This window comes from Ruegeria sp. CK1 (assembly GCF_056536545.1).
In genome coordinates, this window is sequence record NZ_JBQFPX010000003.1 from 346030 (window position 1) to 403355 (window position 57326).

General features: G+C 55.4%; 53 protein-coding genes (2 of these 53 only partly in view). 21 read left to right on the top strand and 32 right to left on the bottom strand.

All coding sequences use genetic code 11. From position 1 onward, the window contains the following. On the top strand, positions 1-567 hold the final stretch of the coding sequence (locus ACR0L3_RS10715) for a beta-galactosidase (protein ID WP_480745704.1). 1353 nt of this gene lie to the left of the window's left edge; 567 of the gene's 1920 nt are visible here — the last part of the coding sequence; its start codon lies beyond the left edge, outside the window; its stop codon occupies positions 565-567. Positions 568-601: 34 nt separating this feature from the next. On the opposite strand, the gene ACR0L3_RS10720 is transcribed toward ACR0L3_RS10715, so the two are convergent. The 4 genes from ACR0L3_RS10720 to ACR0L3_RS10735 form a co-directional block, all read right to left on the bottom strand. Continuing rightward, entirely contained in the window at positions 602-1867 is a 1266-nt protein-coding gene (locus ACR0L3_RS10720) for an ABC transporter permease (protein WP_480745705.1), read from the bottom strand. Next, positions 1864-2784: an ABC transporter permease gene (locus ACR0L3_RS10725; protein ID WP_480745706.1), complete on the bottom strand. Its 921-nt coding sequence runs from the start codon at positions 2782-2784 to the stop codon at positions 1864-1866. Before ACR0L3_RS10725 ends, ACR0L3_RS10720 begins: the two co-directional genes overlap by 4 nt. Positions 2785-2797: 13 nt before the next feature. Further along, positions 2798-3910 (bottom strand): ABC transporter ATP-binding protein, encoded by a 1113-nt coding sequence (locus tag ACR0L3_RS10730; RefSeq protein ID WP_480745707.1) that lies wholly within the window; start codon positions 3908-3910, stop codon positions 2798-2800. A 118-nt stretch (positions 3911-4028) separates the two neighbouring features. Continuing rightward, complete coding sequence (locus ACR0L3_RS10735; protein ID WP_480745708.1) at positions 4029-5153, bottom strand: extracellular solute-binding protein; 1125 nt, start codon at positions 5151-5153, stop codon at positions 4029-4031. A gap of 690 nt (positions 5154-5843) precedes the next feature. Between ACR0L3_RS10735 and ACR0L3_RS10740 the strand changes: the two genes are divergently transcribed. From ACR0L3_RS10740 to ACR0L3_RS10760, 5 genes are all read left to right on the top strand, one after another. Further along, a complete protein-coding gene (locus ACR0L3_RS10740; RefSeq protein WP_480745709.1) occupies positions 5844-7841 on the top strand; it encodes a family 1 glycosylhydrolase in 1998 nt (665 codons plus the stop codon). Positions 7842-7879: 38 nt separating this feature from the next. Continuing rightward, positions 7880-8806 (top strand): carbohydrate kinase family protein, encoded by a 927-nt coding sequence (locus tag ACR0L3_RS10745; protein WP_480745710.1) that lies wholly within the window; start codon positions 7880-7882, stop codon positions 8804-8806. 16 nt (positions 8807-8822) lie between these two features. Continuing rightward, complete coding sequence (locus ACR0L3_RS10750; RefSeq protein WP_480745711.1) at positions 8823-9494, top strand: D-lyxose/D-mannose family sugar isomerase; 672 nt, start codon at positions 8823-8825, stop codon at positions 9492-9494. A gap of 116 nt (positions 9495-9610) precedes the next feature. Beyond that, a complete protein-coding gene (locus ACR0L3_RS10755; protein WP_480745712.1) occupies positions 9611-9868 on the top strand; it encodes a hypothetical protein in 258 nt (85 codons plus the stop codon). 10 nt (positions 9869-9878) lie between these two features. Beyond that, positions 9879-10352: a hypothetical protein gene (locus ACR0L3_RS10760; protein ID WP_480745713.1), complete on the top strand. Its 474-nt coding sequence runs from the start codon at positions 9879-9881 to the stop codon at positions 10350-10352. Between the two features lie 6 nt (positions 10353-10358). Here ACR0L3_RS10760 and ACR0L3_RS10765 read toward each other — a convergent pair whose 3' ends face one another. Genes ACR0L3_RS10765 through fabI form a run of 4 tightly spaced genes read right to left on the bottom strand, consistent with a single transcriptional unit; the run spans position 10359 to position 16111 of the window. Next, positions 10359-11528 (bottom strand): acetate/propionate family kinase, encoded by a 1170-nt coding sequence (locus ACR0L3_RS10765; RefSeq protein WP_480745714.1) that lies wholly within the window; start codon positions 11526-11528, stop codon positions 10359-10361. Continuing rightward, a complete protein-coding gene (locus tag ACR0L3_RS10770; protein ID WP_480745715.1) occupies positions 11521-12915 on the bottom strand; it encodes a bifunctional enoyl-CoA hydratase/phosphate acetyltransferase in 1395 nt (464 codons plus the stop codon). Before ACR0L3_RS10770 ends, ACR0L3_RS10765 begins: the two co-directional genes overlap by 8 nt. Further along, positions 12912-15335 carry a DUF3141 domain-containing protein gene (locus ACR0L3_RS10775; protein WP_480745716.1) on the bottom strand — a complete coding sequence of 808 codons (2424 nt, stop codon included), beginning with the start codon at positions 15333-15335 and terminating at the stop codon, positions 12912-12914. Before ACR0L3_RS10775 ends, ACR0L3_RS10770 begins: the two co-directional genes overlap by 4 nt. An 11-nt stretch (positions 15336-15346) precedes the next feature. Next, a complete protein-coding gene (fabI, locus tag ACR0L3_RS10780) occupies positions 15347-16111 on the bottom strand; it encodes an enoyl-ACP reductase FabI (RefSeq protein WP_480745717.1) in 765 nt (254 codons plus the stop codon). 321 nt (positions 16112-16432) lie between these two features. Between fabI and napF the strand changes: the two genes are divergently transcribed. The 6 genes from napF to ACR0L3_RS10810 are packed head-to-tail and all read left to right on the top strand — an operon-like array spanning position 16433 to position 21214. After that, complete coding sequence (gene napF, locus ACR0L3_RS10785; RefSeq protein ID WP_480745718.1) at positions 16433-16948, top strand: ferredoxin-type protein NapF; 516 nt, start codon at positions 16433-16435, stop codon at positions 16946-16948. Further along, positions 16945-17232 (top strand): chaperone NapD, encoded by a 288-nt coding sequence (locus ACR0L3_RS10790; protein WP_480745719.1) that lies wholly within the window; start codon positions 16945-16947, stop codon positions 17230-17232. Before napF ends, ACR0L3_RS10790 begins: the two co-directional genes overlap by 4 nt. 2 nt (positions 17233-17234) lie before the next feature. Then, the gene (gene napA, locus ACR0L3_RS10795) at positions 17235-19727 is read left to right on the top strand and encodes a nitrate reductase catalytic subunit NapA (protein ID WP_480745720.1); all 2493 of its coding nucleotides are present in this window, start codon (positions 17235-17237) and stop codon (positions 19725-19727) included. A 56-nt stretch (positions 19728-19783) separates the two neighbouring features. Continuing rightward, entirely contained in the window at positions 19784-20212 is a 429-nt protein-coding gene (locus ACR0L3_RS10800; protein ID WP_480745721.1) for a nitrate reductase cytochrome c-type subunit, read from the top strand. Positions 20213-20241: 29 nt separating this feature from the next. Further along, entirely contained in the window at positions 20242-20943 is a 702-nt protein-coding gene (locus tag ACR0L3_RS10805; protein WP_480745722.1) for a NapC/NirT family cytochrome c, read from the top strand. Between the two features lie 13 nt (positions 20944-20956). Further along, positions 20957-21214: a hypothetical protein gene (locus tag ACR0L3_RS10810; protein ID WP_480745723.1), complete on the top strand. Its 258-nt coding sequence runs from the start codon at positions 20957-20959 to the stop codon at positions 21212-21214. Between the two features lie 31 nt (positions 21215-21245). On the opposite strand, the gene ACR0L3_RS10815 is transcribed toward ACR0L3_RS10810, so the two are convergent. Continuing rightward, a complete protein-coding gene (locus ACR0L3_RS10815; protein ID WP_480745724.1) occupies positions 21246-22175 on the bottom strand; it encodes a GlxA family transcriptional regulator in 930 nt (309 codons plus the stop codon). 97 nt (positions 22176-22272) lie between these two features. Here ACR0L3_RS10815 and ACR0L3_RS10820 point away from each other — a divergent pair, with 97 nt between their 5' ends. The 3 genes from ACR0L3_RS10820 to ACR0L3_RS10830 are packed head-to-tail and all read left to right on the top strand — an operon-like array spanning position 22273 to position 26233. Next, complete coding sequence (locus ACR0L3_RS10820) at positions 22273-23433, top strand: acyl-CoA dehydrogenase family protein (RefSeq protein ID WP_480745725.1); 1161 nt, start codon at positions 22273-22275, stop codon at positions 23431-23433. Between the two features lie 2 nt (positions 23434-23435). Continuing rightward, complete coding sequence (locus tag ACR0L3_RS10825) at positions 23436-25451, top strand: acetate--CoA ligase family protein (protein ID WP_480745726.1); 2016 nt, start codon at positions 23436-23438, stop codon at positions 25449-25451. Between the two features lie 2 nt (positions 25452-25453). Next, positions 25454-26233 (top strand): carnitinyl-CoA dehydratase, encoded by a 780-nt coding sequence (locus ACR0L3_RS10830; RefSeq protein ID WP_480745727.1) that lies wholly within the window; start codon positions 25454-25456, stop codon positions 26231-26233. Between the two features lie 4 nt (positions 26234-26237). Here ACR0L3_RS10830 and ACR0L3_RS10835 read toward each other — a convergent pair whose 3' ends face one another. Further along, complete coding sequence (locus ACR0L3_RS10835) at positions 26238-27479, bottom strand: acyl-CoA dehydrogenase family protein (RefSeq protein WP_480745728.1); 1242 nt, start codon at positions 27477-27479, stop codon at positions 26238-26240. 234 nt (positions 27480-27713) lie between these two features. Between ACR0L3_RS10835 and ACR0L3_RS10840 the strand changes: the two genes are divergently transcribed. Next, positions 27714-28322, top strand: coding sequence for a GntR family transcriptional regulator (locus ACR0L3_RS10840; protein WP_480745729.1), 609 nt, complete (start codon positions 27714-27716; stop codon positions 28320-28322). Here ACR0L3_RS10840 and ACR0L3_RS10845 read toward each other — a convergent pair. The 11 genes from ACR0L3_RS10845 to ACR0L3_RS10895 form a co-directional block, all read right to left on the bottom strand. Then, positions 28319-29083 (bottom strand): methyltransferase domain-containing protein, encoded by a 765-nt coding sequence (locus tag ACR0L3_RS10845; RefSeq protein ID WP_480745730.1) that lies wholly within the window; start codon positions 29081-29083, stop codon positions 28319-28321. The genes ACR0L3_RS10840 and ACR0L3_RS10845 overlap by 4 nt on opposite strands. Further along, positions 29080-29700: a pimeloyl-ACP methyl esterase BioG family protein gene (locus ACR0L3_RS10850; protein ID WP_480745731.1), complete on the bottom strand. Its 621-nt coding sequence runs from the start codon at positions 29698-29700 to the stop codon at positions 29080-29082. Before ACR0L3_RS10850 ends, ACR0L3_RS10845 begins: the two co-directional genes overlap by 4 nt. Continuing rightward, on the bottom strand, positions 29697-30983 hold the full coding sequence (bioA, locus tag ACR0L3_RS10855) for an adenosylmethionine--8-amino-7-oxononanoate transaminase (protein ID WP_480745732.1): 1287 nt from the start codon (positions 30981-30983) through the stop codon (positions 29697-29699). Before bioA ends, ACR0L3_RS10850 begins: the two co-directional genes overlap by 4 nt. Then, positions 30980-31600 carry a dethiobiotin synthase gene (bioD, locus tag ACR0L3_RS10860; RefSeq protein WP_480745733.1) on the bottom strand — a complete coding sequence of 207 codons (621 nt, stop codon included), beginning with the start codon at positions 31598-31600 and terminating at the stop codon, positions 30980-30982. Before bioD ends, bioA begins: the two co-directional genes overlap by 4 nt. Then, positions 31597-32730 (bottom strand): 8-amino-7-oxononanoate synthase, encoded by a 1134-nt coding sequence (locus tag ACR0L3_RS10865; protein ID WP_480745734.1) that lies wholly within the window; start codon positions 32728-32730, stop codon positions 31597-31599. Before ACR0L3_RS10865 ends, bioD begins: the two co-directional genes overlap by 4 nt. After that, complete coding sequence (bioB, locus tag ACR0L3_RS10870) at positions 32727-33707, bottom strand: biotin synthase BioB (RefSeq protein ID WP_480745735.1); 981 nt, start codon at positions 33705-33707, stop codon at positions 32727-32729. The genes ACR0L3_RS10865 and bioB overlap by 4 nt, the downstream gene beginning before the upstream one ends. Before the next feature lie 290 nt (positions 33708-33997). Continuing rightward, the gene (gene trhA, locus ACR0L3_RS10875; RefSeq protein WP_480745736.1) at positions 33998-34666 is read right to left on the bottom strand and encodes a PAQR family membrane homeostasis protein TrhA; all 669 of its coding nucleotides are present in this window, start codon (positions 34664-34666) and stop codon (positions 33998-34000) included. A gap of 74 nt (positions 34667-34740) precedes the next feature. Next, complete coding sequence (locus ACR0L3_RS10880; protein WP_480745737.1) at positions 34741-37089, bottom strand: fatty acid cis/trans isomerase; 2349 nt, start codon at positions 37087-37089, stop codon at positions 34741-34743. 57 nt (positions 37090-37146) lie between these two features. Further along, entirely contained in the window at positions 37147-38226 is a 1080-nt protein-coding gene (gene cysK, locus ACR0L3_RS10885; protein WP_480745738.1) for a cysteine synthase A, read from the bottom strand. Between the two features lie 124 nt (positions 38227-38350). Next, on the bottom strand, positions 38351-40411 hold the full coding sequence (locus ACR0L3_RS10890) for an FAD-binding oxidoreductase (RefSeq protein ID WP_480745739.1): 2061 nt from the start codon (positions 40409-40411) through the stop codon (positions 38351-38353). 73 nt (positions 40412-40484) lie between these two features. Beyond that, positions 40485-41108, bottom strand: a complete 624-nt coding sequence (locus tag ACR0L3_RS10895; RefSeq protein WP_480745740.1) for a glutathione S-transferase family protein — start codon at positions 41106-41108, stop codon at positions 40485-40487. A gap of 124 nt (positions 41109-41232) precedes the next feature. Here ACR0L3_RS10895 and ACR0L3_RS10900 point away from each other — a divergent pair, with 124 nt between their 5' ends. The 4 genes from ACR0L3_RS10900 (at position 41233) to ACR0L3_RS10915 (ending at position 44593) form a co-directional block, all read left to right on the top strand. Continuing rightward, the gene (locus ACR0L3_RS10900) at positions 41233-42120 is read left to right on the top strand and encodes a LysR family transcriptional regulator (protein ID WP_480745741.1); all 888 of its coding nucleotides are present in this window, start codon (positions 41233-41235) and stop codon (positions 42118-42120) included. A gap of 142 nt (positions 42121-42262) precedes the next feature. Beyond that, a complete protein-coding gene (locus ACR0L3_RS10905) occupies positions 42263-42931 on the top strand; it encodes a cupin domain-containing protein (RefSeq protein WP_480745742.1) in 669 nt (222 codons plus the stop codon). A gap of 20 nt (positions 42932-42951) precedes the next feature. Further along, positions 42952-44013, top strand: coding sequence for a flavin monoamine oxidase family protein (locus ACR0L3_RS10910; RefSeq protein WP_480745743.1), 1062 nt, complete (start codon positions 42952-42954; stop codon positions 44011-44013). A gap of 4 nt (positions 44014-44017) precedes the next feature. Then, positions 44018-44593 (top strand): TetR/AcrR family transcriptional regulator, encoded by a 576-nt coding sequence (locus tag ACR0L3_RS10915; RefSeq protein WP_480745744.1) that lies wholly within the window; start codon positions 44018-44020, stop codon positions 44591-44593. A 112-nt stretch (positions 44594-44705) separates the two neighbouring features. On the opposite strand, the gene dld is transcribed toward ACR0L3_RS10915, so the two are convergent. The 4 genes from dld to ACR0L3_RS10935 form a co-directional block, all read right to left on the bottom strand. Then, the gene (gene dld, locus ACR0L3_RS10920; protein WP_480745745.1) at positions 44706-46400 is read right to left on the bottom strand and encodes a D-lactate dehydrogenase; all 1695 of its coding nucleotides are present in this window, start codon (positions 46398-46400) and stop codon (positions 44706-44708) included. A gap of 19 nt (positions 46401-46419) precedes the next feature. Further along, the gene (locus ACR0L3_RS10925) at positions 46420-47571 is read right to left on the bottom strand and encodes an alpha-hydroxy acid oxidase (RefSeq protein ID WP_480745746.1); all 1152 of its coding nucleotides are present in this window, start codon (positions 47569-47571) and stop codon (positions 46420-46422) included. A 12-nt stretch (positions 47572-47583) separates the two neighbouring features. Continuing rightward, entirely contained in the window at positions 47584-49647 is a 2064-nt protein-coding gene (locus tag ACR0L3_RS10930) for a TRAP transporter large permease subunit (protein WP_480745747.1), read from the bottom strand. 114 nt (positions 49648-49761) lie between these two features. Beyond that, positions 49762-50811: a TRAP transporter substrate-binding protein gene (locus tag ACR0L3_RS10935; RefSeq protein WP_480745748.1), complete on the bottom strand. Its 1050-nt coding sequence runs from the start codon at positions 50809-50811 to the stop codon at positions 49762-49764. A 334-nt stretch (positions 50812-51145) separates the two neighbouring features. Between ACR0L3_RS10935 and ACR0L3_RS10940 the strand changes: the two genes are divergently transcribed. Then, complete coding sequence (locus ACR0L3_RS10940; RefSeq protein WP_480745749.1) at positions 51146-51922, top strand: FadR/GntR family transcriptional regulator; 777 nt, start codon at positions 51146-51148, stop codon at positions 51920-51922. Between the two features lie 127 nt (positions 51923-52049). On the opposite strand, the gene ACR0L3_RS10945 is transcribed toward ACR0L3_RS10940, so the two are convergent. The 7 genes in view from ACR0L3_RS10945 to ACR0L3_RS10975 are tightly spaced (at most 59 nt apart) and all read right to left on the bottom strand, a layout consistent with a single transcriptional unit that may run on beyond the window. Beyond that, positions 52050-52817: a Pnap_2097 family protein gene (locus ACR0L3_RS10945; protein WP_480745750.1), complete on the bottom strand. Its 768-nt coding sequence runs from the start codon at positions 52815-52817 to the stop codon at positions 52050-52052. A gap of 59 nt (positions 52818-52876) precedes the next feature. Further along, entirely contained in the window at positions 52877-54133 is a 1257-nt protein-coding gene (locus ACR0L3_RS10950) for an MSMEG_0569 family flavin-dependent oxidoreductase (protein WP_480745751.1), read from the bottom strand. A gap of 11 nt (positions 54134-54144) precedes the next feature. Then, positions 54145-54423, bottom strand: a complete 279-nt coding sequence (locus ACR0L3_RS10955) for an MSMEG_0570 family nitrogen starvation response protein (protein WP_480745752.1) — start codon at positions 54421-54423, stop codon at positions 54145-54147. Further along, a complete protein-coding gene (locus ACR0L3_RS10960; RefSeq protein WP_480745753.1) occupies positions 54416-55399 on the bottom strand; it encodes a sll0787 family AIR synthase-like protein in 984 nt (327 codons plus the stop codon). The genes ACR0L3_RS10955 and ACR0L3_RS10960 overlap by 8 nt, the downstream gene beginning before the upstream one ends. Further along, the gene (locus ACR0L3_RS10965) at positions 55399-55947 is read right to left on the bottom strand and encodes an MSMEG_0567/Sll0786 family nitrogen starvation N-acetyltransferase (RefSeq protein WP_480745754.1); all 549 of its coding nucleotides are present in this window, start codon (positions 55945-55947) and stop codon (positions 55399-55401) included. Before ACR0L3_RS10965 ends, ACR0L3_RS10960 begins: the two co-directional genes overlap by 1 nt. Then, on the bottom strand, positions 55944-57044 hold the full coding sequence (locus tag ACR0L3_RS10970; RefSeq protein ID WP_480745755.1) for an MSMEG_0568 family radical SAM protein: 1101 nt from the start codon (positions 57042-57044) through the stop codon (positions 55944-55946). Before ACR0L3_RS10970 ends, ACR0L3_RS10965 begins: the two co-directional genes overlap by 4 nt. After that, positions 57037-57326: the 3' end of a Nit6803 family nitrilase gene (locus ACR0L3_RS10975; protein ID WP_480745756.1), read on the bottom strand. The gene runs 691 nt beyond the window's last position; 290 of the gene's 981 nt are visible here — the last part of the coding sequence; its start codon lies off the right edge, out of view; it ends in the stop codon at positions 57037-57039. Before ACR0L3_RS10975 ends, ACR0L3_RS10970 begins: the two co-directional genes overlap by 8 nt.

The window sequence follows — 57326 nt, forward strand, 5'->3', positions numbered from 1 at the left end:
ACACCCAAAACAGTCTATAATCTGATCCTGGCTCCCGGGCTGGCAACGCTGAGTGATGATCTTGTGCATCGTTTGACTGCAAGCAGCCAGTTGACCGTTCTCGGCCCGCGAAGCGGCGCGATCACGCATGATTTTCAGATACCGGGAACAGGACGCCCCGGCCTGTCCGGGTTGGATTGCGAAGTTGATTTGGTCGAAACCCTGCCTCCCAACGCGCAGCGGGAAGTGAACGGAGGCGGCGCGGCGCTGCACTGGATCGACCGTATCTCTGGCAGCGCGCCGGACCTTCTGACCTATGCGGACGGAACACCGGCTCTCAAAGGACAAGACAGCCTTTGGTATCTTGCGGGTTTTCCGGACGAGGTCCTTTGGGATCGCGTCATCGCCATGGCCGCACAACAGGTCGATCTCGCCTTGAACCAGCTGCCATCAGGGTTACGCCGACGCGAAACCGAGCAGCACGTTTTCTTGATAAACTACGGCGCTGAAAACATTGAATGGGAAGGGAACAAAATCGCTGCATGCGACGTAGCCATCCTGAAGAAGGACGCGCCCGAAGAGGGTTAACTCTCCGGGCGCGTGTTAATTGCAGCCACCAAGTTTATTGGTCGTTTTGCAGCGTATTGGGATCGAAGGCGCCGCCAAATCCACCATTGCTCGCGGGTGGCGTCTCGGGCTCTCCCTCACCCTCTTCGTCATCTCCGCCCAGAGTATTCGGCGCAAACACGTTGCCAAAACCACTATTGTTGGATGGTTTCGGCGCGGATTGCTGCGCACCGCCCTGTTCGGCCTCTTCTGCTTCGCGTTGTTTGCGGCGTTCCTCGCGCTGTTGACGCAATTCCTGAATGCGCTGTTCCGCCTCAAGTTGCTTTTGCTCTTTAACATTGGCAATGCATTGGGCCGGGTTGTAGGCTGTCGCGGTACCGACCACAGTGATCGTGGCAACGGCGAAGACAACCACCAACACGGCCGCAGCATTGCCAGCAAAGAAGCTGGGCAGCTTAATCTTACCTGCCAATTCCTCGACCGTGGCTTGCTTGCGCGCGGCAGCAACCAGTTCCTGACGCTTCAGCTTGGCTTCGTTCAGTAGGGCAAAAAACACGGTCAATGCTACGATTATGAAGGCCAAGGCAGAGATAGAGGGCGTGATGCCATACCGCACCTTCTGCGCCAGTTCGATGGTCAGCGTCGGGTATTCGCCAAAGGTGAAGGTGGTTGTGTTGTAGTTCTCGAACGAAGCGAGGAACGCCAACACAGCCGCCGACGCAATCGCGGGGCGCATGAACGGCAGTAGGATTTTGCGGAACGCCTGTGCATGGCTTGCCCCTAGATCCAGCGCTGCTTCGGTCAAGGCGATGTCATACCGCTGAAGCCGCGCCACCAGAACCAGCATGCAATAGCTGGCGATGAATGTAGACTGACCAATTACCGTCAAGAAGATGCCGTTCGACAGCACACTGTCCGCTCCCAATCCCAACATCCGGTTGATCCGGTCCCAGAATACCAGTGTCGAAATACCCAGAACCACACCCGGGATCAGGATCGGTGCAATGATGATCGTGTAGTAAGTCGCACGCAGCTTCGGCCAGATCTGCGTCAGCATCAGAGCGCCCGCCAGACCCATAGCCACCGACAAGACCACTGTACCGGCCCCGATGATCAGCGAGTTTTTGATGCCGTTCAGAATACGCTGATCCTGAAACAACTCTCCGAACCATTGGAAGGTCAGGCATTCCCACGGCGTCATTCTTGGGAAGGCCGATGAGTTGAACGCCGTGACTGACATGATCACAAGTGGGCCCAGCAGGTACAGGAAAAAGATGACCAGATAGACCCAGATGCTTACACGAAGGAAGGAATTATTCATTTCCCGATATCCCCCATGTTCACCTTGAACACACGCATCATCGCCAGCACAAACAGGATACAGGTCACCAGCAGCACAATCGCGTAGGCAGCTCCCTGCGGCCAGTCATTATTGTCATTGAACTGCTGATAAATCAGCTGTGTAAACCACAGCGACGAAGGCCCGCCCAAAATCTGCGGCGCAGCAAGTGCGCCTGCCGACAGCATGAAGACCATCGTACAGCCTGAACTGATCCCCGGTTTCGCGTAAGGGATGACCACCCGCCAATGAATCCGCCACCAAGGCGCACCCAAATCCCGAGCAGCCTCGATTTGGTTCCCGTCCAAACTCTCGATCACGTTGTACATCGGGAAGATCATCAGCAGGATATAGGCATAGCCCAGCCCGGCATAGAGCGCGATGTCGTTGCGGATAAAGTCGAAAGGCGTGTCCCAAATTCCCAGCCCCATGAATAGGGTATTCAGAACGCCGGTTTCGCCAAAAATGATCCGCAAGGCAAACGCGCGCAAAATTTCGTTGATCCAGTAAGGGATGATCAACATGATCGCAAAGATGCGGATGTGATTGCCCTTGGATTGCCCCAAATAATAGGCGATCGGATAGCACAGGATCAGGTTGAAGATCGTCACACAAACCGCTGCCAGCAGCGTGCGGAAAAACACGCGCAGATCGACGGAATTGTAATCCTGACTGCCGCCTTCCGGACCGAACACCAGGTATTTGTAATTCTCCAGCGTGTAGACGTCTTTTGGCCCGCCGATCTCGGGCGGTGGCAGGTTTGGACGGAATGAGAAGTCAAGCATCGAAAGCTGCGGCAAGATGATCAGGCCAATGGTCCAGAACATGACCAGACCCAGGATCGCCAGCCCCATGCCGGTGCCATTGCGGTTGAAGAATTCCTTAAGGAACTTGGGCATGTGTCAGACCCTCTTATTCCGCAGCCAGTTCACCCGCTGGGACCAGCACCGCGTTATGCGTCTCGTATTCCAGCGTGATGTTCTGACCTGTGTGATCCTTAAAGGACTGGCCGTGGTTCGGAATCGACACCTTGATCTCTTTGCCGCCCTCACCTTCGGTGAAGATGTTGAAAACATTGCCCTCGAATTCCTCGTGTTTCACACGTGCGGTGACAAAGTGATCACCGCTCGCACCTTCGGCAGCGATACCTAAGGCTTCGGGACGGATGAACAGCATGGCATCATCGCCCTCCTTCATCTTGCCCTGGTTGGCCGTTGAAACCCGCGCCACAAGATCGCCCGAACGATTGGTCGCGATCATCGCCTCGTTTCCCATGACCTGCTTGATCTTGCCACGGAACACGTTGTTCTCGCCCACAAACGAAGCCGCAAAAGCCGTATTGGGATCGTTGTAAATTGTCTTTCCGTCAGCAATCTGATCGATCACCCCGGCGCGCATGACGGCAATGTTATCCGACATCGTCAGAGCCTCACCCTGATCGTGGGTGATGTAGATGAACGTAATGCCGACACGTTGCTGGATCTCACGCAGCTCGGTCCGCATGTGCTGACGCAGCTTAAGGTCCAACGCCGACAGTGGTTCATCCAGCAAAAGCACATCTGGCTCGGCACACAGCGCACGCGCAATAGCCACGCGCTGACGCTGACCACCCGAAAGCTCGCTCGGCAGCTTGTCACCCTGCCCCGGCAACGCGATCATGTCCAACAGCTCATCAGCACGCTTGCGACGCTGCGCAGCACTGGCCCCTTTGATTTCCATCGAGAAGGTGATGTTTTCCCAAACTTTCATGAGTGGGAACAGCGCCAAGTTCTGGAAAATCAGCGCCGTCGGGCGTTTGTTCGGTCCAATGCCCTGCATGTCATTGCCACCGATCAGAACCCGGCCTTCGCTAGGGTCCAGAAAGCCGGACACTGCGCGCAGGATCGTGGTCTTGCCACAGCCCGAGGGGCCAAGGAACGAAAAGAAGTCGCCCCCGTTTATGTTCACATTTGCGTCCCTCACAGCGACAAAATCGCCGAAACGGATCCACAGGTTTTCCAGATCTACACCGACCCCTGCACTCATTTTTGGTATCTCCGTCTGGTGCGGAAACGAACCGCACCGAAATAGCATCCGTCACGCCATTGCGGCGCGCAGGTGGAAAGCCCTCCGCGCGAACGCGGAGGGCATCGTTTCAATGCGATCAGGCGCTCTTGAATTTGTTGACGAACTCGGTCCGGGTTTCCGCGTACCAAGGCGCTTCTGCTGGCCATGGGTTGAGATTGGCCAGCGAGTCGCCTGGATAAGCCTCGGCAAAGTTCTTCTTGTAGGTGTCGCCCGAATACTGGTCGGCACCAAGAACAGGCGAGTTGTAGCCGTGGCTGTCAATCGCCACACCGGCCGGTTTGGCCTGATAAGCGAAGTCGATGAAGGCGTAGACCTGTTCGGTATTTGCTGCACCGGTTGGCATGGCAATGCCATCAACCCACGCCATCGCGCCTTCAACCGGAGCTTGATAGTGCACCGGTTCACCCGCAGATTTCAGCGCCAGCGGTGGGCCATCCCATGTCTGACCAACAACCACACCTTCATTCAGCAGACCGTTCTTCTGAGTGTCCGCGTCATTCCAGATCAGCTTGATCCGGTTCTTGCGTTCGATGCACCAATCGGTGATCTGACCCCAAACCTTGCGCATGGTTTCTTCGTCGCCATATGCCGCCCAGACCGAGCCCGGCTCCATCTCACCAGCACGCTCCATATAAAGACCTGCACCCAGCATCATCGAGTGCGCGCGGCCCATGGTCTTACCCGCGTTTTCTTCAGACCAAACATCGCCATAAGAAGGCGCATCGCCTTCGGGCAGCCACAGATCAGTGCGGTAAGCAATACCTTCAGTACCCCAGATATGCGGCAACCAATGTACGCCGCTGTCCCCGAAGTTCCATGCATCGGTGCCAATCGCCGCCATTGCAGGGTTCACCAGATCAATCGGAACCCTGTTCATGTCGAACGGTTGCAACAGCTCTAGCGGCTCCCACTGAAGCGAGCGGTTGTTCGTGGGCGAGACGATGTCAAAACCCTGACCCTTGGTGGCCTTCATCTTGTTGATGATTTCTTCGTTCGAGCCGATGCCGGTGTAGTTCACCTTGATCCCGGTCAGCGTTTCGAACTCTTGCAGGAATGTGGGCGGCAGGTAGTCCGACCACATAAGAATGTTGATCTCACCCGAGGATGCCAGCGCGCTTTTGCTGTACAGAGGCGCTGCCAGGGCAGCAGCGCCCGCACCTTTCAGTATCGAGCGTCTGGAAAGAGTTTTCCGTTCAGCCATATTTGATTCTCCCGTTGTTGGACTGTGTTGATTTTTTTTGTCGTTTGCACGCTAGACCTTTGAAACAGTTCTGTCAGTTCAAAAATTGCCTTACCCTTGTTCAAAGCCATGCCTTGCAGTCAACTGGTTTCGTGGTCCGGCGAAATTACAGGTTTCACCGGACCGAAACACCATAAGGCGGTGCTCCTGAACCTCCAAACAGATACTTTCTCGGATTTTCAGACGCCAACGACAGCAAGCTATTTCGGTATTTTAAGGCGAAAGATCGGGCTGCAGCCTTCGACCGGAACATTCGCTCTGTTCAGCTTATTTTTCAAAACACGTGCGCGACAACGGGCTTCTAGGCGCCACTGCCACATGCATCACTGGAACTGTCCGCATAATTGCCGGGCCAACATCCAAGCGTAAGCCAGAAAAACAGGCAACTACTGAACCTCTGATCGCCTGAATCTCGCTCCAACCTGAACACGGATGCATCGTTTCACCGAGAAGGCTAACCATTTACGCCGCCAGATTCGGAATCGATTCGACGCGATGATTCTTAACATCGACCGATTTGGTTAGATCACACTCTGCAGTTCGAATTGCGCCAAAACGACACGGAAACAAAGAAATGGTACCGCTAACATCTAGTATGCAGAAAGCCAAAATGATAGGTGGCAGCGCAACCGGTCCAATCAGGTCTTACCTATGAACTACACCCGCTCTGATTTTCCCAAGGACTTTCTCTTTGGTGTTGCTGGCTCGACAGAACAGAACTTAGACCTGACGCGAGAGGCAGGAATTGATTGCTATCAGTTTCAGATGCGTTGGGACCAAATTCTGCCGGAAGGGCGCGGCGAGGTAAATCAGGCGGGTTTGGACGCTTACGACCAATTGGCTGACGCACTGCTTAAACATGGCATCCGGCCTTGTGCGACGCTCTCTGACGGAGAATTGCCTATGGCGTTGACAGATTTGGGTGGCTGGCGCAATCGCGATATCGCGAATTGGTTTGCTGATTTCGCCGAGATCGTCATGAACCGCGTAGGCGACCGGATGTTTAGTGTAGCGCCAATCAGTCTACCCTCGCGGATCAACCGTTTAGGCCATTGTGAAAACCACCGCGCAACCGCACGAACGATCCATCACTTGTTGTTGGCGATTGGAAAAGGGAACGAAGCTATGCGTAGCCTCGGCATGTCCAATCTGGGTGTGGCATTAAATTTCAATTTGTTTAATCCCGCCGATGACGCCCCTGATGGTGTTGCTGCGTTGGACGCTCGTGAAAGTCATCAAACTCGGATCTTTCTGGGCGGCCTATTTCAAAGCGCGTACCCTGAGAAAGACATTGAGGACCTACACCAGCACCTTCCGTTGGGTTGGCAGGATGATTTCGAAACTATTGGGGCACCAGTGGACTGGTGCAGTCTGGAATTCAACAGCCATGATCCAATCGAAGCCTCTGCACTGACACCATGCCTTACTGGGATCAGCCAAGAGTACACCCGCGATCTCCCGATCTACGTTACCGCACTTGGCCTATCCGATCCTGGCACTGTGCAGGTTGATTACCTAGACCGCCAACTGGCTGCCGCGAAGGAAGCTTTGATTCAAGGCGTACCTGTTAAAGGTCTATTTGTCCGGCAAGGGGGCGCTTTAGACACCCTAAAGACAGCTTTGCCAGACGGCTCAGTCTCGCTTCCGTTGGCCCAACCTGCAGGTGGAATGCGAAAACACTGGAATCTGGTGGCGGATATTGGCGGGACAAATACACGGTTGGGAGTAATCTCTGACGGCAAGCTAACTGAGTTGCGCAAATACCCAACTGGCAGTTTGCCAGAACTCCTAAACGCGTTTCACGACTTGCGGGACGAGATTGGAACCACACCACGGGCTGTCGTGGCGGCCGGGGCGGGGCCGGTGCACGATGGAACGATCCGGCTAACAAATGCCCAGCTTGATCTCTCGGAAAGCGATATCGGCAAGGCGACAGGCGCACAGCACACCTTTGTCATCAATGACTTCACGGCCGCAGCGTGGTCAGTTGCCGAAGTCACGGGCGATGATGTCGAGGTCTTGCAGGGCGACGCGAACCCGCCTTCGGGCACGCGGCTTGTTGTTGGACCGGGCACGGGCCTTGGCGTTGGGGCCTTATTATACGCTGATGGCCGCTATCACACGGCGTCCGGCGAAGGGGGCCATGTTGGCCTTTCGCCACGCCACGTCGACGAAGTTGAGATTTTTCGCGCGGCGCGCCACATCGCTCCGGATTGCTTCTTTGACGACACTCTGGTTCTTGAGGCTGAAATGTTCCTCAGTGGCACTGGTCTGCCGATACTGTACCGGGCCGCCGCAATGGCTGCAGGCCAAGCTGAAACTCCGATGCGCAGCGCCAAAGAAATTCTGGAAGACGCACGCGCACAAACTGATCCGATTTCCCAAAAGGCCGCGCAAATGTTCACCACCCATTTGGGCGCCGTAATGGGAGATCTGGCCGTGGTTCTTATGCCAAGAGGAGGCGTGTTCCTTGTAGGCGGCGTAGCAGAGAAAAACCGCTGGCTGTTCAAAGACGCTTTCCGGGATGCCTTCAACGCAGGCGGTCGATTCAGCAATTTGCGCAGGTCGATGAACCTTTATGTATCCGAGCAGGATGAATTTGGCATTGTTGGCGCTAACAATTTCTGCAAAAGTGCGCTCGCGCGGTAAAATGGCCGCAAAGTTTCAAAATACAGAAAGGACCCGGCATGATCCTGTGCTGCGGTGAAGCCCTGATCGACATGATCGCCGCCCCGACAGTTTCGGGCGGCAAGGGCTTTGTGCCACATTCCGGCGGTGCTGTCTTTAACACAGCCATTGCACTTGGGCGGCTGGGGGTATCGACCGGTCTGTTGACGGGTCTGTCCTCTGATATGTTCGGGCAACAACTGGCCGACGCCTTGCAGGCCAGCCATGTGGATTACAGCCACGTGATCCGTTCAGACCGTCCTACTACGTTGGCTTTTGTTCAACTGAAGGACGGTCACGCCACCTACAGCTTTATGGACGAGAATTCGGCCGGTCGCATGTTGATGCCCGAGGATATGCCAAAGCAGTTGCCCGCCGTGTCAGCGTTGTACTTCGGCGGTATCAGCCTAGCCTGTGAGCCCTGCGCCGATGCATACGCTGCGTTGCTGAACCAGCACGGTGCGGATCGCGCCGTGATGATTGACCCAAATATCCGACCAGATTTCATCAAGGACCAAACCCACTATAGTACACGCCTGAACCGCATGATCGCTCAGGCTGACATCGTGAAGGTTTCGGATGAAGATTTGGATTGGATTGTTCCCGGCCCCGAACCCATAGCCGAAAAGGTGCCTCTGCTTCTGCAAGCCGGGCCGACTGTGGTCATCGTGACCCGCGGCAGTGATGGTGCGTCAGGTTATCTGGCAGATGGGTCAGAAACCTGGGTCCCTGTTCAAAAGGTAGACGTGGTCGATACCGTTGGCGCAGGCGATACGTTCAACGCCGGTGTTCTGGCTGAACTCGAAGGTGCTGGCCATCTGACCAAAGCCGCGCTACGTGACCTGAGCAACGACGCCTTGCGCACGGCCCTCGCCAAGGGTGCCGAGGTCGCAGCCATTACCGTATCCCGCGCTGGGGCCAACCCGCCTTGGGCGCACGAACTCTGATCATTAAGAGATTCAAATGAAACGATCCGACATCAACGCAATCAAAACTGAGGCCGAGGCCTTCATTCGATCTTTCGGCACCGTGCTGCCGCCCTTTGCTGGCTGGTCGCCCGATGAGATGCGCAGCGATAAAGCCGCAGGTATCCGCGAGCGTGGACTGGGTTGGGACATCACTGATTACGGACAGGGTCGCTTTGATGAACTGGGCTTATTCCTCTTCACCCTGCGCAATGGCGATGTAGCTGATCTGAACAGCGGTCGAGGAATGCTGTATGCCGAGAAACTGCTGGTTTCACGCGACAAACAGCTGTCGCCTATGCACCGCCACATTGTCAAAGCCGAAGACATCATCAACCGTGGCGGTGGTGATCTGGTGATGGAAATCTACGCGTCGGACGCCCAAGGCGGCATCGACCGTGACAATCCCGTTGTTGTACCCAGCGATGGCTGCCCGGTCACGATCCAGCCCGGTGAACTACTGCGCCTGAAGCCGGGTGAAAGCGTTACCCTGATGCCCGGTATCTGGCATGCGTTCTGGGCCGAAAAAGGCGATTGTCTGATCGGCGAGGTCTCAACCGTCAATGACGACCGCACTGATAACGTCTTTGAAGACCCTATCCCGCGGTTCGCCACCATCGAGGAAAACGTCGCGCCCGATTTCCTGCTGGTTGCAGACTACTACGCCTGAAAAAAGATAAGTCCCTTTTCTAAAAACGGAAAATCGCATTAACATGGCCCTCAAAGCTAGGGTTGAGGTCACTGCCCTCAACCCACAGGCACAACACCTGTGAGAGGACCGGACCAATGGTTACGAAAGCCGAGCTTGAAGCCGAGGTCGCCGACCTGCGTCGCCAACTGGCTGAGCAAACCGAAGCAAATGAAAATGCTTCGACATCAGAGCCACATCATACAGTGGCCGATAAAATAGCCGAGAATATCGACGGCTGGACAGGTCAACTTGAAGAAGCGCTGACCGAACTAGAAGACCTGCCCCACAAGCGACCGATCCTGTTCGCGCTTGGAATTTTCACGCTTGGCTATCTGCTAGGCCGGTCACGGTAGGAGCCTGATCATGAGCCGTATTTCGCGCAATATTTCGATTGTTCTTCGGGCTGAAAGACTGATCGCGCAACGCCACGTTGCCGTCGCTGCCCGCCGTACCGGGTTTTATGCAGCCGCAGGGCTTGCCGTTGGTTTGGCGGTCATCATGCTGAATGTCGCTGGGTTTTTCTGGTTATCCGCAACACTGTCCAAACCGTTGGCTGCCCTGATTATGGCGGGTGCCAACCTTCTGCTTGCTTTAGTTCTGGGGCTGCTGGCCAATGGGCAAAACGCACAGGCGGATACAACGGCCGCGGTGGAACTGCGCGATATGGCACTGCAGGATATCGAGACCGAGATCAAGGATACGCTCTCTGACGCTCGCAGTACTGTGACCGGCCTACGGCGCGACCCACTGGGTGCGCTGTCTCCAGATATCATCAGCGTCTTACTAGGAGCTTTGATAAAATACGCCAAGCGCCACAAGAAAAAGCCCGAGCAGTAGCGCCTACTACACCAGACGCGCCGCGGCGCGGGCAATAACCATCTCTTCGTTTGTGGGGATTGCCAAGATGCGAACCCGGCTGAAATCCGTCGACAAAACTGTTCCGTTGTCAGCGTTTCGGTTCGGATCCATCTCGATCCCGATCCAGCGCATTCCCTCGCAGACTCTCCGACGGATCTGGGTCGCATTCTCACCGATCCCACCAGTGAAGACCAGCGCGTCCAGCCCTTCCAGAGCGGCAGACATGGCTCCCAACTCTCGGCGGATACGGAAAACATAGTAATCAATCGCCCGTCGCGCCTCGGGTGTTTCAGCAGCCAACAGAGTGCGCATATCTGAAGACATGCCAGAAAGGCCCAACAGACCGGATTTGCGATAGAGCATATCTGCGATCTCGTCAGCGCTCATACCTTCTTGTTGCATCATGTATAGGACAACACCCGGATCCAACTGACCGCTGCGCGTACCCATTGGCAGCCCGTCCAGCGCCGAAAACCCCATTGTCGAGGCAACGGCCCTCCCGCCTGAAACCGCGCACATAGACGCCCCATTGCCTAAATGTGCAATAACAACTCGGCCATCGTACAAGCTCGGGGCGATTTCCTTGAGTTTTTGCGTGATGTAGTCGTAACTCAGACCATGGAACCCGTAACGGCGCACGCCCTTGTCGTAGTAGGTCTGCGGCAGGGCGAAGGTATCGTTGACCCAGGGGTGTGTTCGGTGAAACGCGGTGTCAAAACACGCCACTTGAACCGTGCCCGGAAAGGCTTTGCTAGCCGCCCGTATCCCGGCAAGGCTGTAGGGTTGGTGCAACGGCGCAAAGGGGATAAACCCGGCCAGCGCATCCAGAACCTTTTCGTCTATCTGAACCGGCTCCGAATAAACCGTCCCGCCATGGACAACCCGGTGGCCAATGGCGCGTATGCTAACATCTGGCAAATTTTCGCGCGCCATATCCAGAAAGGCGTTGATCGCCTCATCATGGCTTTTTGCATTCGTCAGGGGTTGGTCAACCGAGCGGCCCCCGGCAGATTCCGCGACCAAACGGGGCGCGTCTCCAAGACGTTCGATTTGGCCATGCCACCGCATGCTGGGACGATTGTTCTCAACCAGCTCATACAGCCCAAATTTCAACGATGAAGACCCGGCATTCAACGCCAATACATGGTCAGCCATGAATTTTACCTTTGTTCGCGTGCGCGTACAGGGCCGCTACCGCGCAAGAGGCCAGACGCGAAGCATCGTCATCAGCCCGAGATGTAAGAATTATAGGTGCTGCCGCGCCGACCACGATCCCCGCTGCCTCGGCATGTGAAATATAGGTAAGCTGCTTAGCTACCATATTTCCGGCCTCAATATTGGGCGCCACCAGAATGTCAGCAGCGCCCGCAACAGCAGACTCGATACCTTTGGTTCGTGCCGCCTTTAAGTCTACAGCGTTGTCCATCGCCAAAGGGCCATCAACCAGACCGCCGGTAATCTGGCCACGCTCGGCCATCTTCGACAACAACGCCGCGTCCACGGAAGACGGCATATGAGGGTTGATCGTTTCAACCGCAGATAAGACGCCGACCTTCGGCGTTTCGATTCCGATAGATTGCGCCAGATGAATTGCGTTTTGTACAATATCGGCCTTGGTCTCGAGGTCCGGCGCTATGTTCACGGCTGCATCTGTCACCATTATGGGACGCGAAAAACCAGGCACATCCATAACAAACACATGCGACAGACGCCGCCCGGTCCGCAGACCCTTTTGGCGTCGCAGAACAGCATGCAACAGAACATCAGTATGCAGGTGCCCTTTCATCAGGCTCTGCGCTTTGCCTTCGACTACCAAATCCACCGCACGGTGAGCAGCCATTTCATGGCTTGGCACGTCTATGATTTCGATCCCCGACAGATCAGCCTCTAATTCTACTGCAGCTGCTGCAATTTTGTCAGGGTCGCCCAACAGGATCGGAGTGATGATCTTCTTGGTATGCGCAAGCAACGCGCCGCCCAGAGAGTTGACTTCTTCCGGTGCCACCACGGCGGTGGGCATTGGATCCAGCGGGGCGGCCTTGGCAATCAACGCGTCGAAATGGCGGTGGCGTTCAACAATTAAGCCTGGCACCTCGACCGAGTCGAAGGTCAAGTGCTTGGCCGGTGGTGTCACTTGCACCTCACCGCTGAGGATCAGAGCATTGTCGCCTACACGGCGCACTTCGGCGGCGCAGAGCAGATCACCATCCTCGAGCTTTTCGATAACAGTTACAAATGCGGTCACTTCGTCGCCTGCCACAACCGGAATATGGAAGGAAAGGTTTGCCCATCGAGTCTGCGTCCCGGCACCGGGCAGGATATTGCCCAGAACCGCCGCGATAAGACCCGCGGGCCAAAGAGCCGGAGCAACGGCTTCGGGATGGCCGTCGCCGTCACCATCGTAGCTTGCAAGGTGCAGGGGATTGTGATCACCCGAGGCAGAGGCGAACGCGTATAGGTCATCGACAGTGCACAGGCGCGTAACCTGCGCCTCATCCCCGACCTCAATCTGTGCGTAGGTGCGGTTTTCCTTTACCTTCATTTCGTCTTGGCCTTGTTCGCAGCGGGTCCCCTACGCTTTCGAGTTCCCGGAGCAGGCTTGGGCGGAGCATCGGGTTCCTTTTTGATCTCAGCAAGATCGAGGGTTTCGTAGAGCGCCTTCGCCATCTCGACAAGCTCAGGTGAGGGGTTTGGAATATCGCCCAAAACGCGCTTGATGAGATCAACCGCCTGCTTCTTTTCTGCTGCAGACGGCAAAAGATCGGGAAGTGAGTTAATCGCGCCCTGTTCATCAAAGGTGGCGATGACCGTCTGTTCCCGCAACATGCGTTGGCGTTGTTCAACGGTCATGTCATTGAACGGCGCTTCATGCTTGAACACATGCGCCCAACGGTGCAGGATTTCGGCCTTGAAGCTTTGGTTGCTCGCTGCCAGCAAGATCAGCAGCCGGATCACAGCTTCGGCTAGCCCACCCTGTTTCATATGCGCCAAGGCTGCCTCAACTTCGGGCAGGGCTTTCAGTGTTTCGGGGTCAGGCAGCGTTCGAGGTGCCGCGTTTTTCTTACCGAACCACGCAGCAAGCGGGCCGCCCCATAGCGAGAAGAACATCCCTTCATACCAGGCATCTCGCAGGTCACGATGGAAATCCATCATCTGCTCGATCCAGTCAGCGGTAAGTTTCTCAAGCGCAAGAAACGGGTTGCCCGGATCGGCCGGCGTGCGCTGCTCACGAGCCGACTGAGCCAGTTGTTCGACTCCTTTCATTGTCGGATTGGACGATGACATAGCCGCGCGCTGAACACGTAGTGGATGCAGGTCGCGCAAGGCTTTTGCGCCCAAGGGCGTCGAAACCGAACGTACGAAAGGACGCCCGAAAGTTTCATAGGCATTGGCCTGCACCTCAGACATGTGCGCCACGGCTGCAAAACTGGCTTCATCCTGCTGACCGTCATCCAGAGCGGCCAGGTCTTCTAACGTGCGATCATAGAACCGAACTTCGAACTTTTTGTCCTGCCCTTCGCCTTCGATGTTTTCAATCACCATCTCATAAAGACCCGGCGCCATAGCCTCGACCGTCTCAAGGGTCGAGGCCAGTTCGGTATGTTCTTTCCGTGCAACTTTGGATGAAACGAAGATGCCCAAGTGACCCACTTCGTCATGAAGCATGTAAATGATCCGCTGACCGCGCAGGCGAATTTCTTCTTCATCCGCATAGGTCGCGGCGATCCAGTTCAGGGCCTGTTGCGGCGGGGTGATGTTGTCGCCCTGACTGGCAAAGACAAAGATCGGGCCCTTGACCGCTTTGATGTCGATCGGCACGCCGGGCTCCAGTTGCGCCGTGTTCTTGACCAGCCGGTTACCGACAAACAACTGCTCGACGATCCAGTGGATCTCGGCCTCGTTCAGCAAGAAGTAACCGCCCCACCACCGCTCGAAGTCGATGAAGCGTTTTCGCCCGCCTTCCGGATCGCGGTAGAGGTCGAAATACTTGCCGAAATAATTTCGGCTGGGGTTCAACTGTTCGAAGTTCATAACCAGATTTGCGCCGTCGAACTTACCCGCGCCGACGTCCGACCAGAACATCGGCTGCCAGGTTCCGCCCAGCACACCCGCGTTATAGCGCATCGGATTTTCGCCCACTTCACCAGACCATGGCGCAATAGGGGCACCATTCAAGATCAGCGGACCTGTGAGATCGGGGTTACACGCAGCCATCAACAGCGTTGCCCATCCGCCCTGACAATTGCCCGTTACCACCGGTTGAGGACTATCTGGATGCCGCGCTCGCACTGTCCGGACAAACCCCGCCTCGGCGTGCATAACATCGGCAAGGGTCTGGCCCGGCACCGGATCGCGCCCAAAGCTGACGAAATAGACCGGGTGCCCCTTGGACAAAGCGACGCCAACCTGGCTGTCCTGCTTAAAGCCACCAATGCCACCACCGTGACCCGCGCGTGGGTCGATGATGATGTAAGGACGGCGGGTGTCGTCAACTGAAACACCTTCGGGTGGCAAGATACGCAGCAGTTGATAATTGCAGGGTCGTTTCAGGGCCTTACCATCAACAATAACCTCATAGTCGTAAACCAAGACCGGAGGACAGGCTTCAGCCTCATGCTCAAGAAACACGTCGCCACGCTCGCGCAGCGCATCCATCGTCAGCACCACACGCTGGGTGGCATCTTTCAGATACTCGGCCCAATCACTCACAACGGATTGCGAACTTGCGATGCGTTGCGACACGTCAGCAAAGCCTTCCATCAAATCACGCGACCGTTCGGCATGGGTTTCGGTGATCCTTGCAGATTGCAACTCGGCCGATTGAGCCAGCAAGCTCCATTGTATACCCGACCGGTCAAGCGCCCGATTCACGATATCTGCTGTTCGGTCCTGCACTTCGGCCGCGCTTTCAGCCATTTCGGAGCCAAGTTTCAACGAGGTCTTTTGCGCGTCTGAAATCATAACCCTCTCCTTTACCCGACGATGTTGTAACCGCCGTCAATCAGGTGAATGCCACCGGTCACGTTAAAAGCCTCGGGGCTGGCCAGGAATGCGGCGTAGGCGCCGACATCTTCGATTGTCGCCAGTTGATGTGTCGGAGACCGCGATGCGGCGTCTGCCAGAAGTTCATCGAAATCGGACAGGCCAGAAGCCGCTCGGGTCTTCAATGGTCCAGGCGACAAGGCGTGAACTGAAATACGTTTCGGCCCCAACTCAGCCGCTGCGTACCGCACCGACGCTTCCAAGGCAGCTTTTACCGGACCCATCACGTTGTAGTTTTCGACAACTCTTGTCGAGCCAAGGAACGAAACTGTCATGCAGGTTCCACCTTGTCTCATAAGCGGCTCGGCCATGCGGATCATGCGAAGGAAAGAATGCACGGAAATGTCCATGGCCAGTGCAAACCCCTCAGGCGAGGTATCGATCACCCGCCCATGCAGGTCTTTGCTGGGGGCAAAGGCAATGGAATGCACCAGCGTATCCAACCGCCCCCACCGCCGGCCAATCTCATCGAACAGTGCCCGAGACTGGTCAGGATCACGCACATCAAGCGGCATGACGATAGGAGAGTTAATCTCCTCCGCCAGCGCCCGAACATGCGGCTCGGCCTTGTCGTTCAGATAAGTGATCGCCACTTCGGCACCCTGCGAGTGCAATGCCTTTGCGATGCCCCAAGCTATGGATTGATTATTGGCGATGCCCAACACCACTACTTTTGTGCTTTCAAGGCTGAACATTCCGCCAATCCTTTTCTGCCTTCTGCGCCGCAGCATAACTTGTTTCGATATGATACTCAATTTTCGTGCTGCAATGCCGCATAAGCGTAGAATGTAACATCTTCGCGTTTTTCTGCTTAAAAACACGCTGACGCAGAGCTTCGGCCACCAGCGGTTTACAAAGGTTTAGACAACTCGCCATGTTCAGGTTCGGGCATTGCGAACTGATATTTTAATGCCGGAAGTTAAAGCGACCGAAAATGACCTGCCTCAAAAAGCATCACATTCAAAATCGCTATTGGGTTATCCTAGAAAAGGAATCAGTGCGAACAGTCTAGCCATATGAGCCAACTGACCAGCCGACGGGCGTTTCTTAGCGCCAAAATGTTCCGGGATGACAACAGCATTGTTCGTCCCCCGGGGTCGGTTATGTCTGGTTTCCTGGATGATTGCACCAAATGCGGCGAGTGCGTCGCGGCATGCCCCGAAACGGTTCTTGCATTTGACCAAAGCGGGTTCCCTGTCTTTCAACCTGTTGACAATCCTTGCACCTTTTGCGGCGATTGCGCCAAAGCCTGCCCGACGAATGCTCTGCAATTCGAACAAATAGAAAGTTGGCCATGGCGAGCCGCGATTGAAGAACAGACGTGTCTGTCCATGAACGGCGTAAGCTGTCGGGTCTGTCAGGACAATTGCGAAAAGAATGCCATTCGCTTTCGTCTGCAACTGGGCGGGCGGGCTAAACCTTTATTGGACCTCGACGCGTGCAACGGATGCGGTGCTTGCGTTTCTCTTTGCCCTGTTGACGCGATAGGTCTCAATCGTGAGCCCAATCCAGAGACGGAGGTAAAGCAATGAATATTTGCGGCTGTCTCGCTCATGTTTCCCCAGTGCATGCCGACGCCGCTGCACAAGTCATGAATGAAATACCCGGTGTCGAAGTGCATGCCCAAACAGATGAAGGCAGGTTTGTCGTCGTGGTCGAAGACACACCCGCGCGTCTAGCATCCGAGATCATTATGGACCTGCATCAAATTCCCGGAGTGCTCTCGGTTACTCTCACCTATCACCATTTTGAGGATCTTGCGGACAACCTTTCGCGTCCTGATGCCCCAAGCCAAACCACCAGTCGGAGGCCATAGCTATGACTACATCAGAATCTCGCCGAACATTCCTTAAGGCTTCTGCTGCCGCTGCCACCGCATCTGCCGCAGGAATTCCTTTGGCCGGTGGTCAAGCCAATGCACAGGTCGGAATACCAGATATCAAATGGGACAAAGCGCCCTGCCGGTTTTGCGGGACTGGGTGTACTGTACTTGTCGGAACGAAAAACGGTCGTGTCGTTGCCACCCAAGGTGATCCGAAGGCCGAGGTGAACCGAGGCCTCAACTGTGTCAAAGGCTATTTCCTGTCCAAAATCATGTACGGCGAAGATCGCCTGACCCAGCCGATGCTGCGCATGAGAGATGGCGAATACGCCAAAGACGGGGATTTTGAACCGATTTCATGGGATGATGCTTTCGACATCATGGCCGAAAAGTGGAAAGAGACCCTGAAAAACAAAGGGCCCGACGGCGTTGGAATGTTCGGTTCGGGTCAATGGACCGTCTGGGAAGGTTATGCAGCATCAAAACTGATGAAGGCTGGTTTCAGGTCAAACAACATTGATCCTAACGCGCGGCACTGTATGGCCTCTGCCGTTGTCGGGTTCATGCGGACATTTGGCATCGACGAACCTATGGGCTGCTATGATGATCTGGAGGCTGCTGATACCTTTGTCCTTTGGGGATCGAACATGGCCGAAATGCACCCAATCCTTTGGTCGCGGCTGACAGACACGCGACTGACGAAAGAAGGGTGCGAAGTACACGTCCTGTCTACGTTCGAACACCGGTCCTTTGAACTGGCCGATAATGGAATGGTGTTTAATCCGCAGACTGACTTGGCCATCCTCAACTACATCGCCAACCATATAATTCAAACAGGCGCTGTGAACGAAGAGTTCCTCTCCAAGCACGTGAACATCACCAAAACCGACACTGATATCGGTTTTGGATTAAGGGATGACAATCCACTGCAACAGGCGGCGGTCAATCCGAACTCGGGCAATCTTACCGAGATCAGCTTTGACGAATATGCAGAGTCAGTGAAGCCCTACACTTTGGAATACACGGTCGAGCTGTCGGGTGTTCCGGCCGAGAAACTTGAGCGTCTCGCGCAGCAATATGCCGACCCAAACCGCAAGGTCATGAGCCTGTGGACCATGGGCTTCAACCAGCACACACGCGGGTCATGGGTGAATTCCCTGATGTACAACGTGCACTTGCTGACCGGAAAAATATCCGAGCCCGGCAACTCTCCGTTTTCATTGACGGGTCAGCCGTCTGCCTGTGGCACCGCACGCGAGGTTGGCACTTTTGCACACCGGTTGCCTGCCGATTATGTGGTTACCAACCCTGAACACCGCGCGAAGGCCGAAAAAATCTGGAAAGTGCCAGAGGGCACAATCCCGGAGAAGGTCGGTTTTCATGCCGTTCAGCAAAACCGGATGCTGAATGATGGGGTGCTGAATGCTTATTGGGTCCAGTGCACAAATAATATGCAGGCCGCCCCAAATATGAACCAAGAAGGATGGCCGGGCTACCGCAACCCGGACAACTTCATCACTGTGTCTGACCCCTATCCTACCGTCACGGCGATGTCCGCAGACCTGATCCTGCCAACGGCAATGTGGGTTGAAAAGGAAGGCTGCTACGGCAACGCCGAGCGCCGCACCCAGATGTGGCGTCAGCAAGTTCACGCGCCCGGCGAGGCCAAATCCGATCTTTGGCAGCTGATGGAATTTTCCAAGCGTTTCACTGTTGAAGAAGCATGGGGAGAGGACTTTGTCGCCACTGCTCCCGACATGGCCGGGAAAACCTTGTACGAGGTGCTCTACAACAATGGCAATGTAGACAAATTCTCGTTGAGTGAAATTCAGCCGGGGCATCCGAACGATGATGCGAACCATTTCGGGTTCTATGTCCAGAAGGGCCTCTTTGAAGAGTATGCTGAATTCGGTCGTGGACACGGCCATGATCTGGCACCCTTTGAGCGCTATCACGAAGAACGCGGCCTGCGCTGGCCCGTGGTGGACGGAAAGGAAACTCTTTGGCGGTACCGCGAAGGCAGTGATCCTTACGTCGAGGCCGGATCCGAAGTTCAGTTCTATGGATTCCCGGACAAGAAGGCCAAGATCATCTTTGCGCCGTACGAGGCACCGCCAGAAGTGCCCGATGAGGAATACGATCTGTGGTTCTGCACGGGCCGCGTCCTTGAACACTGGCATTCAGGTTCGATGACCCGTCGCGTTCCTGAATTACACCGCTCTTTCCCTCTGGCTGTGATTTACATGCATCCTGAAGATGCCGCCGCTCGTGACCTGCGGCACGGTCAGGAAATCAAGGTCTCAACACGGCGCGGCGAAGTAACAAGTCGCGTGTCGACCAAGGGACGAAACAAGGTGCCCCAAGGGCTGATCTTCATGCCTTGGTTCGACGAAGGTCAGCTGACGAACAAGCTAACACTTGACGCGACCTGCCCCCTGTCCAAGCAGACAGATTTCAAGAAATGCGCCTGCAAAGTCGAGCGTGCCTGAAGCAGCGATGACCGTCAAAAGGCGGTTTTCCAGCCAATCAAGAAGGAACATGCAAGATGAATAAGATAGTCGCCACGGCAGCAGCCCTTCTCATCGCGCTTGGCAGTATTGCGATTGCGCAAGAACTTCGTGACCTACGCGGAACCCCTCCGGATGCGCCTAGTGTCGTGAATATGAACCTTCAGTGGGAAGGCCGAGAAGGTCGGATGGTCAGAAACTACCGCCAACAACCCCCGCTTATCCCGCATTCAATTACACAGTACCAGATTGATCTGAGGACCAATCAATGCCTGTCCTGTCACGACTGGACAAAGGCTGGTGAGCGTAATGCACCAACACTTTCGATGACGCATTACCTGGACCGCGACGGGACTGAATTGGATTACATCTCAGGCACAAGGTATTTCTGCAATCAATGTCACGTCCCGCAAGCGGATACGGAGCCATTGGTGACCAACCTTTTTCAACCTTCATCCAGCGACTGATCCTCAGCTGACCTGAAAGGAGCACCAAGATGGCAGACTCCCCTGAAAAACGCGGTTGGATTGGCCGGGTGTGGAACGCAATATGGACACCGACGGTGTTGTTCAGTTCCGGCTTTCTGGTTCTAGCCGGGTTTCTGGCTGGCATCCTGTTCTGGGGTGGATTCCACTGGACACTGGAGCTGACCAACACCGAGGAATTCTGCACCTCGTGCCACACGATGGAAACCAACTTGGGTGAATATCGCGAGACGATCCACTACAACAATCACTCAGGAGTGCGTGCGATCTGTTCAGATTGTCACGTGCCACATGAATGGAACCACAAGATCAAAGCCAAGATCATGGCGGTTAAAGACGTGTATCACGAGATGGTCGGAACCATCAGCACGCCCGAGAAATACGAGGCGCACCGTCTAAGCATGGCCTCAGCCGTCTGGAAAAAGATGAAGGCGTCAGATAGCCGCGAATGCCGCAACTGCCATAACTTTGACTACATGGACTTTACCATTCAAGAAACCCGCGCCGCGTCTGAACACCAGCGCGCCATCGACGAAGGCATGACCTGCATCGACTGCCACCAAGGCATCGCGCACAGCCTGCCGCCAGATTACCTTGAGACATATCAAAAGATCACCGACGAACTGGCTGGTGAACCCTCAAGCAGTTTGCAGCATCAGGTGGCGGATGGCAGCGAAGAAATCCGGTCATTCCTGACCAACCGCGCGGATTAAACGGGGGCGAGATATGCTGGAAATTCTGGGAACAATCGGAGCCAACATTATCAGTCTTCCGGGCATTCTGGGGCTTGCGCTGGGTATGATGACTCGCCGCCTCTGGCTGGGCGGAGCAATGGGCGCGATAGTCGGCGTGTTGGAGACGTTGATTTTTGCCCATTGGAATTTTGCCAGCGTTGGGACAATAGAATTGTTGATTGCCGTCGTTATAGGGTTGTGCGCAGGAACTTTGGGATCAGTTATCCGCATAAAGGGCGCGTCTGTCTGACCAAAATTCGGCCAGAGCCACGGCAACTTCGTCAGCGCTCGTCAGGGACCGCGCGACGAAATGCAGTTGGGGTCTTACCAAATTCAGCTTTGAACGCTCGGGTCATCGCGCTGGTGTTTTCGTACCCACAGCGACCGGCGATTTCCGCGATGGATTGCTCGGTCTCTTCTGCTAGTTTCCGCGCCAGGTTCAGCCGCAGTCGCCGATATAGAGCCTGCGGTGTAGTGCGCAGCTCTGCCTGTACGCGTGTCTCAACCTTTTTTTGCGAGCAGCCGATTTTACGGGCAACGTCCTTGATGGACAGCGGGGTTTCCAGGTTCCCCTGCATCACCGCCAGCGCCCGGTTGACCAACGTATCTTCGGACTTCAGCGGCAATGCGTATGAATCCGCTGCGCCCCGGCTCATCAGCAGATGAGCAACTTCCATCGACAGAAGCGGGCCGTGGTCATCGCGAATAAGGGCCGAGGCCAGATCGAAGGCAGCCAAGGCCCCAGAGCAGGTCAACCTGTTACCGTCGATGACATAACGTTCCCGCACTGTGTTGACTGTTGGAAACGCTTCTTCGAACCGGGACAATTCATCCCAATGGATTGTCGCGCGGTGTTCATCCAATAAACCAGCGCGTGCCAAAAGCCAGCTTCCCGTGTCCAAACCCGCCAATTGCGTGTGCTTCCTTGCTGCTGAAAGCAGGGCTCGGGTCGTGACGCGAGTGTCCAACTTCAGATATCCATAAGACGGCATTACAACCAGCATGTCCCCACTTTGGTCCGTTAACGCGCCGTGTGGCGTAACAACTAAACCGCTGGAACTTTGGACGGCCTTGCCATCCAACGAAATGAAGCGCCAAGCGTACAGGTCTTGCCTGGACAGCATATTGGCGGCCCGCAACGGTTCGACCAAGTTGGCAAGACAGTGGTTCGAGAACCCATTAAACAGCAGTACGTTAAAACGGCGTGCCAATTTTTTCTATCTCTGCATGAAATTGGGTTAACTCTGCATACCTTGAACCTGACCGATGGCGTTTCATTCGTCAATCACCATCCAAGGAAAACGCGCCATGCAGTTTGGTCTGTCAGATGAACAGGAAATGATCGTTTCAACGGTCCGCAGCTTTGTCGAAAACGAAATCTACCCGCACGAAGCCGCGATTGAACGCAGCGGCACCGTACCGATGGAATTGGGCGAAGAGATCAAACAGAAGTGCATTGAACTGGGGTTCTATGCCTGTAACTTCCCGGAAGAGGTCGGAGGCGCCGGTCTTTCACATCTGGACTTTACCCTTGTTGAGCGTGAATTAGGCCGTGGCTCAATGGCCCTGACCCATTTCTTTGGCCGCCCGCAAAACATTCTTATGGCCTGCAATGACGATCAGCGCGAACGCTATCTGCTGCCCGCCGTGCGTGGCGAGAAGATGGACGCGTTGGCGATGACCGAGCCGGATGCGGGATCGGATGTGCGCGGTATGAAATGTCAGGCGATGCGTGACGGTGGGGATTGGGTCGTCAACGGCTCGAAACACTTCATCTCGGGCGCGGAGCACGCGGATTTCTTCATTGTCTTCATTGCAACCGGCGTGGATGAAACCCCGAAAGGTCCAAAAAAGCGGATTACCACTTTCCTCGTCGATCGCGGCACGCCGGGGTTTGAAGTGCGCGAAGGGTATAATTCGGTCAGCCACAAGGGCTACAAGAACTACATCCTCTATTTCGATAACTGCCGTCTGCCCGATGCACAGGTTTTGGGTGAGGTCGACGGCGGTTTTGCCGTGATGAACGAATGGCTCTACGCCACCCGTTTGACAGTTGCTGCCTTTTCGGTGGGGCGTGCACGCCGGTGCTTTGACTATGCGTTGAACTATGCGGCCGAGCGGAAGCAGTTCGGCCAGCCTATCGGAAAGTTCCAAGGCGTTGGTTTCCAGATCGCAGACATGATCACTGAAATCGATGCTGCCGATTGGTTGACGCTGTCGGCCGCATGGCGCTTGGATCAGAACCTTCCATCGAACCGCGAAATCGCCTCGGCAAAGCTATACGCTTCAGAGACATTGGCGCGGGTTACCGATACCACGTTACAAATCTTCGGCGGAATGGGGTTGATGGATGACTTCCCGATCGAGCGCTTCTGGCGCGACGCTCGTGTCGAACGCATCTGGGATGGCACGAGCGAGATCCAGCGCCACATCATCAGTCGCGATTTGCTGCGTCCGCTGGGCGCCTGACGATGAGCAAAAATCTTGCCCGCCTGTTTCGCCCCAATTCCGTCGCTGTGATTGGCGGCGGAGCTTGGTGTCAGCAGGTTATCTTGCAGTCGGAACGCATGGGGTATTCTGGCAAAATCTGGCCCGTGCACCCTAAAGCAACAGAAATCGCGGGGCATTCGGTTTTTGCCCACCTGGAAGACCTTCCTGATGTCCCGGATGCAGTATTCATCGGCATAAACCGCCACGCTACAATCGAGGCGGTGCAAGCGCTGTCCGCGATGGATGCTGGTGGCGCAGTGTGTTTCGCCTCGGGCTTTTCAGAGGCAGTGGCCGAGGATGACACCGGCGGCGACCTGCAGGATCAACTGATCGCTGCGGCTGGAGACATGCCTATTCTGGGTCCGAATTGCTATGGCTTCATCAATGCACTGGACGGGGCGCTGTTATGGCCCGATCAACACGGCGCGACGCCGGTGGACAAGGGCGTTGCAATCCTGACACAAAGCTCGAACATCTCGATAAACTTGACCATGCAAAAACGCGCATTGCCAATTGCCTATATGGTGACCTGCGGGAACATGGCGCAAACCAGTCAAGCCGAGATCGCATCTGCGCTGATCGACGACCCGCGCGTGACGGCTATAGGTTTACATATCGAAGGTTTCAGAGATATTCGCGAATGGGAAACACTTGCCGCAAAAGCACACGCCATGAGTGTCCCATTGGTGGCCCTCAAGGTCGGTGCATCGGAACAGGCACAAGCCGCCACCGTGTCGCACACCGCGTCGTTGGCGGGCAGTGATGCCGGTGCTCAGGCGTTACTGAACCGGCTGGGTATCCCGCGCCTGTCCGCTCTTCCAGATTTTCTGGAAACCTTAAAGCTATTGCATTGCTACGGCCCGTTGCCAGGTGGCAAAATTGCCTCGATCAGCTGTTCGGGCGGAGAAGCAAGCTTGATCGCGGATATGGCCGTCGATACCGGATTGACCTTTCCAAGTTTGAGCCCAAAACAGCAATCCCACCTGCGCAAGGCGCTTGGACCGATGGTGGCGTTGAACAACCCCTTAGATTATCACACTTATATTTGGCGCGATGAAGACGCCATGGCGCAAGCTTGGTCCGGGATGACAGGCGACGACATCGACATGACGGTATCTATCGTTGACTACCCCACAACCGATCCGACTGACTGGACCTGCGCTTCTAGCGCTGCGTTGAAAGTGCGCGCGGATACCGGTGCGCGATTTGCAATCACCGCAACATTGCCCGAATTGCTTCCAGAATATGTCGCCCAAGATCTGATGAAGGGCGGAGTGGTCCCTCTGATGGGTCTGCGCGAAGCGTTGTCCGCCATTCGCGCCGCAGGCCAGGTTTTTGCACCCTCCGATTTGCCGGTTTGTCTGCCGGGTACGGCGGACACAGCGAAGACCCTGACCGAAGCCGAGTCAAAGCGGGCGCTAGCCGAATGTGGATTGCGGGTTCCGCAAAGCTGCACAGTTCGCAGTACCGATGCAGCACGTGCCGCTGCTAACGACATGGTCGCACCGCTTGCTGTCAAAGGTGTCGGGCTGGCGCATAAATCTGAACATGGCGCGGTCCGCCTTGGCGTCCAAGCCAAAGACGTTGCAGATGTGGCGGCGGATATCGGAACGGATGAGATCCTCATTGAAGAAATGATCACCGGCACTGTGGCCGAACTTTTGGTTGGTGTCGTTCGCGACCCGGCGCACGGGTTCGTGCTAACTCTCGGTGCTGGTGGAATTCTAACTGAGGTACTGCGCGATACGGTTTCTTTGTTGGTGCCCAGCACCCCGGATGAAGTCCGCGCAGCGCTTAGTAAACTGAAGATCGCGCGCCTGCTGGCGGGCTACCGCGGTCAGCCCCCGGCTGATATGGACGCGATCGTAACAGCCGTTCAGGCCGTTCAGGCCTACGTCACAAAAAATGCCGACACGCTTAGCGAAGTCGAGATTAACCCGCTTCTCTGCACACCAAACTCGGCAGTTGCAGTGGATGCCCTCATTCGAAAGGCCTGAAAATGGACCCGATCAAAACCCGACGCGACGGCGCAATCCTTGAAGTGACGCTGGACCGGCCCAAGGCCAATGCCATTGATCTGGTCACCAGTCGCGTCATGGGTGAGGTTTTTGCCGAGTTTCGTGATGACCCGGACCTGCGCGTCGCCATCCTGACGGGTGCGGGCGAGAAGTTTTTTTGCCCAGGCTGGGACCTTAAGGCCGCTGCCGACGGCGATGCGGTTGACGGCGATTATGGCGTCGGAGGGTTTGGCGGCCTACAGGAACTGCGTGATCTGAACAAACCAGTGATCGCAGCCGTCAATGGTATCGCTTGCGGCGGCGGGCTGGAGCTGGCGTTGTCGGCAGACATGATCCTAGCGGCGGAACACGCCACCTTTGCCCTACCGGAAATCCGATCTGGCACTGTGGCAGACGCAGCCAGCGTCAAGCTGCCCAAACGCATCCCATACCACATCGCGATGGAGCTACTTCTGACCGGTCGCTGGTTCGACGCCGAAGAGGCCAATCGCTGGGGTTTGGTGAATGAGATCACGCCCGCCGACCAATTGATGGACCGCGCTTGGGAACTGGCGCGACTGCTGGCTTCGGGCCCACCGCTGGTCTATGCCGCGATCAAGGAAGTTGTACGCGATGCTGAAGACAGCAAGTTTCAGGATGCCATGAACCGGATCACCAAGCGTCAACTGCGCACGGTCGATGTCCTCTATGCGAGCGAAGACCAGTTAGAAGGGGCGCGCGCTTTTGCGGAAAAACGCGACCCGGTTTGGAAAGGAAAGTGAGCGGCTAGCGCTTCGGCGGCGTCAACCACTGTGCTGACATTCCATAGTTCGTGTTCTTGAGTTCCTGCTTGGCGATGGCTTGCAGGTGTACTTCGTCTGGACCATCTGCATAACGCAATGCCCTTGCCCAGGTATAGCTGTCAGCAAGCGGCGTATCGGGTGTCATGCCCATGGCCCCGAACACCTGCATTGCGCGATCCGTGACGGTGGCGTGCACATTGGGCGCCACCACTTTGATCAATGAGATTTCGCGCCGCGCCGCTTTCGCCCCAACCTGATCTATCTTCCACGCGGCCTGTAGGGTCAGCAAGCGCGCCTGTTCAATTTCAAGCCGCGATTTTGCGATCCATTCGCGGATCACACCCTGTTCCGACAGCTGCTTGCCAAATGCCTTCCGTTCTTGCGCGCGTTCAACCATCAGGGACAAAGCCATCTCGGCCGCGCCGATGGAACGCATACAGTGATGGATTCGCCCAGGCCCTAGCCGCGCCTGCGCCAGTGCAAAGCCCGCGCCCTCTTCGCCCAGCAGATTTCCAGCGGGCACACGCACATCCTTGAAGACCAGTTCCGCATGACCCTCGGGGTCGTGCATGTTCAGGATCGTAGGGTTACGCACTATTTCCAAGCCGGGCGAATCCTTGGGCACAATAATCATGCTCTGTTGTTTGTGCCGTTCCGCTTCGGGATCGGATTTGCCCATGACTATAAACATCTTTGTGTTCGGGTGGCAGGCATTGGTGATGAACCACTTGCGACCGTTGATGACATACTCATCCCCCTCTTTCCGGATCGAGGTGGTGATATTGGTCGCGTCCGAACTGGCCACGTCCGGTTCAGTCATCGCAAAGGAGGACCGTATTTCACCGTTCAGCAGCGGAACCAGCCATTGTTCGCGCTGTTCCGGTGCGGCGAACATATGCAAAAGCTCCATGTTACCAGTGTCCGGCGCGTTGCAGTTGAACACTTCGGAAGACCAACCAACCTGCCCCATCAGCTCAGCCAGAGGCGCGTATTCCAAATTGGTCAATCGCGTGCCGGGTTCATCGTCGCGCAACGAAGGTAGGAACAGGTTCCATAGCCCCTCGGCCCGAGCCAACGCCTTAAGGTTCTCCATGAAGGAGACCGGGAATTTGCCCGCCTCAATCTCTTCCTTGTGGTCGCGGATGCGCGGATATATGTGCGCTTCCATAAAGCGTTTCAGCTGATCTCGGACTTCCACTGTTCGCGGCGACGGGGCAAAATCCATGACTGTCCCTTTTCAAACTTTTTGGCGTTCATACACCCTAGCCTTGCCCGTCGCATTTTTGAAACCTGCTTACCTGATATTCCGTAGGGTCACTTAAGTTTTGGATCATGAAGTGTAACAGCACCGAATTGGTCGCGCTATGAGATTTCAAGTGGCACTGATCAGTTGCTCAACTTGCTGCTTGACGATAAGCGTCTAGACCCATGAGAATTTTACCGGACTGACGGAGACCAGGTGTCTGAGCAGCAGATGAAGAAATCGGATGACATCGCGCACAAACTGTCCGCGCGTATTGTCAGCGGCGCTTTCAAACCGGAAGAAAAGTTGCGACAGGACCTAATCGCGCGTGAATTTGGGGTCAGTCAAGTCACCGTGCGCGAGGCACTGCTGCTGCTCGCCTCTAAGGGGTTGGTAGTCGGTCTACCACGCCGGGGAATGTGTGTGGCGCCCATGGATCAAAACGCGATTCAAGAGCTTCGGGTCATGCGCCGGGCACTGGAGCCGGTGGCATTACTGCATTCGGTACCAAACCTTACCACCCATCAGATCGCACATATTGAGCAAGTACACACAGAATGTGACACCGCCCAGTCGGCTGAAGAGTGGGAGGATGCCAACCAACGCTTTCACATGGCCGTCATTGCAGCTTGCAACATGCCGCGAATGATCTCTGAAATCGAAAATTTACAACTGCTATACGCGTGGCACTTCAACAATCTGCATACAGAGAAATGGAGGCAGCGCGCGGACCCGGATCATGCGGCCATTCTTGCCGCCATCAAGGATCGCGACGCAGCCAAAGCGCATTCCGTGATGCAGCGCCACCTGACCCGATTGCCTTAGGTTGGGCCGGGTTTCCGCGCAATAATCCAAGTCGGATGATAGGTCAGTGAAACGCCGGAAGCATCGCCAAAACGCTGCGAATAATCGCTGCTGAACTCCAAAAGGCTGGATTTCGTCCAGGGTTTGTGCGCGCGACCGTTGACACCGGTTTTGCGAAGGTGATCCAGCACTTTTCTAGGTGTTGAAAACCGCATCTGCCGCTTATCTTCGCCGAATGCAACGACGTCCAAGAGACCATCCACAGCACAAACGAGTTCCTCAACTTCGCGCAAGCCTGGTGCTTTGGCCGCCGAACCAAAATGCATCAGTTCTCGATACTGTCCCGGACCAAACCCCGAAATCGCCAGCCACCCACCGGGTGCCAAAGCGATTGCTGCACGGCGTAAGAACACAGCGGGGTCAGGAAGCCACTGAATCATCGAAGCCGACACAATTAGATCCGGGCGATCTGGCCACGCCACCGTCTCGGCGTTACCGCACAGAAACTCTGCGCCCAACTCGTCGGCCGTTTCCTGCGCGTTCGGCGACAGGTCGTTGATGGTAAGCGTATCAAAGGCAAACAGAGCGCGAAGTCGCTGAGTCAGAAGCCCAGTACCGCAGCCAAATTCTAAAGCTGACGCAAATCGGTGCGGAGCACCACTGTTTCTCAGGTCCTGTGCCAAACGCTCCGCTATCCGGGCCTGTTGGCAGGCAGCGTCGTGATAAAAACCGAAACTGCGGCTGAAACTACGTTGAACCCGATCAATCAAAGGGGCATTCATGCAAGCCATTCCTCCCAAGTGTGCCCGGTTCGGAATGGGACATGGTGTCCGGGAATAGATCGGATTACCTCTTGTTGCTTGGCCCAGGCCACATGTTGCACCCGGGTTGGAATGATGCGGTCTCGTTCAGGAATCCAGATCCGATCAAAGCTGATTTCGGGTGCCGCGCCGCGCTCAAGCACTGCATAAAGCTCAGCCTTTGCATCGTCGATGTTGATCTCGGGTACGTTACCGTCCAGCCCAGCTCTCCGGCAGAATTTGACAAAGCTGTCAGCGCTCAGATGATCCGCAGTCGCGCCTATCATGTCCGGTGCAATGCCGCGTTCGGTATCAGCTGGGAAAAGTGTCCCGCTTACCGCGACAAGGCGATCTGGGCAGAGATCCGTTTGCGTAAGCCAATGAGCAGCCGACGCCACGCCAAAGGAAAACGAAAGCAGGTTGAACCGATCGAATTGTGCAAGCTCATTCAGTGGGTCATCCAACCGGGCGTAATTTTCGACCAGCAGAACATCTGTGTCACCAGCCAAACCCGCGAATGGCGTGGCCCCAAGGGCCCACCCCCCGAACACAACAAGCACCTCCTTGGTGCCTAACCGGGACAACCAGCGTTTCTTCATGACATATCTTGTGCCAGCGAGACCATCGCGGACGTCACGCGGCTCAGCTCGTCCGGGGTAATGACATATGGCGGCATACAATAGATATTGCGCGCGAATGGACGCAACCAAACACCGGTTTCAAGTGCCAACCCATGCGCAACCGAGGGATCAACCCAACCTTCCATTTCGATAACGCCAATAGCACCCAACACGCGTACATCGGCAACACCGGGTAAGGTTCGCGCCGGAGCAAGTTCCTGAACCATCTGCTCTGCAATACTTGCCACTTCGGCGCGCCAGTCCCGGACCGATAGCTGTTCCAAACTGGCCACCGCTGCAGCACAGGCCAGTGGGTTAGCCATATAGGTCGGGCCGTGCATCATAACCCCGGCCTCACTTTCCCCGATCCGCCGCGCAACGGTTTCGGTCGTGACAGTCGCCGCCAGAGTGATATGCCCCCCGGTCAGCGCTTTGCCGAGGCACAAGATATCCGGAACAACGCCAGCGTGGTGCAAAGCAAACAGTTCTCCGGTGCGGCCAAAGCCAGTGGCAATCTCATCGAAAATGACCAAGACATCATACGACTTACACATCTCGTAGGCCCGCTGCAGCCAGGTCGGGTGATAGAAATACATCCCCCCTGCCCCTTGCACGACGGGTTCCAAGATCAGGCCCGCGATTTGGTCGGCTTTGGTTTGTAGCAATTGTTCCAGAGCGTTCAGCCCATTCAGGTCGCCATCTTCGGACCACTCCCCCCCAAATGCGATCTGCGGGCGCGGTAAGAAATGCTGAACGGACAATGCGCCCGCGAACAGCCCGTGCATTCCGTTGACCGGGTCACAGACGCTCATCGCTTTCCACGTATCGCCGTGATAACCACCCCGAATGGTAGCGAATTGTGTGCGCCCCTTACAGCCCTGAGCCATCTGGTACTGCACCGCCATTTTCAGCGCCACCTCAATAGCGACCGAGCCACTGTCGCTATAGAAAATGCGATCCAGCCCATCGGGCAACAGGTCAATCATCCTGCGGCCCAGTTCAATCGCCGGAGAATGAGTCAGCCCGCCAAACATCACATGCGGCATCTGATCCAGTTGTGCCTGCATTGCCTTAATGATCGCCGGGTGACAGTGCCCATGCACCGCACACCACCAGGATGACATCGCGTCGATCATTCGCGTTCCATCTTCGGAGGTCAGCCAAACACCATCGGCCCCGGTGATTAGGTGCATCGGGCCGGGCTGCAGCACGTTTGTATATGGGTGCCAAAGATGGCGAGCGTCAAATTCAAGCGGGGTCACAGGGCGCTCCGGATTGCTTCTACGTTGATACCGGTGAATGCCTCGACCAGGCCGTCGGGCGACAGAGTGTCGATGAGCGGCAAACGACCCAAGTGTTGGGTATTGTTCATCTCAGCTATGGTTTGCTCAACATCCAGTTCGGCATCACCAACGAAGGCCACACCCACCACATTGCAGCCTGCATTGCGCAGTGCCATCAGGGACAGCGTAGTGTGGTTAATCGTCCCCAAAGCAGTACGCGCTACCAACACGACCGGTGCCTGCCACTGCGCAATCACATCGAGGAAGAACACCCGACGATTGAGCGGAACCATCAGCCCGCCCGCGCCTTCGACCACCAACGGACCATCAACTTTTGGCAAGGATAGGAGGTCGCGATCAATCTCAATCCCCATATCCTCAGCCGACAAATGCGGCGAGGCGGGCATGTTCAGACGATACGCCTCGGGCAGTACCTCGGCACCAGTCAGGGTGGCGACGGTTTCGGAGTCCGTCACCTCTTCCAGACCGGATTGCACAGGCTTCCAATAGCGCGCGCCAAGGGCGGTGGTCAAACCTGCGGCAAAGATGGTTTTACCGATCCCGGTGTCTGTTCCAGTGACGATGACAGTGCTCATGCGGCCTCACTTTGATGTTGGGCAAGCGCTTCGAACAGGGCGGTGGTGTCCGCGTCAGTCACACTTCCGGTGACAGACACCCGCAGTCGCGAGGTCCCACGCGGCACAGTCGGAGGCCGGATGCCACGCACATCGAACCCCTGCGCCTGCAAGGTCGAGGCCATTGCCATCGTCTGCGCCTCGTTGCCCAGTATGACCGGGATGATCTGACTGTTGAGCATATGAAGCGGCACGCCGTAACGCGTGGCCTCAAGATGCGCATGGCGTAAGCGCGCCTCGGCGGCGTCAACCAAGGCAGTATCGGCTTGAAGCTGCGCCAGCACCGCTCGGATAAGGGCTGCGTTGAACGGAGACGGCGCGGTTGCAAAGATGAACGGGCGAGCGCGGTTGATCAGTGCATCAATCATAACCTTGGGCCCGCAAATCAGGCCTCCGGCGACACCCAAACCTTTGCCGCAGGTATGCAGGGTCAGCACTTCGGCCTTCAGACCGTGTGCCAGACCTTTGCCATGCGGGCCGAAAACGCCAGTGGCATGGGCTTCGTCCACGACAAACATTGCATCGTATTCAATTGCCAAGTCGGAGAGCGCCTGAAGCGGGGCGATATCGCCCTGCATCGAATAAACGCTCTCCACCGCGATCCAGATTTGGCCCGAGCCACCAGCTGCCATCCAATCCGTGATCTTTTTGCGGGCGTCTGCCACATCGTTATGGGCAAAGGCGCGCGTGTCGGCGCGGCTCGTGCGCATGCCCTCATGAGCACTGGCATGAACCAGATTGTCATACAGGATCAGGTCTCCGGCTGCAGGCAGGGTCGAGAAAATCGCTTGATTGGCTTGAAACCCACCCCCCATGAACAAAGCGGCCTCGGCCCCGAAAAACGCAGCGGCCTCCTGCTCCAATGCTTCATGTTCTGGGTGGTTCCCGCGCAACAGTCGCGATCCTCCTGAGCCCAGAGGCACATCGCGTTGCAATGCCTTCTGCGCAGCGTCACGCAGAAAAGGGGATTCTGCCAAGCCAAGATAGTCGTTCGATGCAAAGTCCAAGCCGCGCCTTGGGGATAGCACCCGGCGGCGATGCCGGGCGCCTAGCGTTTCAAGCATAGAGTTCAGCCGACCCAGTGCCTTCATTCAGCCGCTTCCGCGCAGCTTTGCCCCGCCACGGTTTCAGCTTCCAGTCCGAGCTTGGCAAACAGAACCGCGTCTTTGTCTTCCTCGGGGTTTTCCGCGGTTAGCAGCGTTTCACCCACAAAGATCGAATTCGTACCTGCTAGGAAACACATCGCCTGATGCTCGTCGCTCATGTCGCTGCGACCGGCGGACAGGCGCACGTATGATTTAGGCATCATGATCCTGGCCGTGGCGATCACGCGGACAAACTCGATCGGGTCGATCGGCTTTGCATCGGCCAGAGGGGTGTCTTCCTGTGGCATCAGCATGTTGACCGGCACAGATTCAGGTGCGGGGCCTAAATTTGCCAATGTGACCAACATATCAATTCGGTCCTTGATCTCTTCACCCATGCCGAGAATACCGCCGGAACACACCTTAATCCCTGCCTCTTGTACGCGGTTCAACGTGTCGAGCCGGTCTGCAAAAGTGCGGGTGGTGATCACTTCGGGGTAATATCGCTCGGACGTGTCGATGTTATGGTTGTAATAGTCGAGCCCGGCATCGCGAAGGCGGAAAACCTGATCCTCATCCAGCATGCCCAGCGTCATGCAGGTTTCCATACCCATTTCGCGCACACCTTCAACCATGGCTACAAGCGCATCCATGTCGCGATCTTTCGGTTCGCGCCAAGCGGCACCCATGCAGAAGCGGGTTGCACCGCCATCTTTTGCCTTGCGGGCCTCGGACAACACGCGCTGCACTTCTATCAGTTTCGAAGCCGACAGTTTCGAGCCATTGCGCGCGGATTGTGAGCAATAGGAACAGTCTTCAGCGCAGCCACCTGTCTTGATGGACAACAGTTTGGAAGTTTGGATTTTGTTGGGATCGAAATTCTCGCGATGCACGGTTTGCGCGTGGAACAGCAGGTCCATCAACGGAAGGTCATATACGGCTTGAGCTGCCTCGCGGGTCCACTTTGGGGAGATGTTTTTCATTTTATCGATAATTTTCCAAAGTTCCATGTTTCGTGAATGTAATATCGATACAATGCCAAACTACAACTGAAAACTTCGCCACAAGTAAGCCCCGCGCGGCTATGACGCGCACCAGCGATTAGGTTTGGAGCAACTTAACAGCTTAAAATTTGCGTCTCTGAGAGTGTATCGAAGGCAACAACCATCCAACAGATCCGGTTCTTAGCCACGCCACCCTTACCGCCGCTATGCGATCAAAAGGGCGCCAGAAACACCCGACTTACTGGGAAGCGACAACTTTGAGGTGGCGGTCAGACAATCAGGTTCGGACTGAACAAAACTTGAACGGAAACCGCGATGAAGAACAGCACGCTTCCGGCCAATACAAAGGCATGCCAAATGGTGTTGTGAAACGGGAGCCGCTCGAACAAATAGAATACGACGCCAATAGTATAGACAAGACCACCTGCGATGATCAGCCAGACCACAGCCGGAGTCAGTGTGGCGAGCATAGGCTTACCGGCCCAAACAACTGCCCAACCCATCATCAGATACAGCGTCAACCCAAACCAGCGAAAACGCCCCGGATCAATCAACTTCAGCACGGAGCCCAACGTGGCCGAGGACCAAAGACCAATCAACAGCCCAGGCGCCTGAACACCCGGCAACAAAAGAAATGGCGTGTATGTCCCCGCTATCTTCACATAAATACCCGAGTGATCGAGCCGTCGCAGTAGGTCAGACCATCTCTCACTTTCGACCATGTTATACAGCGCCGAGAACGTAAGCATTAGCACCAGTGCGGTACCGTAAACGAAAACACCCAGCACGGCTTCGGGTTCGGTTCGGTTCTGGGCGGTAGTCGTGATCAGGATTGGAACCGCGATAAGAGCGGCAACAACCCCTAAGACATGCACAACTCCATCGCTGATGCGCTCAGCCCGGCTGTAGGCCGGGCGGATATCTGCCAATGACCACATCCATTAAACGTAGGCACCTACGGTCGGCCGGACAAGTCCACCACACTTGCAGCTGAACTATACACTCAGCAAAGCTATCTTCGGTTTGGCTCATCGCCCGGTTTGGGGTCTTTGTACCTGTTGAGATCAAAAACCCCTGCCTGAATGGGTTTATGGTTTAGAAACATTTCATAAACCAAATCGCTCAGCGCCCAAAAATTCGGGCTTGTCCGGCGCACCCCAAAATCGGCGACCACATCCATAAAGTCGTTTTGCGTCTGGATAGATTTCAGCGCACTGGTAAAGGCGGGCAGTTGCTCTTGCTTCAGGTAAAAGAAGAAATTTGGATAGCTTCCGATCAATTCAGGAAGGATCGTCAGTACATCCTCGCCGGGATCGCGTCTGGCCTCTTCATCGAACAGGAACGCCACATTGTAGTGGGCTTTGTCATGAGCAAGGGTGAAAAGCTGCGTCGTACCGTCTTCCAGTTCTACGACAAGAACGGACAAGTCTGGCAGGTATTTCACCCAATCGCCCGTTTGGCCCGCCACATTACGTAGTTCCGCGCTCAATGCATCCGAAGGGCACCCACCTTCGGAACATCTATTGACGGGGTCGATTGTAGGCCACAGCCCGTTGCCGCGATCCAACAATTCCAACAGAAATTCTTGTTTAGGTGTAGTGGTTTCAAAGGTGATCCCCGTGGGGAAAGTGTCATCGACTCGCCGACGATGCCAATAGGTGTGCAGCTCTGCCAACGCGCCCTGATACCAGTGCGCGTGCATCTTTGGACGAACATCCTTTGGCATGAAGAACAGGAATGTATCTTCACTCTCCATCCGCAACTCATCCATGTAAAGCCGCGTCGCCAATTGATGCTCAACCCGACCGAACACATCATAACCCGCGACCAGATCATAGTAGATGCGCTCAAATATTGGAAAGTCGATGACCCACGCGGTTTCCGGAATGTCGCCGTGGAACCCCGTCATGGCCGAGGCATTATCGAAATGACGAAAAACCGTAATCAAAGCGTTCGGGTTGGTACTATCGCCATCCCAGATTGAATCATAGTCAAAGCCGGTATCGTAGACCGGAGCCTTTCGATATCGCGCATCCCTGAACTCAAGATACTTAACTTGGTTCTTGTGTGAGAACCCTTGCAAGGTGCCCAGAACGCCAGCATCGGCTTCTGACACGGGCAATTCAAGATAGACCGCCCCGTCTTGCAGGTAGCTCGGGTCTGTAATCGATAAGTCTGCCTCGGGATCAAGGAAACTGACCCAGAACCGGTCTTCGATGACATCAACTGCCGTCTCACCATGGCAGACAGGGCCGCGGATAAAGCTGCGAACGAAGAACAGCGCATCGTCCAACAAGAACTGATAGCGGCTTTTGGCGGGCATCTGCATGAAAGTGCTGAACGGATTGCCGCCCTCGGCATCCCCGTAAGGAGGCAGTTCGTTGAGTGCCCACTCAGGTTCAAGAAATAGCTGCCGGTAACGCGCCATGCGGTCTGATCCCAGCGAGTACACCAAATGCTCTTTATGCACGATCGTTTCGGCAATCAGCTCTAGGCGATAGTAAAACTCGTCTGACCCCGGGTCATCAAACGGCCGCCGCGTTGCGATGATGTCGATGGCTTCGCCCGGTGCGGTTGTGGAACGCACAAGTTGGAAAAACCGCCTCGGATCGTCACCTTGGAAATGAAGCCGGGCCAAGAACAAGTGTTCATACAGATATCGGCTCATCAGCTGCTCGCGCAGATCATCGCTGTTCAGGAACGTCTCCCACTCTGCGATCTGATCCTGAATCTCGTCCGGGATATCAGAGGATACGGCTGGCAGCGGTGTTCCGCTGCGTGCCCAGCCTACTAAGGTCTGATACTCTGCATCCACGAGGGGCGCGACACCGTATGGCATGCCCGCCTTTGCGTGATCCTTACTAAATGCACCAAACTCACCCGAGGTCGCACAGACCAACGGACGATCAAGTGCAAGGCCCAGTTCGTCAGGCAATGGCGCATCAACTGGCAGAGGATTTGCGCGGCCCAACTCAAGATACCGTTGCAACAAGCTAACTTCGTCGCTCTGCCCCGGTTCGCTTGTAACCGAAAAAAACCCTAACGCGCGCCATTCTGGCACTGTTTGCGCATCGATCCCAAGTCGGGTGGGTTGGGCATCCGTCAAACGCTCGGTATGGTAGACGACCTCTTTGCTGGCCCCACGCAAGACCCCTTCGGGCGAGGTCAGCTTTAACTGGCAGGGTGCGTCATAGCAGCTGTGGCAGACGACACAGCGTCGGTCCATGATCGCCTTCACATCATTCGAAGGCTGGTCACGAACCACAGGGATCGCCGTGTCTTGAGCCTGGGCCTTTAACGTAAAGCCAAAAACAATGGTCAACGCGACTGCAACTGTCAGCGATAATAGACCTTTTCGCATGAGCGCCCTCCGTAACCTGCCAATATCATTGCAGTTACAGAGGGCGTTACGCAAGTATCAGCCGATTTGGTATCCCGGCGTCGAGCGTGAAATTTCGGTTTCTTCATCCGTCATCTCGACAGGGAAACCATCAAACAGGGGTGTGCTCAGATACCGTTCGCCAGTGTCGGGCAGCATGCACAACACGGATGCGCCGGGCTCAGCCTGTTCAGCGATTTGCATCGCGACGGCAAAAGTTGCGCCGCCAGAAACACCGGTCAGAATACCTTCTTGGCTAGCCAGTTTTTGGGCCCATTCAACGCCCGCTGGTCCAGCCACCGGAACAAGTTCATCGAAATAGCTGTTGTCGATGGATTCCTGCAGAACTGCCGGAATGAAATCAGGTGTCCAGCCCTGAATCACATGCGGCTCAAACGCCGGATGGCTTGAGACAGGATCGCTGTCCTTGCCCCGCTCGGTTGCGATACCGCTGCCTACCAATTGTGCGTTGGCGGGCTCAGACAGGATAATCTTTGTATCGGGTCGTTCCGTTCTCAAAACCCGCGCGACGCCCGTAACCGTACCGCCAGTGCCGTAGCCCGTCACGAAATAGTCCAAACGCTCACCGTCAAAATCGCTCAGAATTTCACGGGCCGTTGTTGCGGCGTGGATTTCGGCATTCGCCTGCGTCTCAAACTGGCGCGCTAGAAACCAGCCATGTGCCTCAGCCAGCTCGGCAGCTTTGCGGTACATGCCAAAACCTTTTTCCGCCTTTGGGGTCAGAATAACCTTTGCGCCAAGCATACGCATCAACCGTCGGCGCTCAGTCGAGAAACTTTCGGCCATGGTGACCACCAGCGGATAACCTTTTTGCGCACAGACCATAGCGAGACCAATCCCAGTGTTACCACTGGTCGCTTCGACAACCGTTTGACCGGGTTTCAATGCACCACTGCGTTCAGCCGCCTCGATGATGTTGACAGCCAGACGATCTTTGACCGATCCGGCGGGATTGAACGCTTCGAACTTCACGAAGAGGTTGACGTCCTCTGGCCCTAAATTGTTGATGCGGATCGTGGGAGTATTACCGATAGTATCGAGTACGCTGTCAAAGATACGGCCATTGCCCGATGTGGTTCTGAGTTTTGGGTCGGTCATTGGGTTTCCTCACGTTTTCGGCTGCGCTTTCAGACCTTTCTACCCGTAGCACATGACAATGTCTCGAGTCCTTTCTGTGAAAAACCTAGCAATCCCGGCCATTCTCCTTCCCGCGTGAGGAGCCTCAGATGTCCAATACCACCACCTCCGTGCCTTCGGCGGGGACGGCGCAACAAATCAACACTTCGTCTTCTGAATGATCCGCTGTTGGCTCGGTGCGATACGCGACTTGTCCAGAAGTTTTTCGTGTCAGACAGCTCCCACACGATCCGGAACGGCAGGAAAACAAGGGCGTCAAACCCTGCGCCTCTGCGGTTTCCAACAAAGTCGGGTCGCCCTTTTGCCACCGTACGTCTTTCCCACTGGCCTCAAATTTAACCACTGCCTCTTCTGCCTCTGATCCTGGCTGGAACGAGGTAGCCTGGCCGCCCGAACGCCGTATCAACGCGGCGGGGCCAAAGCTTTCTGCAAAAATCCGATCGTCGCGCACACCGAGGTCACGCAGCATGTCGTAAACGGACTGCATAAAGGGCGCCGGTCCGCAGAGATAGAAATCATAGTCGTCCAGCGGAAGCGTTTTTTGAACCAACTCAGGCGTTACGTAGCCCTGTACATCAAAGTCCACACCTTCGCGCGCACCACGCTCTGGCTGGGAAATGACTGAGACATAGCGGATATTGCCAGCGCTCGTGGCTTCGGCTCGGCGCAGATCGGAGTGGAAAGCCCGATGTGAGGCCTTCTGTGCTGCGTGGAAAATAGTTAGTCGACGTGTATACCCTGTGCGCTCTCCATCGTTGAGCACATGACGGGTCATCGACATCATCGGTGTGATCCCAACCCCACCCGCGAACAACACAGCAGGACGCGGTTCATCTGTGTCCATATAAAACTGTCCACTTGGGGCTTTGACCTCAACCAGATCCCCGACGGACAGCTTATTGTGAAGATAGTTCGAGACGGTACCATTGCGTTCACGTTTGACAGAAATACGATATCTTGGGTCACCGGGCGCGGAGGAAACCGTATAGGTTCGCACCACCAGTTTTTCGCTGTCAGGGCTGACACGGATCGAAAGGAATTGGCCCGGCTTAAAGGACGGCAACGGCAACCCGTCAGCAGGCTCAAACGTAAAGGAGCGGATTGTACTGCTTTCATCCTTTATCGAAGTCACCCGCATTGATCGCCACTGCCGCCGTGACGCTTCAGCCTTTTGTCGCGCCTCAACCTCTTGCCAGCTATCCGCCATCAGGCTGTTGGGCGAATACTCCCGAAATTCGCCCCGGAAGGGTAGCGCATCATAGATGCGTAAGCCGTGATACAGATGAAACCGCCAGCCTCGGCTTGCGCCTTGGAAGCCTGCGACGTCGGGATGATCTTCCGACAAAACTTCCACCGTCCCGGTCAACATCAATACGTCACCTGTTTGGTAATCCGGGAACAGCAAGCCCGCGCGTGGGTTCACCAGAAAATTGCCCAGCGTGTTGAAGAAATTGTTGCCCGCAAAGTCCGGTATCAGCAAACTGTTGCCTTCGACCTTTACGAACCCAGACCGCCCCCCCCGGTGCGAGACGTCCACGCCAGTGTGGTCGGGCGTGTTTGCCGAACTTGCTACATAGAACGAGTTAGCTGCGGCGATCATTTCGCGCGCATGCAAATCCAGTTCAAAGAACCGATCACTACGTCGGCGTTCGATAATGGCCTCGGGGTCCCGGACAAAAGAAAACTCGTGCGTCTGGATATATTGCGGGCAATTCCCGAAGGACTGAACCACATCCAGCGAAAAACTGTCGTCCTCGACTTGGCCCACGTTCGCATTCATGCGGTTGCGACGGCGCGTGGACAGTTCAACGCCAACCACGCCGATCGGCGCACCGGGTTTCAAAGCCGCACTCAAGGGATCGTCTGACAGGGGCCGGACATCAACGTCTAGTCGTCTGTCGTTCGGTGACCGAATAAACCCCGGCCTCCCCGAGATCATTGATGCCCAGGGCCAACCATCAGAGCTGACGCTGCCAACAACGATGAAGGGAAGTTGCCCGAAGAATTTGCGGTGCTGGTCTGGCATGAAAGGGCGAATAAAGTTTCGGCCAAGGTCCTCAACCTTGTCGCGTTTTCCGACGCGGGCTTGCATATCCTGCTCACCTGCGTGGAACGGTGACTTTTGTGATGTTACCGGAGCGTTCATGGTGGACCTCATCTGTCTTATAGGTTGTCTGGTCAGCTGCGTCTGAACGCAACTGACCAAGGGCGCGTTCTGATCAGGCGGCGTTGAGGCCAGCTGCAGTGCTGGGCATAGGCACGAACCCGTTCAATGCCTCAATATTGGTCAGCAGGCGGCGTACATTTGCATAGGGCTCCAACGACACACCACCTTCAGGGGCATGCGCGGTGTAGCTGTAGATCGCGACATCGGCGATGGTGGGCGCATCACCAACTAGCCAGTCGCGTCCGTTGAGATGATCGTCTAGCTTTTTTAGGACTTTGGCCGCAGTGGCGTGAGTAAAGTCCGTATCAAAAGGCGCGTTGAACACAGTGATAAGGCGAGCTGCGGCTGGGCCAAAGGCGATCTCACCAGCGGCGAGAGTTAAGAATTTCTGCACCTCGGCCTCAAGAACCGGGTCCGATGGCAAGTAAGACGGCGCGAATTTCCGAGCCAGATAAACCAGTATGGCATTGCTGTCGGTGATAATCGCATCGCCATCCTCCAACACGGGCACCTGACCCAATGGGTTAAGCAACAAAAACGGTTCGCGCTTGTGCTCACCACCGGCAAGGTCAACATCGATGACTTCGTGCTTGATACCTGCCAAGCTGGCAAACAGTACAGCTCGGTGGGCATGACCGGATAACTGAAAACTGTGAATTCGGATCGTGTTTGACATCTTAAAGCTCTTTCTCGGATTTGGGGTTCGGCTGAGGGTCAGCATCTGAGAAACAGACTTAATTTGAATTGTTATAGGCGATAATATACCAATATGATGAATTACTATGAACGTGGCGTAGATAATGGATACTATTCAGGGCATGCGTGCATTCGCGGCAGTTGCCGCGCATTCCTCGTTTACAGAAGGTGCACGGCAAATCGGCATCAGCACCAAACTGGCCAGCAAGTACGTCGGTCAATTAGAGGACCGTCTGAACGCACAATTGTTCAACCGAACCACCCGCAGCGTAACCCTGACCGAGACCGGGCGATCCTATTACGAGCGCTGCCTAACGCTGCTGGAACAGTTCGATGAGCTGGAAAACCTTGTCCAACAGCGACAGACTGAACTGGCAGGGCGCATCCGTATTACCGCGCCAACCGGCTATGGCTCAGCTGAATTGATCCACCTATTAAAGCCATTTCAAACCCAGCACCCCAAGGTGTCGGTCGAACTTCACCTTTCGGATCATCACGTGTCATTGGTCGAAGAAGGCTACGATCTGGCTATTCGGTTCGGGTCATTGAAAGATTCAACGTTGGTTGCGCGCAAACTCATGGATATGCGGGTCGTGTGCTGTGTGTCGCCCGACTATTTGGAACATCATGGAACCCCAAGTGAACCGGCGGCATTGGCTACCCATAACTGTCTGTTGCAAACCGCTGGCGCTAATATTGACCATTGGGCGTTCAAAGGGTCGGACGGTACGTATTCGGTCGCGGTTTCAGGCAATTTTCGCGCGAACTCCCCCCGCGCCGTCGCAAACATGGCTGCGGATGGGCTGGGTATCGGACGTATCCCCTTATACACAGCAAAACCATTTTTGGCCTCAGACCGTTTGAAATTGTTGTTTGAATCGCAAGAGGCGATCTCGTTGGGGCTTTATGCAGTTTACCCTCAAAACCGTCATCTAACCGCACGTATTCGCGCGTTAATTGAACATTTGGTAACACAACTTCGCGGGTCGTGACGTGCTCACATCCTTGTGAGCAACCAATTCGGGGTAAACCATGTATTGCCAAAACATCTACCTACCACTAGGTAGATGCTTTAAGCGCAGTCCTCTGATTAGTGATGCCATCGAAATACCGCCGTCGAAAGGAACACCCCTTATGGAACTCAATTCAGACTTTTCCGCCCGCGTCGTTGTTCATTCTGATCAACTTGAATGGCAGGCCTCACCGATGAAGGGCGTGGACCGACGCATGTTGGATCGGATAGGCGGAGAAGTCGCCCGCGCTACGACCATAGTACGCTACGCGCCAGGCAGCCATTTTTCAGCCCACACACATACGGGCGGCGAAGAATTCATCGTTCTTGATGGCGTCTTTCAAGACGAACACGGTGATTATCCTGCCGGCACTTACGTGCGCAATCCGCCGACGAGCTCGCATACCCCTGGGTCGGAACCTGGCTGCACCATCTTCGTAAAGCTTTGGCAATTTGACATGGAGGACCGAAACCAGTTCCGAAAGAACATGGTCGACGAACTAGCTGCCTCGGTTAACGGTGTGGCAACGGCAACTTTGCACAGCGACGCGCGGGAAGTGGTGACTTACAGCCATCTTGACCCTGGTGCATCTTTAATCTCCGACGCAGAGGGCGGCATCGAACTCCTGGTCATAGATGGTACTGTCACAAGCGGGGACGATACTCTGAATCCGACTGGCTGGTTGCGCCTGCCAGAGGGTCAAAAGTTGACCGCTACCGCTGGCCCTGAAGGTGCTAAAGTCTGGATGAAATCCGGCCATTTACCGTTTGCTCAAGCTCCGGCTGTTTAACGTTTCTCGGGGTGCGGCAGATGGAAACGAAAGTTTTGATCATCGGTGCCGGGCTTTCCGGCCTGAGCCTTGCGATGCAGCTGGAAAGCCGCGGCCATGATTTCTTGTTGGTCGAAGCTCGGGACCGCTTGGGCGGGCGCATCCTGACTGAACAGATTAAAGGCGGTTACTTCGATCTGGGCCCTGCCTGGTTCTGGCCAGGACAGCCACGCATTGCCGCTTTGATCGATCAGCTGGGCTTAAAAAGGTTCGAACAATATTCCAATGGCGCACTCAGCTTTGAAGATGAAACCGGACGCGTCGAAAGGGGACGTGGTTTTTCATCGATGCAAGGTTCCTATCGCGTTGAAGGAGGCATGGCGGCAATCACCGACGCATTGGCAGCCAGAATTAAGTCGGATCGGATTTTGCTATCCACGCCAATTACCTCTTTGAAACATGATGGTAATGGGATTACCGCCACCTCTGAGAATGGGCGATCCATCAGGGCGCAGCATGTGGTGCTGGCTATGCCCCCCCGCGTATCCAGTCAGATAGCGTTCTTACCTGTCCTACCCCAGTCAACGCAAGAAACTATGGCTGGAATCCCAACTTGGATGGCCGGTCAAGCCAAAACTATCGCTACTTATGACAGCCCATTCTGGCGTGATGCCGGTCTGTCCGGCGACGCGATGAGCCGTCTTGGTCCGATGGTTGAGGTGCATGATGCTTCACCTGCCGCAGCGGGCCCTTATGCACTGTTCGGATTCATTGGGCTGCCACCACAGGCTCGCAGGGACGCAGAACATCTAAAGCAGTCACTTTTGGATCAACTGAACCGACTTTTCGGACCGGCAGCTGCTGCGCCAACGTCTCTGCGGATCATGGATTGGGCATTTGAGCCCTTCACCGCTACACAGCTCGATCATCGACCCGTTTACGCACACCCGCACTATGGATTGCCGCGTGCCTTGGATCGTATTTGGGAAGGCCAGTTGATTTTTGCCGGAACCGAGGTTGCGCCTCAGTTTGGCGGCTATCTGGAAGGTGCAATTGAGGCAGCGGAAAGTGCTTTGGCGCTGATCGAAACAGAAAAGGTTTGAACATATGAAGCGTGACACCAAAACCGCTTTGTTAGATGTTGCCGAATATGCGGCCCGCGCGCGTGGTTTCGACGGATTCAGCTACGCAGATCTGGCAGAATCCGTGGGTATTCGAAAGGCGTCCATTCACTATCACTTTCCGACCAAAGCAGCGCTGTCTGCTGCCCTGATGGATAGGTACCATACCACGCTTGAAAACGAATGCAGGACGTTCGAAACCCTGTATGACACAGGGGCCGAGCGCCTGCAGGCCCTGATCAAGCTTTATCGTGATGCATTGAATAACGGCAAAACGCTTTGCTTGTGCGTTGCGCTGATCAGCAGTCGCGAAAGTCTATCAGCTGAAGTGCTCAAAAAGATCGAAGCTTTTCACGCGATGATGACCAACCGGATCGAAGCTATGTTCCAGTTGGGGCTGCAGGATAAGACAATCGAACGCGTAACCGTCCCTAAGGTTGAAGCCCACGCTGCTTTGGCGTTATTGGAAGGCGCACATCTGACCGCGCGGGCCGCAGAAAATTTACGACCTTTCGACGATGCAGTTGGCCTTTTGAATTTACGTTGCCAACAGTCAACTTGACCTGTTCCTTGAACAGCTGGACGACCCTTCAAATCAGTTCGCCTCGAGTGTGCTTGACCTAACAAGGCAGTCGACCAACCCAATCGTAGCACTCACTTCAATAAAGTGCTCGCTAAGCAGCGCGGTCATCCCCATAGTTCCGCGCCTTTGACATTTTTCCAATCCCGGGATTGAACGAGTTGGTCGGATCGCAGCATTTGTAGTGTGCAGCCAAATCAGGCTTGGCTTTGTACAGATGCCCAACGTTGTGCTCTGCCGGATACTCTGCGCCGCGTTTGTCGAACAGCTCTAACATCGCCGCCTTCAGCGCCTTGGGATCGGCGCCTTTTTTAACCACGTAGTCCTGATGCATCACGTGACACATGAAGTGGCCGTAATATAGTTTGTGCACCAATTGGTTCTCTATCTCAGGCGGCAGTTTTTCCAGCCAGTCCTGATCGTTGCGCCGCAAGGCCACGTCCAACGCAATGATGTCCTCTACCTCATCGGCGTGGATCGCCATATAGCGCACGGCGGCACCGGCAGCGGCAAAGCGGTGCAGACCGGCGATTTTGGCCTCGCGGGCGTCGCACTCAAAGAAATCTGCTTCTCGATCTTTCAGGAATTCAGGCAGCCAAGTAGCGGTCTCAGCAATGCCTTCATTTTTCATCTTCAGGATCAAGTGGTGTTCGTACTTGTCCCGAAACAGAGTCATGCGTTTTGGAAGCACACGAGGCCACAAAGACACGGCCAACTGCATGAAACGATCGGTGAAATTGCTAAGAAACGGAACCCGCCGCAGTCGCGCGTCTACTGCACCTTTCATGGCAAAGAAAAACGGCAAGCGGTCCGTGCCCAGCTTGTCGATCATGACGACTGTGTCCTTGCCGTATTTCGCAGTGATGTCGAACACATCGCGCTGCATGTATTCGGCTGAGACCGGCAGGGAATTGAACTCGGACAGGATATGTCGGCGCAGAGCCGCCAGATCACCGGGATCGTTGGTGCCGATATAGAACACCTTTTCGGCCTCATTCTTGGGGAAGGTGTCGAGGCGTACGGCGAAGACAGCCAGCTTGCCTGCTGACCCGGCGGATTCGAACAACTTACCTTTGTCCGCGTTGAACCGCGCTGGAGTTTCGGCATCCACATCGCGCACGATCTGCGCATAATCGCTGGCCGAAGCGCGCTTATTCGTCGCTCCTGGATTGCGGTCGAACTCACCAGCGTCGAGGCTTGCCAGTACTTCCTCAGGCGTGTCGCCCAGATCGATGCCCAGATGGTTGACCAGTACCAACTCGCCCTGTTCGTTGATCTGTGCGTAGACTGATAGCTCAGTATAAACTGGACCCCGTTCTACCAACGACCCGCCAGAATTGTTGCAGACGCCACCCACAATGGACGCCCCGATGCAGGACGAGCCAACTACCGAATGCGGCTCGCGCCCCAATGGGGCCAGCAGTTTTTCCAATGCAAAGAGCGTGGCACCCGGAAAACTAACAATCTGTTCGCCGTTGTTCAGCGGCACCAGAGTGTCCATTCGGCGGGTATTGATCAACACCACATCGCGGTCGTAACTGCCCGAAGGAGTCGAGCCCTCGGTTAGCCCTGTATTGGCGGCTTGCATGATGACGATCTTGTCGGCCGCAACGCAGGCTTGCAGGACTTTCCACTGCTCTAGCAACGTTCCTGGCTGAATCACACACAGCGCCTCGCCCTCGCCCGAGCGGAAACCACGCCGAAAGCGCTCAGTCGCGCGCTCGCCGGTCAGAACGTGGCGCGATCCGACGATAGAGCGGAAATGTTTGATTAACTCGTCATTTGTCATGGCGGCCCTCGTCTCGGGTTCAAGCGCTGCGGAAGCGGATATTCTTGCGGCTTAATTGGTCAACGCTGGTGACACCCATCAGCTTCATGTCGCGTTCGATTTCGGCCCGCATCAGGCCCAAGGCGCGCTCTACCCCCGCCTGCCCTGCGGCAGCCAGCGGATAAAGGTAGTGCCGTCCAACACCCACCGCCTTGGCACCCAGCGACAGCGCTTTCAGCACATGAGTGCCGCGCTGAACCCCACTGTCCATCATCACGTCCAGCTTATCGCCCACCGCATCGACAACCTCAGCCAATTGATCGAAGGGCGTTCGCGAGCCGTCCAGTTGGCGGCCACCGTGGTTCGACAGGATGATGCCGGTGCAGCCGATCTCGGCGGCGCGCTTGGCATCTTCGACGGTCATGACGCCCTTGAGGCAAAACTGTCCATCCCAGTCCCGCACCATTTGCGCCACATCATCCCAATTCATCGACGGGTCCAGCATGTCGGTGAAATACCCACCAATCGAGCTGGCACCGCCGCCCATATCAACGTGCTCTTCGAGCTGAGGCAGGCGGAATTTCTCATGGGTGACATAGTTGATCCCCCACATCGGCTTGATTGCAAACTGGATCATGCCGCCCAGTGTCAGCCGAAACGGGATTGAAAACCCGGTGCGCAGGTCACGCTCGCGATTGCCGCCAGTGATGCTGTCGACGGTCAGCATCATGACCTCGACACCAGCCTCTTTGGCACGCTGCATCATGGCGGCGTTCAGACCGCGGTCCTTATGGAAATAGAACTGATAGACTTGAGGGTTCTTGTGCTTTTGCCGCAGCTCTTCCAGCGATACGGTACCCAGCGAGGACACGCCGAACATGGTGCCGTATTTCTCGGCCGCCGCCGCTACCGCGCGTTCCCCTTGATGGTGGAACAACCGTTGCAAGGCGGTGGGAGAGCAATAAACCGGCATGTCTAGCTTCTGCCGCATCACGGTGACGGACATGTCCACGTCCGACACTCCACGCAGGACCGAGGGCAGCAGGTCACATCGGTCGAATGCGTTGGTATTTTCCCGATACGTCACCTCATCATCCGCGCCGCCGTCGATATAGTTAAAGATCGGCCCCGGCAGCCGCTGTTTGGCCAGCCGCCGGAAATCGTGGAAGTTATGGCATTGGCTAAGACGCATTGGGACAGCTCCTTAATAGGCGACCGACGGCAACCACGTGGCAAGGGTCGGCCACAGGAAGACCAGCGCGAGACCAGTCAGCTGAAGCAACACGAACGGGATGATACCTTTGTAGATGTGCGTCAGCTTTATCTCGGGAGGGCAGACGCCCTTTAAGTAGAACAGCGCGAAACCAACGGGCGGTGTCAAGAAGCTGGTTTGCAGCGTCACGGCAACAAGGATCACGAACCACACCAGCGCCGGTTCATCCAGAACGCCAAAGCCTGGGATGTCTATGCCCAAACCATTCACGATGGGGCGCATCAGGGGCAGTACGATCAGTGTGATCTCGATCCAGTCCAGCACAAAGCCAAGCAGGAAGACAATGAAGAGGATGAACAGGATCGTACCGTTGGCACTAAAGCCGGTGGACTGGACTACATGCTCGATCAACTCGTCACCGCCCAGTTCCCGTAGGACGTAAGAGAACACGGTCGCGCCCAGGAAGATAGCGAAGATGTATGCAGTAGTGTTGAAGGTCGACACCAACACGTTCCACAACTTAGTCAAAGTCAGCTTGCGATAACCCAACGCCAGCAGCGTCGCGCCCAGTGCACCAATACCCGAGGCTTCGGTCGGCGTCGTCAGGCCCGCGAAAATCGAGCCCAGCACAGCGAGGATCAGCATCAGCGTCGGGATGACGGCGATTAGAACGTCTTTCACAGCGGCCCAGTCAGGGGCTTTCGCGCCTTCAGGAACCGGGGCCGCATCACGTTTCACCAGCGCAAGGAGGAAGATGTAGGTCAGATACAGACCACCGATAATCACACCGGGGAAGACGGCGGCCATGAACAGATCACCGACAGACAGAGCCATCTGGTCGGCCATGATCACCAGCATGATCGACGGCGGGATCAGGATGCCCAGCGTCCCCGAGGCTGAGACCACACCAGCCGCCAACGTCGGCTGATATTTCTGTTGCATCATCGATGGCAGCGACAGAACGCCTAACAGCACAACGGATGCGCCGATAATGCCAGTCGAGGCCGCCAGAATGATCCCGATCAAAGTCACGGTGATGGCCAGACCGCCGCGTACCGTACCAAACAGGCGCTGCATCGAGGACATCAGACGCTCGGCCACACCGGATTCGTCCAACATCAGACCCATGAAGATGAACATCGGTAGCGCCACCAGAACCGCGTTGGACATGGTCGCATAGACCCGGTTCACCACGGCACCGAGGGTCAGATAATCAAGCCCGGTAAAGGTGCTTTCAAGCCCTGTCCACAGCATCAGATCGTTGTCGAACAGGTAAGCAAGACCGCAATAGGCGACGCCCACACCGGCCAGCACCCACGCCACCGGATAGCCGGTAAACAGCAGCGCGATGAAGGTCAGGAACATCGCGATGACCAGCTTTTCCTCGGTCGTTTCTACGAGGAAGGTCAGACCTACACAGACGGCGGCAAAAACAGCGAGCACCAGCAAGATACGGCGCAGCGATGCGCCTTCGCGCTCGGACGCCGGTCCGTAAAGCAGTGCGTGACCGTCATGGATCAGGCGCGCCAACGCCGCCAACGCCAACAGGATGAAACTGATCGGAATAACGGCCTTGAAAGCCCAGCGTGCCGGCAGACCCGTGGGACTGTCCGAACGTTCATTGACCCGGAAGCTTTCGTAGAAATAATCGTACCCCTGATCGACCATCAGGTAGATGAACGGCGTCAGCAGGGTCAGAATGCCGATCACCTCGATGATCCGCTGCGCCCGACGCGACAATTGCATATGCAGGACATCAACGCGCACGTGGCTGTCGGTGATCAAGGCATAGGAAATGCCGATCATCGTGACGATGCCGTAGACGTGCCACTGGATCTCATCCAGTTTAGGATAGTTCTGGCTGAACAGGTAGCGCAGCGACACCTGAGCGAAAATCGCCCCCATCAACAAAACGTTTGCCCACATGACCACTTGACCGACGGCCTTTACGCTGGAGTCGATGGCGACGGCGATTTTCTGACGGTCAGTCTCGGGGTGCTCCAGGATGCCCTCATAGGCTTCTACCGGATCGTTTAAGTTCGTTTGATTTGCCATGGTCATTCCTCGCTCAGCAGCCCGGCTAGCGGTCAGTGATTGGTTAGAAATTCCGAAGTGAAAAAGTTAACCGGAGCGGCGGGTTAAGCCGCCCCGGTATCGTCAGCCAGGAGGTTACTGACGAGGGAGGAAGGCGTTTGTCTTCCAAAGGTCGTAGCCGTCACGGAACTCGTTCATGTCGGCCAGTACTTGTGCAAAGAAAGCGTCACTTGCAGCTTCTTCAGCAGCAACCTCTTCCCAGGTCGCGCGGAAGGTATCCAACATCTCGGGCGACCACTGCTTGATGGTGACGCCATTGTTTTCGACGTTGTCCTGTAGCGCAGCGTGCTGGATGGCCTCACCTTCGGCAAAGCTGTCCGCCATCGAAGCTTTACAGGCGCTTTCGATGATCGCTTTGTGCTGGTCGCTGGATTCGTTCCAGACATCCTTGTTGATCAGCAGCTCGAAAACAGTGGCTTGTTGGTGCCAACCGGGGAAATAGTTGTATTTCACTAGTTTGTGAAAGCCCAGACGCGCATCGATGGCGGGCATCGAGAATTCGGTCGCGTCGATGGCGCCTTTTTCCAGTGCGGGGAAGATTTCACCGCCCGGCAACAGCGAAGTTGCAACACCCAGTTTCTGCATCACTTTACCGCCAAGCCCAAAGAAACGCATCTTTAGGCCATTCAGGTCTTCGGGTGAGTTGATCTCGGATGCGAACCAACCCGAGGTCTCTGGGGCAATGATGGCGCAGGGCAGAACATGGACGTTAAAGCCCGCCTGATCATACATCTCTTGGTACAGGCTCATGCCGTTGCCATAGTACAACCACGCCATGTATTCGCCCGCTTCGGGACCAAAGGGAACGGCTGAAAACAATGGCGCGGCCGGGATTTTACCCGCCCAGTATCCTGCGGTGGTATATCCAGAGTTGATCTTACCGGTAGAGACAGCGTCCAGAATTTCAAACGGCGGAACCAGTTTACCCGGCTCATACACCTTCATTTTCAGCGTGCCGCCCGACATAACGTCCAGCTGTTCAGCCACGCGCGGGATCGGCGAGCCTAGACCCGGCAGCTCTGTCGAGAAAGCGATAGGGGTTTTCAGCAGCAACTTGTCAGCGGCAACCGCAGGTACAGCCAGCAGGCTGGCGGCCACTGCCAGGCTCGTCAGAGTCTTTTTCATGAATTCTCCTCCAGGGTTGGTTGGGGCATCTACCCCAATCAGCGGCGCAGGCTCTTCCAGCGCCCCTCCGGTGGTAAACTAACTTTACCAGTTTATTCCAGTCAACAATTTTATTTACCACTGGTCTGCGTTCTGTTTTCTAATTTCACACTTTTTCGACCCCATGAGCACATAGTTTTTCCGACGAAATATCTGTAAACTGGACAATTATGATTAAATTACTGAGTGTTAGATTTTCATTCCCTCACGCTAACACTGGCTTGAAATTTGTGCCAAAATGGTTTTATTTATTTACCACTAGGTTCCGACACCCTTCGATACAGAGGTAAAGCTCATGAGCCCTACAGCGATTTTTGAACCGGTTGGACACGAATCGCTGGCTGAGGCTGTAGTGGCGCAGATCGAGGATCTGATTGCGTCGGGCATTCTGAAACAGGGGCGCAAGCTTCCGTCCGAACGTGATCTTGCCGAAATGTTGCGCGTGTCACGCCCGAAACTGCGCGAGGCTCTAGCCGTTCTTGAAGAGCGGGGGTTGGTGACCACCCAACATGGCGAGGGCACTTTCGTTGCTGCGCTGACGGGCCAAGCCATGATGCCCGCACTGCTTGCGCTGTATGAAAGACACGAGCCCGCTTTCTTCGATTATCTGGAATACAGACGGGAACAGGAAAGTTTTGCAGCCCGCCTTGCCGCGCGGCGTGCGACCACCGCAGATAGAGAGCGGATCGCTGAAATATTGGCTGAAAACGAACGCGCTTGGAAAGAGAATGATACGAAAGCCTCACAAGAGGCAGATTTTGCGCTTCATTCTGCGATAGTAGATGCCAGTCAGAACGCGACCTTAATCCATATTATGGCCTCGATTTACGAACTCACGCGACGGGGAGTGTTCTACAATCGTGACTTCCTGAAAACGATAGACGGTACAGGGGAGCGTCTTTTGGCTCAGCACCTGGAACTTGGACATGCGGTTATCGATGGAGACGAAGAACGCGCCGTCAAAGCGGCCAAGGAACATATCGACTTTGTAGAAGAGTCTTTCAGATTGGGGATCGAACGCAGCCGGCGCGAGGCAATGGCTGAAAAACGAAGACTTTTATCTGAGCGGTAGCTCGATAAGCGGTGTTGCAGGGGCGCATTGGGCACGAATTCCCGCTGCAAAAGCTATGCTAGTAACAAGTGGCATAGCCCGCGAAGACTAGTCTTTTCCAAGCGCAATAGACCCAACTTTTTAAAGGTTATTTGGCCCAGGCATTTTCCCATCTAGAAACCAAGCAATGAGCCAGTTTTTGTTGATCGCTTTTGTTAATGCCGCCTTTCCATAAATTGAATTTCCCAATGTCTTTACCTGCAGGAACACCAATCACCGGGTCATTCACTTCTATATTCGCAAGGTACACGATCATACGGCGCGCCACAGGCGACCAGCGACCAGACTTTTTGGACAAACTCTCAGTTTGTTCGAAAAATCGTGTGAAACTTGGGAAGTACAAAAGACCCACAGCATTGAAATCACATCCAAGAGGCGTGTAGCCTACCCCCTGGTTTAGGTTATCGCAGCTTTGAACCCTTTGGGCTTTCGCCAACGCTGACGTCTGTGCCCCGAAGTTGTCCGGAGCAGGATCAAGGACCGGGATCAGATAAGGCGTCGCGCGTCTTACACTTGCGTTAACGCCCGCCTTTGTATGAGTGACAAAGGTCGAGATTAATTTGAAGCTGGCAATTTCAACGCCTTTGGCCATCAATCTGTGATTGGACTGGATGCGGCTGCGCCCAGCAGACCAAAGCTCTGAGAGTACTTCGATATTTTCACCTAAACCCACTAAATCCGGGCGGGCTTGCTCAAACTCGGTGGCACAAAATGCGGCATACAAATGTCTGCCATGCTTATCGCGGAAGACAGTTGTATTTTGTCCGACCGCTTGGGCGATCAGTTGCCAATGTACGTCACCCAAGTGCTTCAGCCACCAATCTTCGGAAATGCCTCGCAGCGCAAGCTGCGCCATGCCCAAAGTCATAGACGCGCAGCATGTTAAAGAAGTCGCCTGGGGGGCAAAAGCTAGGGTCACGATGCGGCCTGCAACTCAGTTTTTGCTTTCGACTTGATTTGATCCACCAGATAACGAGAATCCTCATCCACACCTAAAAACCGACCAGACCCCCAAGTGTTGAGCCATCCCAGCCCTACGAAATAAAATCCGTCTTCTTCGCAGACCCCACGCTTATAAGCTGGACGTCCACGCTCATCAAAAACGTCAACGTCAATCCAGCTGTAATCCGGGCGGAAACCTATGGCCCAAAGGATGGACGTTATTCCTTCTTTGTCACAGTCAATTTCAGTGACTTCTTGGCTGGGGCTCCAAAGTTTCTCAAACGCTGGTTCCGCTGGGGCATCAATTTTTTCTTTATCGATATAAGCATCAATTGCATTGCGGATACCGACATAGCTTTCGTCTGCATCATCAAGGTTTGCTTCCAGATCAGGCAGGAACTGAATTTTGTTCCCGCCCATACCACTGACGGACCCATAAAGTGACACACCTTCAAGCGCGAACTTGCGCAGGTCGATCTCATGACCGCCGTCACGCCCCGTCATGTAGTGGTTGGTTTTGGTGATAGCATGCTCGGGGTCGGGATGTTTATCGATGGTCATGTGATAGTGGCCCATCTCGTACATCCAGTCGGTTGCATCGCGCCCGCGATACATCCGCGGCGAGCGCGGCGCGGGGCCAACAGCCAGATGCACCTTGCGGCCCTTCAGATGCATATCTTCCATCAGCTGCACGCCAGATTGGCCGGTACCGACAATTAACGTTGCGCCTTCGGGCATTTGTTCAGGGTTGCGATAATCGACTGAGTGCATTTGCAAAATGTATGGATCCAATTGGTCGGCATAGGGCGGCACAATCGGATTGTCATAGCCACCGGTTGCGATCACGACCTGATCGGTTGAGAAGTTGCCCTGGCTGCTGTCAACCAGATAGCCACCGCCCGGTCGTTTGCAGACTTTTGTAACTTCACAATTCTCAATGACAGGCGGATCGAAAGTTTCCGCAAAAGCATCTAGGTAACCCGTTATTTCCTCTTTCACCATGAAGCCTTCAGGGTCGCTACCTTGATATGGAAAATTCGGAAGGCGGCATTGCCAGTTTGGCGTCACAAGACAGAATGTGTCCCAACGATTGATACGCCACGAGTGGAATTTCTTGTGGCGTTCCAAAACGACATGATCCAAGCCTTCCTGAGTCAGATAGTAGCTGACCGACAACCCCGCCTGTCCGCCGCCGACAACAACTACTGATTTATGATTTCGATGGGTCATTTGGGGGCTCCTTAGGAAATCGACAGGCAGGTTACGTCTGCAGGTTCAGTGAAGGCGCTTGCTTTGCGCTCAATTTTGGTAAGTTGGGCGTCAGCACTCGTGCAGCGAAACCCGAATTTGGCTTCGACACGTGTACTGGCCTTTTCCAGACCAACACGGCAACGCGCCACGAAATCATCCAGCGGATAGGTTGCGCCAGCCGTCAGAAAGTCTCGGATCACTGTCGAAGGCGAATAACAGTCTTCGGACTGTCCGTCCGGCCAACGGACGGTAAATTGGGTCTCAGGCATGAGCGGCCTCTTTTTCGGTAAGGTTCAGATACGGTGTTCGCGCGTAGTCCCAGAACAGCGCCGTGCCATCGCGGCCAGTGAGATTTACTGTATTGCCATCGATGACATCCCCACATGTGGCTGCGGCAATGCCCTTGTCTTTGAAGGCTGCACACACGGACTCGGCATTTTCGGGACGGGTGGTCACAAGAAAGCCAAAACTTGGGAAGCTGCGAAGCCAACGCGCAAGGTCGACGCCATCAGGCTTGGGTATCGCTTCGAGCTGAATATCGATTGCAACACCCGAAGCTTCGGCGAGCATCAGTGCTGTTCCGGCAATGCCGCCCTGACTTATGTCTTTGCCTGCGGTTACCAGTCGAGCTTCTGCGAGGGTGGGAAGAATGCTCATGGTGTCACGCAACATCGCTGGCGGCGTCGTCAGGGCGGCGTTCCAATTATCAAAAGGCTCGCGATAGCTGCCGCGCAGGTCAATCGCGCAAATCAGAACATCGCCGGGGGTCGCATCGAAACTGGAAATTACGCGTTTGGCATGGCCAAGAATCGAAACGGACAGCTGCAGTTCATTTGTGTTGAGGTTAGTGTGCCCACCTACGACCGGAACCCCGTAAGCCTGTGCGGCGGCCTTCATGCCAGCCAAAACAGGTTGAGCCCGATCCGCACTTGGGGCCCAGATCGCATTGGTGACGCAACGCGGCCGCCCGCCCATCGACAGGATATCCGAGATATTCACCATCACACCGCACCAGCCAGCAAACCAAGGATCGGCCTGCACAAAAGCGTTGATAAAACCCTCACACGCAAAAAGATCGAACCCATCCTGAGCTGGTAAAACCGCGCAATCGTCGCCGGGTTGACCCTCGCTTGCCGAGGTCAACCCCAAAGTTGAGGTGCTTTTTGCAATATCCAACTTGCCGCGGATCGAAGGATGATCGCGCAGTCCGCGCACCATTTGTCCTAGTGAGTAATGAGGTTTCATCACAACCGCCTCTTGCGCGGCGTTAGAGCTTTCCAACCGGCAAATGGATCAGGAATCGGAGGGTAAGACGCCAGATCGGCCTCCATCTCCATGTGCGGTACTCCGTGGACTTCGATTTCTCTTAACGGTGCCCAATGCAAACGCTTGAACAGTGTCACGTTCTGCATCTGCACTTGCGCAAGAAAACGATCACAGCCGCGACCATGAGCCGAACACACGGCCAGTTGGATCAGCTCTGCGCCAAGTCGTCCTACGCGGCGATGGCTAGGCGCAACGGCCAGCCGCGAACCTCGCCAAATACGTGGGCTTTCTTCGTGAATTCGGACGGTGCCAACGACCTGATCGGCTTCGCTTGCAATAGTACTGATGGCGACCAAAGGCATGGCGATATCATCAATTGCGTCACGGTCGTGGTGTTCAAATATTTCTTGCTCTTCAACAAACACCTGATGACGCAGCTCCTGCACTGCCTTTAGTTCCCATGGTTGGGCAGCGGCACGAATGATAAAGTCGGGTGATAAAAAACCGCGGGCATTTTGAAAGCTCATGACACCCTCAACTTTTCATAGACTGACAGTGCCGAGCATGCGCCGCATTTTGCGCATCCCGCCTTGGCGGATTCCGCGCTCATGCCAGCGCGCAGGATCATGCGCGACAACGGCTTTAATATGCTCGCCATGAAATCAGAGGTTGGCGCCGGATGGCTTTCCAAGGGTGTACCGGAAACCGGCACGAACGGAACGACAAAGGGATAGACCCCGATTTTGCAAAGCTCTTGAGAGGTTTTCAAAATCGCTTCGGGCGTGTCGCCCAGACCAGCGAGGATGTAGGTTGAAACCTGACCGCGACCAAATACCTTCACGGCAGCTTTGAAGCTGTCGAAATACTTCTCCAGGCTCACCTGAGCTTTACCGGGCATGATACGCTGGCGGACTTCTGGCGTAACCGCTTCCAGATGCATCCCCAGATTATCGATACCGGCATTGAACATGTGTTCGTGCCAGATGTCGTCCTCGGGGGGTTCACATTGGCCTTGAATGGGAAGATCAACCGCTGCTTTGACCGCCGCTGCGCTTTCTGTCATGACCAACGCACCGCGATCCTTACCTGCCGGGGTTCCGGTGGTCATCACCATGTGTTTCACACCGTCCAGCTCAACGGCTGCTTTGGCAACCTCCGCAAGCTGCGCAGGCGTTTTATGTGCAATCGTTCGGCCCGCTGCCAGCGACTGGCCAATCGAACAGAATTGGCAGGTTTTCTTTCGGCTTTCATATCGGATGCAAGTCTGCAAAACCGTTGTGGCTAAAACGTCCTTAGAATGCAGTGTCGCGATCTTGCTGTATTCGACACCATCTGCGGTCTTCAAATCATAGAATTTAGGGCGTGACGGAAACCTCACTTTTCCCAGCGACACTCCGCGTTTTGTAACCTCTGCCATACCTTCGCTGTCAGGTGCTTGAACAAGGTAAGGGCTGTCAAAGGCCGGAGCGGTGTGTACGGGAACCATCACGGTTGTGTCGCCGAAGGTGACCGCCTTGTGGTCCGTTGGACCCGCACCGCCCCTGCGGCTTTCCATACCGGCCGTGGGGTCCACAAGCCGCATGCCATGGGTTTGCAATTCATTGATCAGTTCAGCTTCAGACATCTTCAACCTCCACTTCTGCGGCCATCACAAGATCTTGGGTGTCTTCGATGCGGCGTACGGTCTGCGCAGGCCGTGCGTCATGCACGAGATGCAGCAGTTCAGGGCGTGCGTAATGCCCGACGCTGTCCATCATCCTCTTTCGCTTGGTCACCAATTTCATGTCGAGGTCGGCGATTAGGATGCCTTCACCTTCGGTCAAAGGCGGCACGACATGGCGACCTTCGGGCGAAATGATACAGGTCATGCAACCGTCGCGCAGACCTTTCTGCAGTTTTGGATCTT

Bases quoted from the DNA above. Each gene is read 5' to 3' on its own strand.
- ACR0L3_RS10750 (WP_480745711.1), top strand. From the start codon at position 8,823: ATGAAACGATCCGACATCAACGCAATCAAAACTGAGGCCGAGGCCTTC.
- ACR0L3_RS10835 (WP_480745728.1), bottom strand. From the start codon at position 27,479: ATGGATTTTGCCCCGTCGCCGCGAACAGTGGAAGTCCGAGATCAGCTG.
- ACR0L3_RS10950 (WP_480745751.1), bottom strand. From the start codon at position 54,133: ATGACCCATCGAAATCATAAATCAGTAGTTGTTGTCGGCGGCGGACAG.
- ACR0L3_RS10845 (WP_480745730.1), bottom strand. From the start codon at position 29,083: ATGAATGCCCCTTTGATTGATCGGGTTCAACGTAGTTTCAGCCGCAGT.
- napF (WP_480745718.1), top strand. From the start codon at position 16,433: ATGAGCCAACTGACCAGCCGACGGGCGTTTCTTAGCGCCAAAATGTTC.
- ACR0L3_RS10905 (WP_480745742.1), top strand. From the start codon at position 42,263: ATGGAACTCAATTCAGACTTTTCCGCCCGCGTCGTTGTTCATTCTGAT.
- ACR0L3_RS10895 (WP_480745740.1), bottom strand. From the start codon at position 41,108: ATGTCAAACACGATCCGAATTCACAGTTTTCAGTTATCCGGTCATGCC.
- ACR0L3_RS10960 (WP_480745753.1), bottom strand. From the start codon at position 55,399: ATGAAACCTCATTACTCACTAGGACAAATGGTGCGCGGACTGCGCGAT.
- ACR0L3_RS10760 (WP_480745713.1), top strand. From the start codon at position 9,879: ATGAGCCGTATTTCGCGCAATATTTCGATTGTTCTTCGGGCTGAAAGA.
- ACR0L3_RS10800 (WP_480745721.1), top strand. From the start codon at position 19,784: ATGAATAAGATAGTCGCCACGGCAGCAGCCCTTCTCATCGCGCTTGGC.
- ACR0L3_RS10810 (WP_480745723.1), top strand. From the start codon at position 20,957: ATGCTGGAAATTCTGGGAACAATCGGAGCCAACATTATCAGTCTTCCG.
- ACR0L3_RS10965 (WP_480745754.1), bottom strand. From the start codon at position 55,947: ATGAGCTTTCAAAATGCCCGCGGTTTTTTATCACCCGACTTTATCATT.
- ACR0L3_RS10935 (WP_480745748.1), bottom strand. From the start codon at position 50,811: ATGAAAAAGACTCTGACGAGCCTGGCAGTGGCCGCCAGCCTGCTGGCT.
- fabI (WP_480745717.1), bottom strand. From the start codon at position 16,111: ATGTTCAGCCTTGAAAGCACAAAAGTAGTGGTGTTGGGCATCGCCAAT.
- ACR0L3_RS10915 (WP_480745744.1), top strand. From the start codon at position 44,018: ATGAAGCGTGACACCAAAACCGCTTTGTTAGATGTTGCCGAATATGCG.
- ACR0L3_RS10890 (WP_480745739.1), bottom strand. From the start codon at position 40,411: ATGAACGCTCCGGTAACATCACAAAAGTCACCGTTCCACGCAGGTGAG.
- ACR0L3_RS10765 (WP_480745714.1), bottom strand. From the start codon at position 11,528: ATGGCTGACCATGTATTGGCGTTGAATGCCGGGTCTTCATCGTTGAAA.
- ACR0L3_RS10830 (WP_480745727.1), top strand. From the start codon at position 25,454: ATGGACCCGATCAAAACCCGACGCGACGGCGCAATCCTTGAAGTGACG.
- ACR0L3_RS10805 (WP_480745722.1), top strand. From the start codon at position 20,242: ATGGCAGACTCCCCTGAAAAACGCGGTTGGATTGGCCGGGTGTGGAAC.
- dld (WP_480745745.1), bottom strand. From the start codon at position 46,400: ATGACAAATGACGAGTTAATCAAACATTTCCGCTCTATCGTCGGATCG.
- ACR0L3_RS10770 (WP_480745715.1), bottom strand. From the start codon at position 12,915: ATGAAGGTAAAGGAAAACCGCACCTACGCACAGATTGAGGTCGGGGAT.
- ACR0L3_RS10865 (WP_480745734.1), bottom strand. From the start codon at position 32,730: ATGAAGGCACTGGGTCGGCTGAACTCTATGCTTGAAACGCTAGGCGCC.
- ACR0L3_RS10820 (WP_480745725.1), top strand. From the start codon at position 22,273: ATGCAGTTTGGTCTGTCAGATGAACAGGAAATGATCGTTTCAACGGTC.
- ACR0L3_RS10900 (WP_480745741.1), top strand. From the start codon at position 41,233: ATGGATACTATTCAGGGCATGCGTGCATTCGCGGCAGTTGCCGCGCAT.
- ACR0L3_RS10910 (WP_480745743.1), top strand. From the start codon at position 42,952: ATGGAAACGAAAGTTTTGATCATCGGTGCCGGGCTTTCCGGCCTGAGC.
- ACR0L3_RS10880 (WP_480745737.1), bottom strand. From the start codon at position 37,089: ATGCGAAAAGGTCTATTATCGCTGACAGTTGCAGTCGCGTTGACCATT.
- ACR0L3_RS10825 (WP_480745726.1), top strand. From the start codon at position 23,436: ATGAGCAAAAATCTTGCCCGCCTGTTTCGCCCCAATTCCGTCGCTGTG.
- ACR0L3_RS10730 (WP_480745707.1), bottom strand. From the start codon at position 3,910: ATGAGTGCAGGGGTCGGTGTAGATCTGGAAAACCTGTGGATCCGTTTC.
- ACR0L3_RS10955 (WP_480745752.1), bottom strand. From the start codon at position 54,423: ATGCCTGAGACCCAATTTACCGTCCGTTGGCCGGACGGACAGTCCGAA.
- ACR0L3_RS10945 (WP_480745750.1), bottom strand. From the start codon at position 52,817: ATGGCGCAGCTTGCGCTGCGAGGCATTTCCGAAGATTGGTGGCTGAAG.
- ACR0L3_RS10850 (WP_480745731.1), bottom strand. From the start codon at position 29,700: ATGAAGAAACGCTGGTTGTCCCGGTTAGGCACCAAGGAGGTGCTTGTT.
- ACR0L3_RS10970 (WP_480745755.1), bottom strand. From the start codon at position 57,044: ATGTCTGAAGCTGAACTGATCAATGAATTGCAAACCCATGGCATGCGG.
- bioB (WP_480745735.1), bottom strand. From the start codon at position 33,707: ATGAAAAACATCTCCCCAAAGTGGACCCGCGAGGCAGCTCAAGCCGTA.
- napA (WP_480745720.1), top strand. From the start codon at position 17,235: ATGACTACATCAGAATCTCGCCGAACATTCCTTAAGGCTTCTGCTGCC.
- ACR0L3_RS10735 (WP_480745708.1), bottom strand. From the start codon at position 5,153: ATGGCTGAACGGAAAACTCTTTCCAGACGCTCGATACTGAAAGGTGCG.
- ACR0L3_RS10720 (WP_480745705.1), bottom strand. From the start codon at position 1,867: ATGAATAATTCCTTCCTTCGTGTAAGCATCTGGGTCTATCTGGTCATC.
- bioD (WP_480745733.1), bottom strand. From the start codon at position 31,600: ATGAGCACTGTCATCGTCACTGGAACAGACACCGGGATCGGTAAAACC.
- ACR0L3_RS10940 (WP_480745749.1), top strand. From the start codon at position 51,146: ATGAGCCCTACAGCGATTTTTGAACCGGTTGGACACGAATCGCTGGCT.
- ACR0L3_RS10755 (WP_480745712.1), top strand. From the start codon at position 9,611: ATGGTTACGAAAGCCGAGCTTGAAGCCGAGGTCGCCGACCTGCGTCGC.
- ACR0L3_RS10745 (WP_480745710.1), top strand. From the start codon at position 7,880: ATGATCCTGTGCTGCGGTGAAGCCCTGATCGACATGATCGCCGCCCCG.
- ACR0L3_RS10930 (WP_480745747.1), bottom strand. From the start codon at position 49,647: ATGGCAAATCAAACGAACTTAAACGATCCGGTAGAAGCCTATGAGGGC.
- ACR0L3_RS10790 (WP_480745719.1), top strand. From the start codon at position 16,945: ATGAATATTTGCGGCTGTCTCGCTCATGTTTCCCCAGTGCATGCCGAC.
- ACR0L3_RS10725 (WP_480745706.1), bottom strand. From the start codon at position 2,784: ATGCCCAAGTTCCTTAAGGAATTCTTCAACCGCAATGGCACCGGCATG.
- ACR0L3_RS10925 (WP_480745746.1), bottom strand. From the start codon at position 47,571: ATGCGTCTTAGCCAATGCCATAACTTCCACGATTTCCGGCGGCTGGCC.
- ACR0L3_RS10775 (WP_480745716.1), bottom strand. From the start codon at position 15,335: ATGATTTCAGACGCGCAAAAGACCTCGTTGAAACTTGGCTCCGAAATG.
- cysK (WP_480745738.1), bottom strand. From the start codon at position 38,226: ATGACCGACCCAAAACTCAGAACCACATCGGGCAATGGCCGTATCTTT.
- trhA (WP_480745736.1), bottom strand. From the start codon at position 34,666: ATGTGGTCATTGGCAGATATCCGCCCGGCCTACAGCCGGGCTGAGCGC.
- ACR0L3_RS10740 (WP_480745709.1), top strand. From the start codon at position 5,844: ATGAACTACACCCGCTCTGATTTTCCCAAGGACTTTCTCTTTGGTGTT.